The organism is Moraxella sp. 179-F 1C4 NHS, assembly GCF_045370505.1.
Lineage (GTDB): Bacteria > Pseudomonadota > Gammaproteobacteria > Pseudomonadales > Moraxellaceae > Faucicola > Faucicola tetraodonis.
The window spans coordinates 1-48046 of the sequence record NZ_JBIQEC010000019.1 but is presented as its reverse complement, the minus strand read 5'-3'; the positions used below and the strand labels follow the sequence as shown (position 1 = coordinate 48046).

Annotated in this window: 35 protein-coding genes and 2 riboswitches; of the genes, 21 read left to right on the top strand and 14 right to left on the bottom strand. The window is 43.6% G+C overall.

All coding sequences use genetic code 11. From position 1 onward, the window contains the following. Positions 1–289: 289 nt before the first annotated feature. On the top strand, positions 290–8380 hold the full coding sequence (locus ACH0AB_RS09220; protein WP_406877981.1) for a hypothetical protein: 8091 nt from the start codon (positions 290–292) through the stop codon (positions 8378–8380). A gap of 91 nt (positions 8381–8471) precedes the next feature. On the opposite strand, the gene ruvB is transcribed toward ACH0AB_RS09220, so the two are convergent. Together ruvB and ACH0AB_RS09210 are read right to left on the bottom strand one after the other, a co-directional pair. After that, complete coding sequence (ruvB, locus tag ACH0AB_RS09215) at positions 8472–9455, bottom strand: Holliday junction branch migration DNA helicase RuvB (protein ID WP_062331309.1); 984 nt, start codon at positions 9453–9455, stop codon at positions 8472–8474. Between the two features lie 94 nt (positions 9456–9549). Beyond that, a complete protein-coding gene (locus ACH0AB_RS09210) occupies positions 9550–10002 on the bottom strand; it encodes a hypothetical protein (RefSeq protein ID WP_282849823.1) in 453 nt (150 codons plus the stop codon). Positions 10003–10467: 465 nt separating this feature from the next. Beyond that, positions 10468–10584: riboswitch (glycine riboswitch) on the top strand. Between the two features lie 29 nt (positions 10585–10613). Then, positions 10614–10753: riboswitch (glycine riboswitch) on the top strand. A gap of 140 nt (positions 10754–10893) precedes the next feature. Between ACH0AB_RS09210 and gcvT the strand changes: the two genes are divergently transcribed. The 6 genes from gcvT (at position 10894) to ACH0AB_RS09180 (ending at position 18544) form a co-directional block, all read left to right on the top strand. Next, positions 10894–12027 (top strand): glycine cleavage system aminomethyltransferase GcvT, encoded by a 1134-nt coding sequence (gene gcvT / locus ACH0AB_RS09205; protein ID WP_406877980.1) that lies wholly within the window; start codon positions 10894–10896, stop codon positions 12025–12027. 114 nt (positions 12028–12141) lie between these two features. Further along, complete coding sequence (locus ACH0AB_RS09200) at positions 12142–12528, top strand: MliC family protein (protein WP_406877979.1); 387 nt, start codon at positions 12142–12144, stop codon at positions 12526–12528. Between the two features lie 230 nt (positions 12529–12758). After that, the gene (gene gcvH / locus ACH0AB_RS09195) at positions 12759–13139 is read left to right on the top strand and encodes a glycine cleavage system protein GcvH (RefSeq protein WP_007115930.1); all 381 of its coding nucleotides are present in this window, start codon (positions 12759–12761) and stop codon (positions 13137–13139) included. A gap of 134 nt (positions 13140–13273) precedes the next feature. Then, positions 13274–14008, top strand: coding sequence for a nitroreductase family protein (locus ACH0AB_RS09190; protein WP_007115929.1), 735 nt, complete (start codon positions 13274–13276; stop codon positions 14006–14008). Between the two features lie 92 nt (positions 14009–14100). Then, positions 14101–16983 (top strand): aminomethyl-transferring glycine dehydrogenase, encoded by a 2883-nt coding sequence (gene gcvP / locus ACH0AB_RS09185; RefSeq protein ID WP_406877978.1) that lies wholly within the window; start codon positions 14101–14103, stop codon positions 16981–16983. Between the two features lie 169 nt (positions 16984–17152). After that, positions 17153–18544 (top strand): GntP family permease, encoded by a 1392-nt coding sequence (locus ACH0AB_RS09180; protein WP_406877977.1) that lies wholly within the window; start codon positions 17153–17155, stop codon positions 18542–18544. Positions 18545–18620: 76 nt separating this feature from the next. Here ACH0AB_RS09180 and ACH0AB_RS09175 read toward each other — a convergent pair whose 3' ends face one another. The 3 genes from ACH0AB_RS09175 to ACH0AB_RS09165 form a co-directional block, all read right to left on the bottom strand. Continuing rightward, entirely contained in the window at positions 18621–19832 is a 1212-nt protein-coding gene (locus ACH0AB_RS09175; RefSeq protein WP_406877976.1) for a ribonuclease D, read from the bottom strand. Positions 19833–19914: 82 nt separating this feature from the next. Continuing rightward, positions 19915–20523, bottom strand: coding sequence for a recombination mediator RecR (gene recR / locus ACH0AB_RS09170; RefSeq protein ID WP_007115924.1), 609 nt, complete (start codon positions 20521–20523; stop codon positions 19915–19917). 167 nt (positions 20524–20690) lie between these two features. Further along, positions 20691–21020, bottom strand: a complete 330-nt coding sequence (locus ACH0AB_RS09165; protein ID WP_007115923.1) for a YbaB/EbfC family nucleoid-associated protein — start codon at positions 21018–21020, stop codon at positions 20691–20693. Between the two features lie 193 nt (positions 21021–21213). On the opposite strand from ACH0AB_RS09165, the gene ACH0AB_RS09160 reads away from it, so the two are divergent. After that, entirely contained in the window at positions 21214–21978 is a 765-nt protein-coding gene (locus ACH0AB_RS09160) for an NAD-dependent deacylase (RefSeq protein WP_406877975.1), read from the top strand. 99 nt (positions 21979–22077) lie between these two features. On the opposite strand, the gene ACH0AB_RS09155 is transcribed toward ACH0AB_RS09160, so the two are convergent. Then, positions 22078–23319: an O-succinylhomoserine sulfhydrylase gene (locus ACH0AB_RS09155; RefSeq protein ID WP_406877974.1), complete on the bottom strand. Its 1242-nt coding sequence runs from the start codon at positions 23317–23319 to the stop codon at positions 22078–22080. 91 nt (positions 23320–23410) lie between these two features. Between ACH0AB_RS09155 and ACH0AB_RS09150 the strand changes: the two genes are divergently transcribed. From ACH0AB_RS09150 to dusA, 3 genes are all read left to right on the top strand, one after another. Next, positions 23411–25162, top strand: coding sequence for a phospholipase D family protein (locus ACH0AB_RS09150; RefSeq protein WP_406877973.1), 1752 nt, complete (start codon positions 23411–23413; stop codon positions 25160–25162). A 299-nt stretch (positions 25163–25461) separates the two neighbouring features. Next, a complete protein-coding gene (locus ACH0AB_RS09145; RefSeq protein WP_060994348.1) occupies positions 25462–26784 on the top strand; it encodes an MFS transporter in 1323 nt (440 codons plus the stop codon). Positions 26785–26893: 109 nt separating this feature from the next. Next, entirely contained in the window at positions 26894–27862 is a 969-nt protein-coding gene (gene dusA / locus ACH0AB_RS09140; protein ID WP_406877983.1) for a tRNA dihydrouridine(20/20a) synthase DusA, read from the top strand. 17 nt (positions 27863–27879) lie between these two features. On the opposite strand, the gene ACH0AB_RS09135 is transcribed toward dusA, so the two are convergent. The 4 genes from ACH0AB_RS09135 to ACH0AB_RS09120 all read right to left on the bottom strand — a co-directional run bounded on the left by ACH0AB_RS09135 (position 27880) and on the right by ACH0AB_RS09120 (position 33617). Next, entirely contained in the window at positions 27880–28614 is a 735-nt protein-coding gene (locus ACH0AB_RS09135) for a CPBP family intramembrane glutamic endopeptidase (protein ID WP_406877972.1), read from the bottom strand. Positions 28615–28646: 32 nt separating this feature from the next. Next, complete coding sequence (locus ACH0AB_RS09130; RefSeq protein WP_406877982.1) at positions 28647–29471, bottom strand: alpha/beta fold hydrolase; 825 nt, start codon at positions 29469–29471, stop codon at positions 28647–28649. A 116-nt stretch (positions 29472–29587) separates the two neighbouring features. Further along, positions 29588–30670 (bottom strand): signal peptide peptidase SppA, encoded by a 1083-nt coding sequence (gene sppA / locus ACH0AB_RS09125; RefSeq protein ID WP_406877971.1) that lies wholly within the window; start codon positions 30668–30670, stop codon positions 29588–29590. A 91-nt stretch (positions 30671–30761) separates the two neighbouring features. After that, positions 30762–33617 carry a ComEC/Rec2 family competence protein gene (locus tag ACH0AB_RS09120; RefSeq protein WP_406877970.1) on the bottom strand — a complete coding sequence of 952 codons (2856 nt, stop codon included), beginning with the start codon at positions 33615–33617 and terminating at the stop codon, positions 30762–30764. Between the two features lie 185 nt (positions 33618–33802). Here ACH0AB_RS09120 and ACH0AB_RS09115 point away from each other — a divergent pair, with 185 nt between their 5' ends. Next, positions 33803–34543 (top strand): YdcF family protein, encoded by a 741-nt coding sequence (locus ACH0AB_RS09115; protein WP_406877969.1) that lies wholly within the window; start codon positions 33803–33805, stop codon positions 34541–34543. On the opposite strand, the gene lolD is transcribed toward ACH0AB_RS09115, so the two are convergent. Together lolD and ACH0AB_RS09105 are read right to left on the bottom strand one after the other, a co-directional pair. Beyond that, entirely contained in the window at positions 34540–35217 is a 678-nt protein-coding gene (gene lolD, locus ACH0AB_RS09110) for a lipoprotein-releasing ABC transporter ATP-binding protein LolD (RefSeq protein WP_007115912.1), read from the bottom strand. The two genes, ACH0AB_RS09115 and lolD, sit on opposite strands and share 4 nt — an antisense overlap. A 9-nt stretch (positions 35218–35226) precedes the next feature. Next, complete coding sequence (locus ACH0AB_RS09105; protein ID WP_406877968.1) at positions 35227–36462, bottom strand: lipoprotein-releasing ABC transporter permease subunit; 1236 nt, start codon at positions 36460–36462, stop codon at positions 35227–35229. Between the two features lie 479 nt (positions 36463–36941). Between ACH0AB_RS09105 and ACH0AB_RS09100 the strand changes: the two genes are divergently transcribed. After that, complete coding sequence (locus tag ACH0AB_RS09100; RefSeq protein ID WP_406877967.1) at positions 36942–37919, top strand: hypothetical protein; 978 nt, start codon at positions 36942–36944, stop codon at positions 37917–37919. Positions 37920–38214: 295 nt separating this feature from the next. Continuing rightward, positions 38215–38454: a hypothetical protein gene (locus tag ACH0AB_RS09095; RefSeq protein ID WP_144917895.1), complete on the top strand. Its 240-nt coding sequence runs from the start codon at positions 38215–38217 to the stop codon at positions 38452–38454. Positions 38455–38489: 35 nt separating this feature from the next. On the opposite strand, the gene ACH0AB_RS09090 is transcribed toward ACH0AB_RS09095, so the two are convergent. After that, a complete protein-coding gene (locus tag ACH0AB_RS09090; protein WP_159771189.1) occupies positions 38490–38879 on the bottom strand; it encodes an SCP2 sterol-binding domain-containing protein in 390 nt (129 codons plus the stop codon). Positions 38880–39401: 522 nt separating this feature from the next. Here ACH0AB_RS09090 and ccoN point away from each other — a divergent pair. The 4 genes from ccoN to ccoP are packed head-to-tail and all read left to right on the top strand — an operon-like array spanning position 39402 to position 42850. Next, on the top strand, positions 39402–40874 hold the full coding sequence (gene ccoN, locus ACH0AB_RS09085; RefSeq protein ID WP_406877966.1) for a cytochrome-c oxidase, cbb3-type subunit I: 1473 nt from the start codon (positions 39402–39404) through the stop codon (positions 40872–40874). A gap of 10 nt (positions 40875–40884) precedes the next feature. Next, on the top strand, positions 40885–41502 hold the full coding sequence (gene ccoO / locus ACH0AB_RS09080) for a cytochrome-c oxidase, cbb3-type subunit II (RefSeq protein ID WP_406877965.1): 618 nt from the start codon (positions 40885–40887) through the stop codon (positions 41500–41502). Further along, positions 41502–41675: a cbb3-type cytochrome oxidase subunit 3 gene (locus ACH0AB_RS09075; protein ID WP_050325699.1), complete on the top strand. Its 174-nt coding sequence runs from the start codon at positions 41502–41504 to the stop codon at positions 41673–41675. Before ccoO ends, ACH0AB_RS09075 begins: the two co-directional genes overlap by 1 nt. Then, entirely contained in the window at positions 41672–42850 is a 1179-nt protein-coding gene (gene ccoP / locus ACH0AB_RS09070; RefSeq protein WP_406877964.1) for a cytochrome-c oxidase, cbb3-type subunit III, read from the top strand. The genes ACH0AB_RS09075 and ccoP overlap by 4 nt, the downstream gene beginning before the upstream one ends. A 92-nt stretch (positions 42851–42942) precedes the next feature. On the opposite strand, the gene ACH0AB_RS09065 is transcribed toward ccoP, so the two are convergent. Then, entirely contained in the window at positions 42943–43296 is a 354-nt protein-coding gene (locus ACH0AB_RS09065; RefSeq protein WP_406877963.1) for a Spx/MgsR family RNA polymerase-binding regulatory protein, read from the bottom strand. A gap of 95 nt (positions 43297–43391) precedes the next feature. Here ACH0AB_RS09065 and leuS point away from each other — a divergent pair, with 95 nt between their 5' ends. The 3 genes from leuS to holA all read left to right on the top strand — a co-directional run bounded on the left by leuS (position 43392) and on the right by holA (position 47784). Next, positions 43392–46052 carry a leucine--tRNA ligase gene (leuS, locus tag ACH0AB_RS09060; protein ID WP_406877962.1) on the top strand — a complete coding sequence of 887 codons (2661 nt, stop codon included), beginning with the start codon at positions 43392–43394 and terminating at the stop codon, positions 46050–46052. Positions 46053–46168: 116 nt separating this feature from the next. Then, positions 46169–46735 (top strand): LPS-assembly lipoprotein LptE, encoded by a 567-nt coding sequence (locus ACH0AB_RS09055; protein ID WP_159676522.1) that lies wholly within the window; start codon positions 46169–46171, stop codon positions 46733–46735. A 29-nt stretch (positions 46736–46764) separates the two neighbouring features. Next, entirely contained in the window at positions 46765–47784 is a 1020-nt protein-coding gene (holA, locus tag ACH0AB_RS09050; RefSeq protein WP_406877961.1) for a DNA polymerase III subunit delta, read from the top strand. Positions 47785–48046 lie beyond the last annotated feature (262 nt).

Here is a 48046-nt window from a genome sequence, read left to right as displayed (position 1 = left end):
TTTTAAGGCTTTTGATTTACTGTTTCATTATGTCAATTATGGCTGGGTATAGTGAGCATACTTTTTAGACCACAGCCTATAATTTCAATTCGATTAAATTCATCAAATTATGATTAGAATTTGTTGTAACTTTTGTGCAAACTTAGTAAAGTACACAACATCAAAAATTATATTTTAGCATCAATTACGTAACATTTTCTGCTCATCGAAAAATTGGTAATTTTTTCTGATTCTATTTATCTCTCTCGATTTATTTAGCAGCCTTACTTACTTTCTCTAGGATAACTTTATGGCTATCTCTACCAACCTAATCAAATCCTTTCAACTCTCTGCATTAACGACCGCACTTGCCCTCGCTGGTTGTGGCGGTGGTGGCGGTAATGATACATTGCCGCCGCCTGTAAAAACAGGTACGGTCAGTGTGACTAACCCAAGCACCGGTACAGATTCGACCACTACGACCAATCTTGCCAGTGTGAAGAAAGTTCAATTAGTCAGTACCAGTTCTGATTTTTATATGAATGTTGGCGATAGTGTAGAGTTAACTGTGTACGCCTTAAACAGTAACAATATCGGTGTTGCTAGTGTACCGGTAAGCGTTCAAATTACAGACCCAAGCGTAACAGGCGTGTTTAGTGGAATTAGTCCAAATTTAATCACTGATGACACGGGTAAAGCGGTTATCAAACTTGATATTAAGTCTTTGAGCAATGATCAAAAAAACTATTTAAAACAAAATGGTTTGGTTGTGACTACCACAGTAGGTAAAGTTTCAACAAGTAAAACCCTCAAAGGCACCGATGTTAATATCACAACCCCTACCGTGACTGTCAGTAATTTATTATTAATTAGCGATAGCCAAAATATTGCGTTGGTAAAAGGTACGAAAATTAATGTTACGGCATTAGCAGTGGATAAAGACAATAATATCATTCCGAACACGACCATCGATTTTAATATTGGAAATTCAGTTCTTAGTGGTATTTTTGCTAATAGTAATTTAAGTGTGTTAACCAATGACAGAGGCGAAGCAAATTTAGAGTTAGAGCTCAAATCTTTGTCAAATGAACAAATAAGTTATTTGTTAAATACTGGATTAACTATCAACTCAACTGCGAGAACAGGTAGTGTTGCATCTAATACTATTAATTTAAAGGGAGTCGAGCAAGGTAATACGACGACTAAGCTAGATGTGCAAAAGGTCAATCTAACGACACCAAAGCCCAACTTTAATGTACAAGTTGGTGAAAAATTCACAGTTACTGCTTCAGTGTTAAATAGTCTAAACACTGGTCTAGGTGGTGTACCTGTCCAATTTAAACTTGATGACCCAAGTATGACAGGTGTTTATGCGGTCTCTGATACCTCTAATGTTGTAACAAATGCCAGTGGCGAGGCGACCATTGAACTGGAAGTAAAATCTGAAGCTGCTAAAGCCAAACTATTGTCACAGGGCATTAATATCACAGCCACTGCAAAAAATACGACCGGCACTAGCCCTGTTGATGTAACAAATAAATTAAATATCTTGGGTAAAGACCCCGCATTTAATGAAAATATTACTAAGGTTTCAAAAGTCGGTCTTTCTTCTAGTCTTACTAACAACGAGTTTGATTTAACAGTCGGTAATACCTTTACTGTGACTGCCAATGTGTTAGATGCATCTCAAGGTGCGTTAGCTAACGTACCAGTGACATTTACCTTACCTGGACTAGATCAAACGGGTATCGCTAATTTGTCGGGCTCAACAGTCACCACTGATGCCCAAGGCAAGGCCACTATTAATTTGTCCCTTACCTCTCTTAATGCAACTCAACGTAGTTACTTAATGAGTAATGGTTTAACTGTTAACGCATCAGTTGCTAATGGTACTAGTGTTGCACCTATAAAATTATCAGCGAAACAATCTTCCACCCTTCCTGTTACGGTTGAAAGTGTTTCAGTCGTAGCAGATAGCGATAATATTTTGATGACAGCGGGTAGCACTGTAAAAGTCACTGCCATCGCACTGGACAAAAATTTTGGTGGATTGGCGAATCAAACTTTAACGGTTAAAATTCCAGACCCATCAGCTACGGGCGTGTACAATATTACAGGCTCAACGATTACCACTGATTCAAAAGGCGAAGCGATTTTTAACCTGCAAATCAAATCTGCCTTAACTGCTGCACAAAAACAGGCACTGGCTAATGGTTTGGTAGTTGATATCACTGCCGCCAATGGCAAAACTAGTCAAATCAAATTATCGGCAAAAGCAGTCAATGATGTCGTAGTTTCAAATGTTAACTTAACTTCCAATGTCACCAATATTCCCCTATCTGTGGGTAGCCAGTTCACAGTTACTGCTAATGTGAGCGATGCACAAAACGGTACCATTGCCAACTCACCAGTAACTTTTAGCCTACCATCTTTAGCGGATTATGGTGTGACAAGTTTGTCGCCATCAACCATTATTACCGATGATAAGGGTCAGGCTATTATTACATTGCAAGTTCAGTCGCTGACTGATACCCAAAGAGCCAACTTATTAAAAGGCTTTACCATTAATGCCACTGCCAATGGTAAAGTGGCACCTGCGCTTACTTTAACAGGCATGGATACTATCAAGCGCTTTGATGTAAAAGCAGTCAATTTATCAAGCCCTATCAGTAAATTTAATATCAAAACAGGAGAGCGATTTACGGTTACTGCATCTGTATTAGGTGCTAACAATACAGGTATAGGTGGCGCTCCTGTTGAGTTTACTATTGACAATCCTAGTTTGACTGGTGTTTATGCTGTCTCTGATACGACCAATGTTATTACTAACGTAAATGGTGAAGCGACTATTGAGCTTGAAGTTAAGTCAGAAGCCGCTAAGCAATTACTGTTAACTGATGGCGTAACTATCACTGCGATTGCTAAAAACACGTTAAATAATCCACCTGCTGATATCAGCGGCAAGAAAACTATTCTTGGCACCGATCCAACGTTAAGTGCCAATATTGCTAAAGTCAGTAAAGCTTTATTGGTATCTAGCGTGAACCCATTTGATCTGACGGTAGGGAATAAGCTGTCAATCACAGCATCCATCGCAGATGCTAACAATGGCAAATTAGATGGTGTACCTGTTAGTTTTACCTTACCTGATTTAGATAAAACAGGTATCGCTAATCTGTCAGGTTCTACCATCGTCACGAATGCCAATGGTGAAGCAATCATTAATCTTGAAATTAAATCATTGTCTGCAGACCAACGTAACTATATACTTACCAATGGCTTGACAGTTAAAGCCGCAGTGCCTAATGGTACAGTAATTTCACCGCTACAGCTCTCTGCTAAAAACGTTATGACGCCTGATAATACAATTGATTCAATTTCAGTTACGGCTGATTCCAACAATATTATTATGGCGGCAGGTAGTCGTGTACGTGTCACCGCTGTTGCACTTGACAAGAATTTCGGTGGGATTAAAGGCCAAAACCTAACCGTCAATATTCCAAATCCAGCATTAACAGGTGTCTTTAATTTAAGCGGCTCTACCGTTACTACTGATGACAAAGGCGAAGCCATTATTGACCTTGAAGTTAAAACAACCTTGACTGATGCTCAGAAAGCGGCACTTTTAAATGGTTTAAATGTGACTGTAGCCGCACAAAATGGTCGACAAGGTGTTATTAATCTTGCTGCCAAAGCGGCCAATGAAGTATCGGTAAGCACAGTTAATCTAACAGGCTCAAATATTCCTTTAACCATTGGTAGCCAAGTTAAAGTGGTCGCTACTGTATTAGACGACCAAAAAGGTGTGGTTAAAAACACGCCTGTCACGTTTACTCTGCCAAGCTTTGCAGATACAGGTGTAGCCAGTTTATCCGCTTCTACGGTATTAACAGATGATAAGGGTGAAGCGGTTATTACTTTAGAGGTAAAATCGCTTACAGATGCGCAAAAACAAGCATTACTTAACGGTTTTACCATCAATGCCACATCTAACGGTAAAGCTGCACCTGCCTTAACATTAAAAGGCGTGGATACCAGTGTCAAACGCCTTGATGTCAAATCGGTCAAATTAACCTCACCCGTTAATCCATTTAATATCAAAATTGGCGAACGCTTCACTGTGACTGCGTCAGTACTCAATGGTAATAATACTGGTATTGGCGGGGCACCTGTTGAATTCAATCTGCTAACTAACCCATCCGTATCGGGTGTGTATGCAGTTTCTGATACATCAAATATCACCACTAATGCCAGTGGTGAAGCCACTATTGAGCTAGAAGTCAAATCGACAGCTGCCAAAGATTACCTGATTCAAAACGGTATCAGCATCCAAGCGCTATCTAAGAATACCATGAACACGACTCCAGCTGACGTTAAAGGTAATATCACCTTAAAAGGCATCGATCCTTCAGCAGTGCCAGTCGAAGCTAATATTGCGTTAGTCAAACAAGGTGCATTGAGTAGTAGTTTATCTAATAATATTTTCGATTTGACCGTGGGTACTACCTTTGATATTACTGCGTCGGTAGCAGATGCCAATCAGGGTCCATTGAGCAAAGTACCTGTCACTTTCTCATTGCCAGGGTTGGAATCAACGGGTATTGCTAATTTATCAGGGTCAACGGTTACTACCGATACGCAAGGCAAAGCCGTTATCAAGCTACGTATTGACTCTTTATCAAAAACCCAACGTAATTATCTACTTACCAATGGTTTAGTAGTCAACGCGACAGTACCAAATGGCACCAAAATTAATCCGATTAAACTCACTGCCAGAGATGCAGGGATTGATAGCGTCATTACCTCTATCGCTGTCACCGCTGATAGAGATGATATTTTGATGATGGCAGGCTCTAAAGTCCATGTGACTGCTTCTGCATTGAATGGTAACTTTGGCGGCGTCGCTGCAAGTGATTTGACATTTAGTATTCCAGATCCAGCGTTGACTAATGTCTTTAATATTACGGGTACAACCGTGAAAACGGACGAAAAAGGCGAAGCCAGTATCGATTTAGAAGTCAAAAACTTATTAACCGCTAGCCAAAAAGCCTATCTACAAAATGGTCTAAAAGTTAAAGTCACTGCCCCAAGTGGCGCTGTAGGTGAAATCACTCTAAAAGCCAAAGCCGTCAATGAAGTGAGCATTGATAAAGTGGTCTTAGAGAATTTCCCAAATACGCCAGTCGTATTGAGCCAAGGCAATGAGTTCATTGTGATGGCTCACACAGTCGATGCCCAAAACGGTGCTGTTACCAATGCGCCTGTTACATTCAACCTACCAGACCCAACAACCACTGGCATTGTGAGCTTATCGCCTTCGACGGTATTGACCAGTGAAGTCGCTGCACCTGTAGAGCCGATGATTGGCGAGCGAGCGGTAATTATCCCTAAGGGTACTGCTTATATCCGTTTACGTGTGATAGACCCAACCAAAGCGGAAAAATTGATTGCAAGTGGCTATATGGTAACAGCCGTATCTAACGGTAATGTAACACAAACACTCAATGTACCTCTTACCAAAACCGCCCCACAACCGACGGTGAATGACATTGCTGAAGTCAATTTGGTTACAGATGTTAATACGCTAACTACCAATAATGGTGATACAATCAACGTGACTGCCCAAGTGCGTGATGCCAAAAATTTCAGCCTAGCGAACATGCCAGTTAGCTTTACGCTATTGGATGCGGCAGCTGCAACGGGTATAACTAATACCACTCCACTTCAGGCAACCACCAATGCCAATGGTGAAGCGGTATTAACTTTAAAAGTCGGTGCGCTCACCCCAGACCAAAAATATTATCTACAAACCAGTGGTCTATCATTTAAGGCAACTGCCGGTGCTATCACTAGCTCAACGGTCACCTTAAGAACCCAAGAAGCGATCACGGCCAATAGCGTCAACTCATTGCTATTAACCAGTGATTCAGCAATTCAATTGGCTGTTGGCTCAAAAGTCAAAGTCACAGCACTTGCAATAGATAAAAACGGCGCCGTCGTGCCAAATGCGCAAGTCAGCTTCAAAGTTCCAACGGATTCTGGCCTGGTCAATAACACAGGTGCGGTTGTCAATACCAACGCCAATGGTGAAGCAACCATTGAAGTTGAAATCAAAGACCTTGCCAAGGCAACGACTGCCTTGCAAAACGGTGTAGTTATCTACGCCCAGTCTGGCACATCAGCAGCTACCACCACGTTACGCGGTGCGACGAGCAATGCCAATACTGAAGCCTACAAGCTATTTGTTAGCCCATCAAAAACAACGCTTAGAACAGCCACCGATACTACTACTTTAGGCATCAAAGTAACAGATACCAAAGGTGGTATTAAAGCGGGCATTCCTGTTCAAATACAAATTGCTGAAGGTCTTGATAAAGGGATTACTTTTGACAAATCATCTAATCTTGTCACAGATGCCAACGGTTATGTACAAGTTAATGTCATTCAAAGTGACATCGGTTTAATTTCAAAATTAGACCATACGGCTAAAATTAAAGTCATTGTTAATGATGGCGTTTATCAGCAAGCCGAGCAAACCATTGATTTCAGCGTTACAGGTACGACTATCAAAGATGGTTTCATCTCCAAGTCGGTGATTACTGATAGCCTGACTGATACTATCACTGTATCTGGTGTGGCTGTCGATGGTAATGGTCGCCCTATCGCCAATCAATCGATTCAGCTATTAAAAGACGGTGCGGCGTTGACTGTTCCGATGGTAAATACTGATTCCAATGGCAAATTTACTTTTACCTTAAACGGTTCACAACTGACAACTGCTACAACTAATTTCAATTTACAAGCTAGAATCATCGATGCTAATAATCCAAATCTTGTCTCTCAACCCTATAATTTAGGCTCATTAACAAAAGTGACAGCAAGTAATTTAAGCCTAATTGTTACACAAAATGGTATTGTAGGTAATGAAGTAAAAGTTGACACACCAGCTACCATCACCATTGACCTACCTGATACCGTGGCTAATGATACAATCATTTATTTAACTACCAATAAAGGTACACTTGGCTCAAATAATGAAAACCGTGTTTCAACAACTGCTCAAGGTGGTAAGGCAATATTTAACAACTTAAGCTCAATTTCTCCAGGCGTGGCTACACTAACTGTTGAGTATAATGGCACTAAACAACTGGAGAAAAATATCACCTTTATCACTGATAAGGTAGCTAAAGTATTAACTCAAGTTATCAATACCACTGTCAGTACCAATGGCGAAACCAAAATCATTGCCACAGTTCGAGATAACAAAGATGCGCCTGTCAAAAATGCCATCGTTGACTTTACACTACTTCAGGATGCTTCAAGTGGCAAGCTATCCACTGGCACAGCAGTTACAGATGAGGCAGGTAATGCAATCATAAGCTATTTTGCAGGTGCTACACCAACACCAGTAAATGGCGTAAAAGTACAGTCTCGCGTTCAGTACGTTAAGTTAAATAACCAACTTTTACCAATTTCTACAACACCAACTTACCAACCACAAGATGTCAGCTTTACCGTGCAAAACTTCTCTGCATGGATTGGCTTTGCCTTTGCCGATAAAGTAGCACCTACTGCAGATAATATCTATTATATCCGCGCGGGATCCATCTTTATTAATAATAGCATTGGGCAACCTGCAGTGAATCAAGAAGTATCCATCTCGATTGTGCCAAAAACGTATGGGGTAGGATTATGGAAATTTATCGCTAAAGTACCAGGTGTGGCTGCTATTCCTGAAGTTAAAGATCCAACGACAGGCGCCATTACCACAGTTGGTAAGGATGCTATTCCAGAACAACCTGCAAAATGGATAAGACAATCCTTTATGGGTGGTAGTACAATCAATGGATTTTTCAGCTGTCTTTCAGAAGACTTTAATGGTAATGCTACTTTAGATAGAAGTGAAGATTTAAATGGCAACGGCCAGCTCGATGCTGGAGAAGATTTAAATAACAATGGTAAGTTAGATTTCGTTTATAGTGAAGATTTAAATGGCAACGGTCAGCTCGATGCTGGAGAAGATTTAAATAACAATGGTAAGTTAGATTTTGCTATTTCTGAAGACTATAACGGTGATGGTATGCTCACACCATTAAATCCAATAACCGTGTTAGCACCGAACGGTACGCAAATTCTTAGCACCCAAACTGTCAAAACCGATGCCACGGGTAAGCTAGACTTTAGCATCCGCTATGGTAAAGAATATGCCGAGTGGATGACAGCGACGGTTCGAGTGACGACAAAAGTTGATGGTAGTGAGTTCTCTCAAGAACGTGATATTAACCTACCTGTGTTAGATGATGATGTGATTACCGAAGATAACAAAGGTATCAGACCGAATCTCCTCAGTCCATTTGGTACTTTGGTGAGTGCTACTATGTCACCTTACTGCTCATTCTAAGCTAGCAACTAATAATTGGTCTATTAATCTTTGAAAAACAAAAACCCCTTACACGATGTAAGGGGTTTTTTATTAGCAAAAATTCAAAAAACTAAGTCAACATCCGCCCCCGTGCGGTGCGTACGATATAGCCTTGCTGAATCAGATACGGCTCAATCACATCCTCAAGCGTGCCTCTATCTTCCGCCAAAGCCGCCGCAATCGACTCCACCCCCGCAGGACCGCCATTAAAACGCTCTTCTAACATTTCAAGATATCGTCTATCAAGATTATCAAGCCCGCGTTTATCAACTGCGAGCATATCGAGTGCGCTATGCGCAATTTCAGCGGTGACGGTGCCATCGCCTTTAACTTGGGCATAGTCACGTACGCGGCGTAGCAACCGATTGGCAATGCGCGGTGTACCGCGCGAACGTCTAGCGACTTCCACTGCCCCTTCTTTGGTCATAGGCACATTAAGCAATCCAGCCGATCTTGTGACAATGGTCGTTAAGTCCTCCACATTATAAAACTCCAATCGCTGTACAATGCCAAAACGGTCTCGCAGTGGCGAGGTCAATAATCCTGCGCGCGTGGTCGCAGCCACCAAAGTAAAAGGCGGTAAATCAAGCTTTATGGAGCGTGCAGCAGGTCCTTCGCCAATCATAATATCAAGCTGAAAATCTTCCATCGCAGGATACAAGATTTCTTCAATCATTGGGCTTAAACGGTGAATCTCATCAATAAACAGCACATCACCAGGCTCTAGATTGGTCAGCATCGCTGCCAAATCACCCGCGCGTTCAAGCACAGGACCAGACGTTGAGCGCAGATTACCGCCCATCTCACGGGCGATAATGTTGGCGAGTGTGGTTTTACCCAGTCCAGGCGGTCCAAATATCAAGGTATGGTCGAGCGCTTCTTTTCTCGATAATGCCGCGTTAATAAACACGCCCATTTGTTCTTTGACCACAGGCTGACCGATATATTCAGCGAGTAACGCTGGACGGATATTATTGTCATTCTGGTCTTCTGAGCGCCCCATCGGACTAATCAGACGTTGCTGCGAATTGGCACTTGAAAAAGGTGGAATCATAAGTATTTAACACTAGTTGCAAGTTTTAACAGGAATAATAGCACTGGCAAATCTTGCCAGTGCTATGGGATGTACAGAGAAAAAGCAGAAAAATTTAGGGTAACACACGGTACAATGTCATCGCACATTGGGTGCCTTGACTGTCCTTGCACCACTGCATCTGCTCGCCTTGCTGTTTCACATAAGCGACCAAAATATCGCCCGTCTGGTCAACGCGATTGCCAGAACAGTCTGTTGCATTGTTATCATATTGGGTTTGAATCGCTAGTGCGGGTAAGCCATGGCCTGTGTCGGCGTACAAGTATTTGCCGTACGTAAACTCTTGACCACTTGAACCGATAAATTGCTGATCGCGCCCAAAATTATACCGCTCTTGGCAATTTGGCTGCGCAGCGTCGGTTTTATCAAGACGTAGCTGCCACTGTCCTGCGATATTTGGCAAAATATGAGTCGACACTTGCGCCACTTGCTGTTGGGTTTTGCTATCATCAGGCAACGCGCCACCCATGGCCAAACTGGTTAAAATGCCTACCAACGAAATATTCATCAAGTCCATCGTTATTTTATTCCTGTTATCATGCCATCTTTATAAGGTAAAAAATAAGGTAAAACTCAGCTCATCTACCCATTGTTAATCAGCCAATGTAATTAGCTAATGAAATCAGCTAGGTTAGCGTCTATGTCCATGATGACTGTTAACAAATTTTGGTAGTTGGCATTAATATGCAAAGATATTCAAAATGTTAAAGGCTAAATTATTCTGCTTTTAATGGGGTCAGCGCGCAATATTTTAACCCAAAACCACAAAAATTATTTAAGCACCTTATTTAAACACTTTAACTTTATTTAACTGCTTAAAGTTTCATGTTCATCAGTCGCTTTAATCATACTTGCTTTTGGCTTTATTTGCTATAACACAATAATCCTCATAATGCAGTATTGCCAAAACATCAGGCGGTCATAAAATCTGTGCAAATTTGCTTGTCAAAAAGTTAAAAACCCAGCATAATAACCGAAGATTTCAGGAGAGAATGTTGTTTTGTTTTTCATCAAATTATGAAATACCAAAACCATCACCGAAGGCGCAAAGACCCTATAATCGCTCAGGTCAAAGGACTGGAATCGTAATTTTTGGCAGTGTTATGCACTGCATCAAAATATAACAAATCTGGAGAGTGTATTGCTTTGCAATACCACCGAAGGGGAAAAGATTGACTTGTCTGTGTGTAATATAAGCTATACTACAAGAAATTGATAAGTCGATTGAAAATCTCAGGTAACAGGACAGATAGGGCTGATAGCTACCGACATCAGGTTGGATTAGTTTTAGTGCTCTATTGATGTGCGATGTTTGGCTTTAGCGTTTTATCCCACGCTATTAAACCATCAAATAAAACATCAAACCGTTATTTGATTTTTACCCACTCAAGGATTTGCCATGTCAGCCACAGACAAGCCTTTAAACCGCACCCCTTTTTATCAATCCCATATCGATAGCAACGGCAAAATCGTTGACTTCTCTGGTTGGCAATTGCCTATCCATTATGGCTCACAGATTCAAGAACATGACGTTGTGCGTACGGATGCGGGCATGTTTGACGTGTCACATATGGTCGTGACTGACATCACCGGCAAAGACGCCAAAGCTTGGCTGCAAAAACTGCTCGCCAATGATGTCGCCAAACTCAAATTTGTCGGTAAAGCGCTTTACTCTGCCATGCTAAACGAAAACGGCGGCGTGATTGATGACTTAATCGTTTACCGCATGAACGATGCAGAGACCGAATATCGCATCGTCTCAAATGCTGCCACCCGTGATAAAGATTTGGCACAGTTTGACAAAATCGCCAAAGACTTTGCTGTCACCATTACCGAGCGCCCAGAACTTGCTATGCTGGCGGTACAAGGCCCCAATGCTCTGCAGAAACTGAGCCAAGCCAAACCAAATTGGGCAGATAGCCTAACTACCTTAAAACCCTTTGTGGGCAAAGACTTGACCGACATCGAAGGCGCAGATTGGTTTGTGGCGCGTACCGGTTACACGGGTGAAGACGGCGTTGAAGTCATTTTACCACAAGCCGAGGCCTCAGCATTTTTTACCTTACTTAAAGACCATGGCATCGCCCCAGCAGGCTTAGGTGCTCGTGATACATTACGTCTTGAAGCGGGTATGAATTTGTATGGCCATGAGATGGATGAAACCATCAATCCGTATGAATGCGGTATGGCATGGACGTTAGCGGTAAAAGATGATCGGAATTTCGTGGGTCGTGAGGCTATGCAAGCCAAACAAGACCAAGCGATTGCTGAGGGTAATGACGTCATGCAAGTAGGCTTAGTGCTAGAGTCACGTGGGGTACTGCGTGAAGGCATGACGGTCACGCTAGACAATGGCAAAACTGGAGTAATCACCAGCGGCACCTTTAGCCCAAGTCTAAAACAATCGATTGCCATTGCCCGTATTCCAAAGACGACGGATACAGCAGCTACCGTTGATTTGCGGGGCACACCGACGCCAGTACGTATCATTTCGTTACCGTTTGTTAGAAATGGCAACAAACAATTCAACTAAGATTTTATCATGTTATGATGGATTTAGCGCTTATTAATGAACAACATTCAAATAATTAGTCGGCGTAATTTGAAAAACCAATAATAAATTCATCCTACTTTAGAAGGTAAAATCATGAAAAAATTACTCTTTGTTGTACCGTTTTTGGCAAGTTTGGCGGCCTGTACTTCAACCCCAGTAGCACAGCCTAGTCCGTCTCAAGTGTTGGCAGTTCAAGCAAATTCACAAACCTTTAAATGTGACAACAACACTGAAGTCGTGGCGTTCTACGGTAAAGAAAACGGCAGCAATGTCGCTAATTTAAAAATCACCTCGCCCATGCTCAGTCTAAACCAAGCTGCGATGGTATTAAAACAAGATGTATCAGGCTCGGGTAACCGCTATACCTTGTCAAATGCGACCAAAACTACTATGTATGATTGGGGCGTTAAAGGTGCAGAAGGTGCGTTAACCGTAACCTCACAAGGTCGTGATTATAACTTTGTGTGTAATGCTATTTAATCTGATTCACTTGTTGAATGGGTTAAACCGCTCAATTGGTTTTTAAGTTTGGTCGATATACATTGTATCGACCAAATTTTTGTTACTCAGTTTGTTAAATTACTTAGGTTTTAAATACTAGGCTTTTAAAACTAGGCTTTTAAAAATGTTTAGTAAAAAGGCGCCAAGTGTGACTGCTTGGCTAACAGCCTTTTATTTTCACCCCTACTTTCGCTTTGAGGAAAATAGTTATGAGCAATATTCCAGCAGATTTAAAATATGTGGCTAGTCATGAATGGTTACGCCAAGAAGAAGACGGTACTATCACCGTTGGTATTACTCACCACGCCCAAGATTTGCTCGGTGACATCGTATATGTTGAATTGCCTGAAGTGGGTGAACACGTTGACGTGGATGCTGAAATTGCCGTGGTCGAATCTGTAAAAGCTGCCTCGGATGTTTACGCGCCCATCGCTGGTGAAATCCTAGCAGTCAATGAAGCATTGGTAGATGCGCCAGAAACCATTAATGAAGACCCTTATGGCGAAGGTTGGTTCTTTAAAATCAAACCAGACAATGCCGATGATTACCAAGGCTTGATGGACGCAGACGAGTACCAAGATAGTATTTAATTATCTTTATCTCATTGCTTTTATCTAATCGTCGTTATAGAGCCTAGCACTAAGGTAATCGCTTGATTACCTTAGTCTATTATCCTATCAATTAACTGTAATGCATCCTTTATTTTGTTAACTTGAGAGCTGCTATGTCAACACTTACCCCGCTTGCTGACCCAAAAAAAGCCAGTTTTTATGATGTGGTGAGCACTCGCCGTTCGGTACGACGCTTTACCAAAACGCCCATCAGTGATGAGGTGCTAAACGCCTGTCTCGATATGGCGATGTTAGCGCCTAGCTCAAGTAATTTACAGCCTTGGCAATTTTTTGTGATTGAATCTGAAGAAAAGCGCCAAAAAACTGTGACCTATTGTATGAGCCAAAATGCAGCAAAAACCGCCAATAAGCTGATTGTCGTGGTCGCTCGTACTGACACGTGGCGTCAACATGCCAAAGACAATATCAAGTATTTTCCCGTCAAACCCGTACCAAAACCTGTGCAAGATTATTATGGCAAGCTTATTCCGCTGACCATGACGCGCGGTGTGATGAATGTGTTCACTCCTGCCAAATGGGCGCTGACACAAGCCACGCGCAAAGTCAAAGGTGCGATGGTTGACCCCATCTATGATGCTGACGATCTCAAAAACTGGGCACTCATTAGCACCTCACTGGCTGCCGAGAATTTGATGCTCGCTTTGCGTGCGCACGGTTTTGATAGTTGCCCGATGGGGGGATTTGACGAGCCGCAACTCAAAAAATTGCTCGACCTCAATGAAGAGCAGCATATTTGTATGGTGATTGCTGCCGGTGAGCGCGACGAGCGTGGTATCTATAGTGAGCAATACCGCTTTGAGCGTGAGCGCTTTATCGTTAAGGTATAATTTTTATCCATTCAACCGATATTTGTCATGTTAGCCATGGCAAAACCTGCTATTTTTTTTCAATGTTTTATCAGACGCTAAAGGAAACTTGAATGAGTCAACCGTCTTTTCAATCATTTGCTGATTTATTCCAATCATCAGAATTTATTCATCGTCATGTTGGCATTAGCCAAGATGAAAAAGAAGCAATGCTACAAGCCGTCGGCGCTGACAGCATGGCAAGCTTTATTGAACAGACGGTGCCAGCTTCTGTACGTCTTAGCAAAGAGTTAGATTTGCCCCTCAGTATGACTGAGCATGATGCCTTGGCAAAGTTGCGTGGGTTGGCGGATAAAATCAAGGTCAATAAAAGCTATATTGGCTTAGGCTATTATCCGACTCGCTTACCTGCGGTGATTCAACGTAATGTGCTTGAAAACCCAGGCTGGTACACGGCTTATACCCCTTACCAAGCGGAGATTGCCCAAGGTCGCTTAGAGGCATTACTTAACTTCCAACAAGTTTGTATTGACTTATCAGGTCTTGAATTGGCGGGCGCAAGTTTGCTTGACGAAGCGACGGCGGCGGCTGAAGCGATGGCGATGGCAAAACGCGTGGGTAAAAGTAAATCTAACCAATTTTTTGTTGATAGCCGTATCTACCCTCAAACCTTAGATGTCATCAAAACCCGTGCCAAATATTTTGGTTGGGAGATAGTGGTCGGTGATTTTGACGTTGCCAAGAATGGCGATTTCTTTGGCGCAATTTTCCAGTACGTGGGTAGCGAAGGCGATGTGGTTGATTTAACTGATATCATCAGTGAAGTCAAAGCCAAAGGCACGCAAACAATCGTTGCCGCTGATGTGATGAGTCTGGTACTTCTTAAATCACCGGGTAGCATGGGTGCGGATGTGGCACTCGGCAACACCCAGCGTTTTGGTGTGCCGATGGGCTTTGGTGGTCCACACGCGGCTTATTTTGCGTTTAAAGACAGTGCCAAGCGCTCTGCCCCAGGTCGTATCATTGGCGTATCAGTGGATGCCCAAGGTAAACAAGCCTTGCGTATGGCACTACAAACCCGTGAACAACATATCCGCCGCGAAAAAGCCAACTCAAATATTTGTACATCGCAAGTGTTACTGGCCAATTTGGCTGGGATGTATGCGGTGTATCATGGTCCTGAAGGCGTCAAACGTATCGCCACCCGCATTCATGCGTTAGCAAGCGCTTTTGCCCAAGCCATCAAACAAGCTGGTATGTCGATTGTGCATGAGCAGTTTTTTGATACTGTGTTGGTCAATACCGAAGGTCAAACTGAGCAAATCTATCAAAATGCCCTTAATATCGGCTATAACCTGCGCAAAGTAGACGATAATCATATCGCCATTGCCTTTAATGAAACCAGTGACGTAGCGGATTTTGGTGTACTCACGCAGTTATTTACAGGCGTAGCCGCTCAATTATCTGATGATATCAGCTTGTCTTTGCCAGCGTCATTGCTACGTACCGATGCGATTTTAACTCATCCTGTCTTTAATCGTTATCACACCGAACATGAAATGCTGCGTTATTTGAAAAAGCTAGAAAACAAAGACTTGGCGATGAATCACAGTATGATTTCGCTGGGTAGTTGTACCATGAAACTTAACGCCACTAGCGAAATGCTACCGATTACTTGGAATGAATTTGCCAATGTGCACCCATTTGCGCCACGTGAACAAGTGGGCGGCTATATTGAAATGATTGAAGGCTTGCAAGAGCAACTCAAAGCCATCACAGGGTTTGATGCTATCTCTATGCAGCCAAACTCAGGCGCATCAGGCGAGTACGCAGGACTATTGGCGATTCGTCGTTATCATGAAAGCTTAGGTCAACCCAATCGTCATATCTGCCTGATTCCGCGCTCCGCACACGGCACCAATCCCGCCACAGCACAAATGATGGGGATGGAAGTCGTCGTGGTAGCCACCGATGAGCGTGGTAACGTTGATATTGCCGACTTGACTGAAAAAGCGGAAAAATACAGCGACAATTTGGGCGCCTTGATGATTACTTACCCTTCGACGCACGGTGTGTTTGAGGAAGGTATCCGTGATATCTGTGACTTGATTCATCAACACGGCGGTCAAGTGTATATGGATGGCGCTAACATGAACGCGCAGGTCAGTATGATGCAACCTGCGGATGTCGGTGCTGACGTCCTACACATGAATTTGCACAAAACTTTCTGTATTCCACACGGCGGTGGCGGTCCTGGCATGGGTCCTATCGGTATGAAATCACATTTGGCGCCTTTTATTGCCAACCACGTCGTATCTGCGGTACCCAATGCCCAAGATGGCATGAGTGCGGTATCGGCTGCCCCGTTTGGCTCTGCCAGCATCTTGCCTATTTCATGGATGTATATCACCATGATGGGTCGTGATGGCTTGGTGCAAGCGACAGAAGCTGCGTTATTAAATGCCAATTACACCGCCATGAAATTAAAAGACCATTACCCCGTGCTTTATAGTGGTGAAAATGGTCGCGTCGCCCATGAATGTATCATTGACATCCGCCCACTAAAAGCCGAAACAGGTATCACCGAAGTTGATATCGCCAAACGCTTAATGGACTACGGGTTTCATGCGCCTACCATGTCTTTCCCTGTGGCAGGTACTTTGATGATTGAGCCGACTGAGTCAGAAAGCAAAGAAGAGCTAGACCGCTTTATCTCAGCCTTAATTCAAATCAAAGCTGAGGCGATGAAAGTTAAAAACGGCGACTGGCCAGCAGATAACAACCCGCTGGTGAACGCACCACACACCGCACAAGTAGTGACCGGTGACTGGGATCGTCCATACAGCCGTGAAGAAGCCGCCTATCCACTCGCCTATGTACGTGACAATAAATTTTGGCCATCGGTGAGCCGTATCGATGATGTGTATGGCGACAAAAACTTAATCTGTTCTTGCCCCGATATCTCAAGCTATGAGAATGGTGAAATCGCAGAGTAAACCTCAATCAATACTTACCGTATTTATTACAAAAGCCATGCAAAAATGTGTGGCTTTTTGCTATAAAGCCAATTGCGAGTCAAAAGAATTCTGTTATGATGCAGGGGACTCAAAAAAATTGTAATCACTACGCGTGACTTTAAACCCATAATAAGTCAAGGATGACATTATGTTTAGTACCATTGCGATTATTATTTCGCTATTTCTATTAATGTATTTTGCCTATCGCGGCTATTCTGTATTAATTTTAGCGCCCTTGATGGCAACCCTAGCGGTGGCGCTATCAGGCGATATTCTAAGCTCACTACCTATCTATACCACCGTTTTTATGAAAGCGTTGAGTGGCTTTTTATTAAAGTTTTTTCCCATATTTTTGCTCGGGGCGGTGTTTGGTCAGCTCATGGCAGACTCTGGGGCTGCCACAGCGATTGCCAGAACGGTGGTTAGTAAATTAGGCGCGAATAAAGCCATACTGGCTGTGGTTTTGGTCTGTGCGATTTTAACCTATGGCGGTGTGTCGCTGTTTGTGGTGGCTTTTGCCATTTATCCGATTGCTAAAGATTTGTTCAAGGCAGCAGGGGTGCCAAAAAGGCTAATTCCAGGGGCGATTGCGTTAGGGTCATTTACCTTTACTATGACAGCGTTACCCGGGACACCGGCCATCCAAAACGCCATTCCCATTCCCTATTATGGTACCAATGCCTTTGCTGCACCCATACTGGGTATTATTGGTTCGCTTGTGATGTTTGGCTTGGGCATGCTGTGGCTGCAACGACGTGCCCATAGTGCCAAAACGGCTGGCGAGGGATATGGTATTCATGAAGATGATGAGCTGCACGCTGATAACCTAGACCCCCATCACACCTCTTTTATGGTGGCGATGATTCCTTTGGTATTGGTCATCGGCATAAATGCCTTGTTAACGTATGCGGTTTTTCCGAGTATGGATTTCTCTGCACTGCAAGCGCAGTTTAAAGACTTGGATATCAAGGGCGCTTTGGGACTTTGGTCAATCATTATCGCTTTAGTCACCGCGATTATTGCTTTGATTGTGCTGCGCTTGGGCAAATGGACGAACTTGCAACACAGTCTCAATAAAGGCACTTATAGCTCCATGTTGCCTATTTTTAATACAGGCTCAGAAGTCGGTTATGGTGCGGTAATTGCAACATTGGCGGGTTTTGCAATTTTACGTGATAGCGTGTTAAATCTATCGCCTAGCAATCCATTAATCTCAGAAGCCGTGGCTATGACCACCTTAGCGGGCATCACTGGTTCTTCTTCTGGCGGCTTGAGTATCGCGCTGCCCATTTTAGGCAAAGAATATTTGGCGCAGGCGGTGGCACATGGCATCGATCCTGAATTATTGCATCGGGTCGCGGTGATGGCAGCAGGTGGCTTAGACACGCTACCGCATAGTGGTGCGGTGATTACGTTATTTGCCATTTGCCATTTGACCCACAAGCAATCTTATAAAGATGTCGCCATAGTGACGATGGCAATTCCGCTGATTGCGGTGACGGTGGTGATTGCTTTGGGTACCATGCTAGGTTCTTTTTAAGCGTTTTATTTTTAATCGGTTTATTTTTAAGCCATTTAGTAGTAAAAAATCCCACTCAGCGGTGGGATTTTTTTATTTATTCAGCGGTTGTTTCATTCTCGCCAGATGGCGGGTTATTGGCAATCACCGTATCTAAAATGGGTAAAATCTCTGCCATAATCCACGCTTTGCGCCACCCACTCAGCCAAGGGCTTAATGCCGGTTTTTCTGCTGCGACAGCATAAGCATACAGCTCCGACAGCCATTTTTTTCGCATCAATACTGTCTCATCAATTGACAAGGTTTGCCCATGCTGCTTAATCGCCTTTTCCAGTTGTTTTTGCACATCGCTAGACAGACTGCGATACGGTAAAGGCAAAAGAGCTGGATAGGCTGCGTCATCTTCTTTTCGCACCTTATCAATTAGCGTCAAAATCTCTTGCCCATACATGCGAATCACATTGGGCTTGATACTGGTAAACCCTAACTGCTTCATACTAAAAGGCGGTTTTTCGATGATTTCACGGAGCGCCTGCGGGCGCAGGATAAAAGTGCGTGGTCGATTGATTGACTTGGCAAGTTGTTCGCGCCATTCGCACAGAGTTTGCAGCATTGCCAGTTGCTCGCGATTATCGCGGTAATCAGCGACACTCAAGTACAAGGCATTATCAGGCGTGCTAAAGTTAGCAAAAATTTCTTGCGTATAGCTTTGGCAGTCTTCAACCGCATATTGCCATAAACCTTGCTCGATCAACTGTGTTTTGATGGCAACAAACATCGGCAATAAATAACGCACATCGTCTACCGCATAGCTTTCTTGCTCAGGCGTTAATGGGCGCTGCAACCAATCTGATTGGCTTTCACCTTTATCTACATGCACAGCAATTGTTTCTTGCAGCGATTTTTGATAGCCAAGCGAGTTTTCACCGGTCAAAAAACCCAAACCAATTTGGGTATCAAACACATTACGCAGCGCAGGCAAGTTGGAGAGTAAATAATAAATTCCCAAATCCTCGCCACACGCATGTAACACCACGGTGGGTATATCCGCTAACACTTCCCAAAATTCTTCTAAATACAGCTTGGGCGCGTCAATCAAATAAATCGCTTTGCCTGTATTGATTTGAATCAGCGCAAGAATGGGAAAAAAAGTGTCGCGCTTGATAAACTCAGTGTCTAACGCAATGGTATCGACTTGCTCTAGGTCATCGAGCAGGGCAAAAAGCGCGTCTTGAGTTTTCACCCAATGGATTGGCAAGTCATGAAGTTGTTGTAATTGGGCTGGGCTTAAGGGGTTTTGGATGAGCATAACTTGGGTCTTGTGGACGGATAATTTAAGCGTATTTTATGATGAATCTAAGATTTTGTCTTGTCAAACTGATGAAAAGATTTTATAACCGTCCACGATTTTGCAGCGCTTGACCCAGTGTCATGCTATCTAAATACTCAAGCTCGCCGCCCATCGGAATCCCTTGGGCAATCCGGCTGATATGGGTAACGTAAGGCTTGACCGCTTCACTGATAAAATGCGCGGTGGTTTGCCCTTCTACCGTGGTACTGGTTGCCAAGATAATTTCTTCCACCGGGGTTTGCGCGGCTTGGTGTTGCTTTAACAGCCCAATCAGCTGATTAATGCCGAGCTGCTCCACGCCAATGCCATCAATGGGGGATAAATGCCCGCCAAGCACAAAGTATTTACCGTTAAACCCAGCGGTTTGCTCGATTGCCATCATGTCTGCTGCCGTCTCTACGATACAAAGCACGCGCTCATTGCGGCGCGGATCGCTACATATTGGGCAAATATCCTCATCTGACAAACCACGGCATACTTGGCATTGCTTGATATCATGCATCGCCACAATCAAGGCTTCGCCCAATGCTTGACCTTGCGGGCGTTTATAGCTGAGCAAATGCAATGCCATCCGCTGAGCAGATTTGGGTCCTACCCCGGGCAGTACTTTGAGTTGTTTTACAAGTTCATCAAATTTTGGCGTAAGCATAGGCGCATTCTTATAAAAATCATAAAAAATAAAAAAAGCTGGCTGGAAAATAAAAAAAGCTGACAATCAATTATCAGCTTTTTATGGGGGTTTGACTGCCTAATCGCAAGGCAATTTTCCACTATTTTATAGCGCTACTTTATAACCCTAGTATAGCCCTAGTGGGTTTAAAATAAACCATTCATGCCTGGTGGCAGCCCCATGCCGTTGGTGGCACTGGCCATTTCAGTCTCATGTAGTTCATCGGCCTGACGCACGGCATCATTGATAGCAGCCGCAATCAAATCTTCAATCATATCAGGGTCATCTTGCAGTAAGCTTGGATCGATTGATAAACGTTTGACCACATGGCGACCATTCATGGTGACTTTCACCAAGCCACTACCCGCTTCTGCATGCACTTCTTTTTCTGCCAGTTTTTTCTTGGCGTTTTCAACGTTTTTTTCGACTTGCTTTTGCATCATTTGCGCTTGTTGCATGAGAGCTTGTAAGTTCATAAGTTTTCCTGTTTGTTTCTAATGTTGGTGGTTCATTGTAGCGAATTTGACCGCAAACTGTCTATTGCTAATCGTTAGCCCAAATTTTTAACATACAACTGCTAATCTAAAACTGCTAACATAAAGTTTTTAACATAAAAATGCTAAGATAACCTCACTACCATAAACCCATTAACAGCAAAAAACTACGATTATGACAACAACTATACCCGCATCGCTAGAGGTCGCTCTCTATAAAGCCGCTAGTGTTATTAAATGTGCGCAAAATATTGCCATCCTGACGGGGGCAGGTGTCTCGGCTGAAAGTGGCATTTCGACTTTTCGGGATAAACTTACCGGACTGTGGCAACAATACCAAGCCGAATATCTGGTCAGCATTCAAGCGTTTGAAAAGGAGCCTGCCTTGGTGTGGCAATGGCACCAATGGTGGCGTGGACAAATCGCCGACAAACAGCCCAATCCTGCCCATTTTGCCTTAGGCGAATGGCAAGCATTGGCAAAGCAGCAAGGCAAAAGTTGGACGCTGTTTAGTCAAAATGTCGACAATCTGCATGAGCAAGGCGGTGCCACGGTGGCAAAACTGCACGGGGATTTGGCCAAAAATCGCTGCCATGATTGCGGCAAGCCGTATACCAAAGCGATTGCTATCACAGACACTGAGTTAAAGCATTGTGAATGCGGCGGTTTGATTCGCCCGGATATTGTGTGGTTTGGCGAGATGTTACCCCAGGACGCTTGGCAAACGGCAGAAACGGCAACGCTCAATTGTGATGTATTGGTGAGTATCGGCACATCAAGCGTGGTCTATCCTGCGGCGGGCTTGATTGATTTGGCAAAACAACAGGGCGCAACCGTCATCGAGATTAATCCCAATCCGACCCACACCACAGCGGTTGACATCGTGTTACCCGACAACGCAGGGAAAATATTGCCGATGTTGGTCAATGCGCTGAAATAAAAAAGCCAGATAAAAAAGCGCAATAAAACAGTGACATAAAAAAGCCAGTAAATTTTGCTACTGGCTTTTGGGTTCTGGCTAGTGGCTTTTGGCTTTCTGTTAGGCGAGTGTATCCAAACCGCGTTTTAAATCAGCGATAATATCATCGACATCTTCAAGCCCCACTGAGAAGCGAATTAAGCCTTCGCTCACGCCTGCCTCGATTCTTGCTTCAGGTGTCATGCGAAAATGGGTCGTCGTCGCAGGATGGGTAATAGTGCTTTTGGCATCGCCTAGGTTATTGGTGATCGAAATCATGTTAGTACTATCGATAACATGCCAGGCTGCCGCTTGGTCAGCCACCTCAAAGCCAATAATGGCGCCAAACGCACCGCCTTGTACATTTTTGAGTGAGGTGTGTTGGCGTTTAGCGATGTCATGGGATGGGTGATCGGGCAACCCTGAAAAATGCACTTTGCTGACTTTTGGGTGATTGTGTAAAAATTTAGCGATTTGATTGGCATTTTCGCAGTGGGCTTTCATACGCAGTGACAAGGTTTCTAGACCCTTTAGCAACACCCACGCATTAAATGGCGATAGACTAATCCCACCGGTACGCACTACCCCAAAGGCTTTTTCCATCAATTCATTGTTACCGACCAGTGCACCGCCTAGCACACGACCTTGACCGTCAATATATTTACTGGCGGAATGCAATACCACATCCGCACCCAACATTAAAGGTTTTTGAATAGCGGGGGTTGCAAAGCAGTTATCGACGATTAATAGCGCATCGTGGTCATGCGCGAGCCTTGATAAAAAGCTTAAATCGGCAATTTGCGCCAAAGGATTGGAAGGGCTTTCGCAGTACAGCACCTTGGTATTTGGTTGCATCGCGTTTTGCCAAGCGTCATTGTCAAAGCAGTCGACATAACTCACCTCAACGCCAAACGCTTTAAAGTAGGTATCAAACAGGGCGACGGATGAGCCAAATAATTGCTTGGCTGCTAGCAGATGATCACCGGCTTGCAAGTACGCCAAACACATGGTCAAAATCGCGCCCATGCCTGATGCGGTTGCAACGCAGCGCTCGCCTTCCTCTAAAGCTGCCAATCTACGCTCAAAAGCGCGCACGGTCGGATTGGTATGGCGCGAATAGACATTGCCTTTTTTATTGCCATTAAAATGGTCGGCGGCATCGGCGGCATTTTTGTATACGTAGGAGCTGGTGGTAAAAATCGCTTCGTTATGTTCGCCTTCGTCGGTACGGTGGTAACCGCCGCGCACGGCGATGGTTTGGTCGGCATAGTCTAGGCTTAAATCAAGTGCATCACTTTGCCAGTTGGGATCTAGTTGGGTCATAATGTTACATCTTTTGTGCATCAAATAAATTATGATAGCATAAGTTGGATTTGACGGTGGCTTTCAAGTCAGTATTTTATGCAAAAACGCCATGACAACCAACTTTTCTCAAGTGATTGACATTTTAATCAGTGATTTTTTTAAAAGGATTCAGGCTTTGGTAGCAGCATTTTATTCGGTATCTGTTGGCTTTGTCAGACTAGCATCGCAAAAACTCACCACCAAAATTGTGACGTTTTGCTTGCCATTGCTACTTACGCCACTTACCGCTTGCCAAATGCTGCCGAACAACCCCCATATCGCCGCTACGCCAACTGTATCAACGCGGTTGCCAAGTTCGCAAAATTTTTCCGAAAAATCGCGTATACAAGGTCATTATTTAATCAGCCGTATCAGTGCCAGCAAAAACCCCTCACCGAGCAAATTTTCCGGTTATTATCCGTTGATTGATAGCAGTGATGCGTTCGCCTCACGCAGTATTTTGACTGAAATGGCTCAGCAAACCATTGATATCCAATATTATATTTGGCACAACGATGCAGCAGGACAATTGATGCTTAAAGACTTGTACCAAGCTGCCAATCGGGGTGTCAAAATACGACTGTTACTCGATGATTTGAATACCAATCCTGAACTTGACCAACAGCTGCTTGCCTTTGCTGCACATCCTAATATCCAAGTGCGATTGATTAATCCCAAATTGGTGCGCAGCTTTACCCCCGCCAATTTTGTGGTAGCACTGCCCCGCTACCAACGCCGCATGCACAATAAAAGCATGACCTTTGACCGCCAGTTATCCATCATTGGTGGGCGCAATATTGGCGATGAATATCTGCGTAAAGATAGCATCGCTGAGTTTGCTGATTTGGATGTTTTGCTTGCCGGCAAAGTGGTCAACCAAATCAATGAGAGTTTTGAAGATTATTGGGATAGTCCTCTATCGTATGATATCGAGCGTTTGGTCAAACCCTCAAAAAACCCCGATCGTAATAAAAGCGATGAGCCATTTTTGGGGACTTTGACTGCGATTGCACCGATCAACAGCCAGTCCCATCTGCATAAAAGCTCGCAACTTTATCGGGTACAAAATGGCGCAATAGTCGATAAACAATTGTATAACAAAAAAATCCAATTTCGTTGGCAACCGATGGAATTTTTGGCAGATGATGTCAAAAAACTACTCAACCAAGATGATAAAGATAGCCGATTGGTATCACAGCTTCGAGCCCGTATTGGCACCCCAAAACAGCAATTGACCATTGTCTCATCGTATTTTGTACCCACTGACTTGGGCGTGCTGCAACTAAGCAAACTCATGGAAAACGGGGTAAAAATCAATATTTTCACCAACTCGTATGAATCAACCGATGTGCCTATCGTGCATTCAGGGTATAACGTGGCACGCGTGCCGATGCTCAAAGCAGGGATTGGACTGTATGAGCTAAAATCCTCTGCCGATGCAGACTTTCGCCGCAAAAAACGTAGCTTATATCGCAGTAAATACAGCACCAGTTTGCATACCAAAGCCTTTGCGGTGGATGACAAATACACTTTTATCGGTTCTTACAATGTGGATCCGCGCTCTGCCAACATCAATACTGAGCTTGGCGTGCTGATTGAAGATAAAGCGCTTGCCAAATCCTTCCATAATACGTTTGATAACTCTATGCTCAATGTCAGTTACCGCGTACATCTCACTGATGATGAACAACTAATGTGGCAAACCCATGATGATAAAACCAATAAAAAGCTTATCAGCTTGGATAAAGAGCCGCATATGACGTTTGTCAATGGACTTTGGCTAAAGATTTTTTCTGCGTTGCCATTTAAGCGCTTATTGTAAGCGGCTATATTACAAAAAACACACATTTTTGATAGTAAAACTAGTATCAAAATCACTATAGTATGCGGTTTCAAAAAGTAATATATCTCAACTGTTAAATCCTGACGTTTGCTTGTAATATTTATTTAAATAATTAAATTTATTACAGTTTTGATAAATTATTGTTCAATTTTTCAAGTGATTTAGTTTGTCAGGTGAATACTGACGAATTTAATTCTTTAGCGCGTTAAATAACCTATTTTTCCATTGATTATAAAGCGTGCAAACCTTTAGCCAGCTTCTAGGTAATATTGTCAACTATGCCATTTTTTCATGATGCCAACGAAGAAATTAGGGATTTAAATCGCTACGAAAAAAACGTGGTGTATTTAACGATTTTTGGGGCTTTTTTTGCTTCCTTTGATTTTACGATTTATTTTTATTTTAATGATAGTATCAATCAAGCTTTTTTCCCAGAAAATATACCTGAGTCATTAAAGTCGATTTGTTTTTTGCTGCTGATTTTAGCCGGTTATATGTCAAGACCGCTAGGCGGTTTAATATTGGGTGATATCGGCGATCGCTATGGCAGAAAACATGTGTTGCTGTATAGTTTGCTGTTGGTGGGTGCCTCTGGTTTAGTGATTGCCTGTTTGCCTAGCTATCATCATATAGGTGTGGCAGCGATTGTTCTCATGCTATTATTGCGTTTAATTCAAGGCTTTGGGTATGGGGCTGAGGTACCCGCTTCATGGGTATATATTGCTGAGCATATGCCCCGGCGTCAATTAGGGTCAGTGTGTGGCGGTCTTATTAGTGCACTGATTTTGTCGACTTTGATGGGGAATATTTTAAGCTCGACGTTATCAAATATGCTTACCCCTGCCCAGATGCAATCGTATGGCTGGCGTATTCCTTTTGCCCTCGCCAGTATCGGTACGCTATTTGCGGTGCTGTTACGAACCAAGCTTGAAGAAACCCCGCTTTGGCTGATGGCTAAGTCTAAAAATCGCTTGGTTAAACGTCTGCCGATACGCCGAGCTATTATCAAATACCGTTATGGTACGGTGATGACGCTGGGTTTGTCCTGGTTTACCGCCAGTGTTTATTTGACGATTTATTTGCTTTTGCCGATATTGGGTATCCAGTTTTTTGATGTCGATACCAGTTTGATGATGATATCCAATGGAGTGGGTATTATCTTTGGTGGATTGGGGGCGTTAACCTATGGTTATTTTGCCGATCGTTTTAATTCAGGTCGTGTATTTACTTTAGGCTGTATATTTTTAAGCATTGCCAGTGTTATTTTCTTTGTTTCACTAAAAAACAGTAGCGAATTACTACTGATTAACTATGCAATTTTAGGGTTTTTCTCTGGTGTGATTGGCTTAGTCCCAAGTATTTGTGTGCGTCTGTTTCCAGTGAGTGTACGCCTAAGTGGCATTAGCTTTGCCTATAACGTGGCGTATGCATTGGCAGGCGCATTATTGCCTGTGCTATTGGTTTATTTTTCACATAAATTAATGCTTTCAAGCGCCTTGTATCTGGTGTTTGTCTGTGTGATTGGCATTATCATGGGTATGTTGTTGACTAATTTGCATGGTTTGTATCGCATGGAAGATAAGCGGCTGATGAATTCCTAAGCTTTTTCATCCCTGATAGTTGTTTTACCATCGCTTTTTTTAGTGCTTTCTTTGACAGATTAGCTATAGATTAGCCACTTTTTTTGAATATTTGCCGATGACCCTGCCTATGACCTCAATGCAGCATAAACGATTGTCCACCGCACCGATGATTGATTGGAGTACACGCGATTATTGTTACTTTGCTCGATTATTCAATCCTTATACTTACCTTTATACTGAAATGATCAGTACCTCGGCGATATTGCAGGGAGATACAGACTATCAGCTGCGATTTTATCCCAATGAACATCCTTTGGTGCTTCAGCTTGGCGGCTCAAATCCTGACGAATTGGCGCGCTGTGCTAAAATCGGGCAAGACTACGGTTATGATGAAATTAACCTAAATGTCGGCTGCCCGTCCGATCGGGTACAACATTACAAAATCGGGGCTTGCTTGATGGCAGAGCCCAAATTGGTGGCAGATATTGTCTCTGCGATGCGTGATGCGGTGGACATTCCCGTCACTGTTAAGCATCGCATTGGCATTGATAACTTTGATAGTTATGAGTTTATGGCGGATTTTGTAGATCATGTGGTGAAAGCAGGTTGTCAGCATGTTATCGTCCATGCGCGCACCGCTTGGCTACAAGGCTTAAGCCCTAAACAAAATCGTGAAATTCCGCCCCTTCGCTATGAGGATGTGTACCGCTTAAAGCAGGATTTTCCCGATATATTTGTGGAAATCAATGGCGGTATCACCACTATTGATGAAATCAAAACCCATCTGACAAAAGTCGATGGTGTGATGATTGGGCGGGAAGCTTATCACAACCCTTATATTCTAGCTGAAGCCATGCAGCTGTGGGGCGAGCCAGTACCTAGCCGAGCGGATATTTTTTATCAGTTATTGGATTTTTTGGCAGCCAGTGACGCGCGTGGCACACCATTGACGGTCATTATGCGCCATTATTTGGGCTTGTTTCAAGGATTGACAGGCAGTCGTAAATGGCGTCAGGCGCTTAGCGGGCAAAAATCCCTCTCGGTCGCCCAAGTTCGTGAAGCGGGTGAAGCGGTATTGGCGTTGAATGAGGGTTAAAAGTTAGCTAAAAAAAACTAGCCGTATAAATACTGCGCCATCGCCAAGCCATTATTCATCATATGCAACACCACAGGCAATAACAGTGACCCTGACATAATACGCCCATAGCTAAATAACATCGCTAGACAAAAAATCCCCAGCAACTCGACCACACCGTATTGCATATGAATCACCGCAAATACAATACTGGTTAGCACACTGGCACCCCACATACCAAGCCTTGAGCTGGCAAGCCCTGTCCACATAAACCCGCGAAATATCACTTCTTCATAAATCGGCGCAAATACCACCATCGCCAGCACAAGCAGCCAGCGTGGATGTGCGGACTCGGCAAGATTGTCCATAAACATCATGGGCTCGCGACCCAGCCAGACGGTGACTAGATTGATGATAACGTTCAGCACAATCAGCAGTGCGCTACATTGTAACAACTGATACCAAGTAAAGGATTTAAGGGCAAGATAATCTTTGACACGGCTGTTTTTAAATCGGATAAACAAATAAACGCAGCCTATCACCATGGCTAAGGTAAAGCCTAACGATAGACTCATTAACGTGCCGTTTTCACTGCCCTGCAACACTTTTTCAGCGATATCCAAATCTGCTGCATCTTGTAGCACCCATGGTGCAAATAACACCACGCCCATCAATTGACTGGCAAAAAACACCGCCAATAACACCATAGATAGCACAATGGTCTTTGGCAAATCATAGATGGGGGTGCTAGGCTGTAACGATAAATTTTGCACATTAAACCCTTTAATGGCTATTTGTGTTGTTACTAGATATCATGATTGACTGAGTGAATAAGCGCTTTGATTCGTTCAACCGTACTGGCTGGGTATTCTAGCGGAAACATATGTCCGCCTTCATGCACTTCAAAATCAATGCCCATACGCTGTTTGACCAGCGCAGGAAACCCACGTTTGAAAAACAAGCTATCTTTACCAATTATTTGCTTGGCAGGGACAGCCGGCGGATGGTTAGGTTTTTGCCAGTATAGCGAGGGATTGGTGCGAAACACCGCCACTTCCACCGCTTTTGGAATGGTAAGCGTCACTTGCCCATCTGCCGTATCAGTCAAGCCATCACGAATAAAATCATTAAAACAGCGCTCATCAAAGTGTCGGTAGAATGCTTTATGTCGCAGATGCTCGTAGGCGACTTCACGGCTTGGCCATATATCACGGCGATGGCTTGATAGACCTGCAGGCGTAAGCCTATCTACCAACCGTGGGCTAAAGCGTTTTGCCCAATGCAGTGCCATCGAATAGTAGCCATGGATGAGCGGTGGGTCTAAGGCAATCACTTGGCTAAATAGCTCAGGCGCCTCATAGCTAGCTTGCAGCGTGCATAATGCGCCAAGCGAATGCCCTAGCCCGATGACCTTGGTTTGCCCGCGCGCGCTTAGGTGCGCTTGGATGCTATCAATCACTTGTTGGGTCAGTTTTTGCCAATGATTATCAACCGGATAACGCGGGTCAATGCCTAACGCTGGAATATAGACAATATCAAATTCATCACTCAGCAAATCAAACAGATATTGATAGCTACGTGATGGAATCCCATTGGCATGCGCAAAGTGTATCAGCGGTTTTTGCGCTATCGCTCCTGTCTGCCCTGCCTCTCCTATCTCTGTTACGCCCCCTGTCCCTGTTGCTAGCGTTGGTGCAGAAGGCAAACTATTGGCTAACGGATGCTGGCTCGTCTCAGATGACATGGTTATTGCATCCCTTTGTCATTTGCAGCCGCTTGAGTTAATTGGCTGGCAAAACCTTTGGAGACCGTTTCGCCAAACCCATAGCCGATTTGGCTAGCAAATTTACCGAACACTTTTTTCACCGGGTCTTCTGGGTTATATTCCACTACATTGTCTAGTTTTAGCTGAGACTCAAGGGTGCTAATGCCGCCTTTTTTATCCGCCAAACCGAGATTAATCGCTTGCTCACCACTCCAAAATAATCCGGAAAAAAGCTGATTGGCATCAGGATTTTTCAGGCGATTGCCACGACCTTGTTTGACAGCATTGATAAAATGGGCGTGGGTGTTATCAAGGACACCTTGTACATGCTGGCGCTCAAACTCGGAGAGCGGGCGGCTCATGCTTAAAATATCTTTGTGCGCACCGGCTGTCATGGTGCCATCTTTCACGCCAAATTTATCCATCAAACCTTGGACATTGTAGCTTGGCATAATCACGCCGATTGAGCCGACCAAGCTTGAGGGATTGACCCAAATTTCATCAGCTGCAGATGCGATATAATACGCACCTGAAGCACCCATATCTTCGATAACAGCATACAGTTTTTTGTTAGGATGGGCTTTTCTCAAGTCGGTCATGGTTTGCCAGATTTCATCGGATTGTACAGGCGAGCCACCCGGTGAGTTAATGCGTAATGCTACCGCTTGCGCTTGGTCGTTGTTAAACGCTTCCGTCAATGCCTCGCCCACCGCTTGACTATTGGCTTCATTGTCGCTGCTGATAACGCCTTTGACATCGACGACGGCTAAATGCGGTTTGCTCATATCGATATCACTCATGCCACTTTTGGCAGAGCCACTACAGCCTTTTGCTACCACCGCGCCAAACAGTAGCACATAGCCCAAGGTGATGAGCTTAAAGAAAATACCCCAGCGTCTTGCACGGCGCTGCTCCACAAGGCTTGCCATCAGGGTTTTTTCTAGCAATTGCCATTCTTTGCCTGCGTATGGCGCATTGGGTGGCAAGTTTTGTGCATGGTTTGGTTGAACAGGTGGCTTTGACTGTGAGGGTTGGTTGGGATCGGGTGGCCAATTATCTGACATAAAAGTTCCTTAGCAATAGGTAATTTACCGCCCATGATAGGGGGAAGCGGTCAAAATTACAATCACTCCCTTGTAGCCAAATCGTCAATCATCAGTCAGTATCATCTGGGGCGAGCGCGTACATTACCGCGCCCACTTGATCGGCATACAGGACTTCGAATGGGTGGTCTGCAGGCTTATCCACTGACCAACTAGCCAGCGATAATTGGCTATCTTCGCCCAGTTTTTGCGACTTATACGCGCCTGTCATTACATACAGTAAGGAAGGTTTAGTCAACGCTAGCCACGATGGTTTAATGGATAACGTATAGGGCTGAATCAGTAAATGCGCCGCCGACACCGTGCATAATTTTTCAGTCATTTGCATGGGGATATCGCTATTACCTGCCAATATCAGCACATCGTAGGGTTTGCTGGTTGGTGGCTTGAAACGAATGTGAATATAACAGGTTTGGGTCGCTAGCTTTTGCTCATCGGTTAAGGCTAAATCCAAGTGCCATCCCGACATCGCTGTGATTTCCAAGCCATCTTGTTGCCAACGTTGCGCGGTTTGGCAACTGCGAGGTGTAATCGCACGAAAACTTGCAGATACAGCCTTATCTGTCACATCAAGCCTGCTGTGTTCGACATCATACCCTGCCAGCCAATAGGCTTTAACAGGTACATGGGTGGCCAGTTGTTGCACCAGCTCATTGACGCGGACACTGGGCGTTTGACTAATCACCCCAGTTAATCGATGAACCTGCTGATTTGCTAACAGCGGATAAATATCACGGTTCAACAGCGAACTGATTTCTTTATCAGCCGAAACATTGCTGCTAGCTTGTTTGGTTTTCAAAAAATTGGGTTTATCCGTCTGCGCGGCTTTGACTTGGTTATCGGACAAAATCAGCCAGCTATCATCGCCTTTCTTTAATAAACTGATGACCAGTTTAGGGTTATCACCAACTGCTAGAGTCGGTTTGTTGTTACTTAAACTTCGCTGCTGTAGTGGCAATAATATCAACAGGATAGCCAGTGGCAACATCAGCATTCTAGGCAACAAGCCTTTTAACAACCCCAGTAACGCAATGAACAAACACAGGACAAGCTGGGTTTGTGACAAGGCGAAAAATGATTGTTTGGCAACACCCGTGTCGATAAGTTGCTTAAGTAAAAGATGAAATACATTGAGCAGGGTTGTTAGCATCGACCAAATGATTTGGCTTAGCCAATCCCCTACCACAGGTAGCCAACTAACGACGCCTGCCAACATATCTAAGGGTACAATCACTAAGCCTAAAAATGGTACGGCTAGCAAGTTTACCAAGATGCCGATGACCGATACTTTGCCAAAAAACCACACCACGATGGGTAGCATCCAAACAAATAGCCAAATTTGCAGTTTTAGTAACGCCTTGAATTGGTAGCTTATGATTTTAACAAAACCACTCAGCACATCGCTGCGTGCAGTAGGCGCTAGTAACTGACTAACATTGTTAATTTCAGCGGCGCTAACTGTCCCTATTGTCTCGCTAAATTTTAACAGTAAAACCACCGCCACAAAGGACAACCAAAACCCTGCTTGCCCGACTGCCGTCGGTTCTAGCCAAATCATGCCTAACGCAACCCAAGCCAACAGCCGATAAGCAGAAAAATTAACCAATAACTGTTTCGACAGCGTAAGCAGTAACAGCATCCAAAATGTCCGCTGGGCAGGTATTTCAAAACCCACCAGCAACGCATAAAACCCTGCCATCACCACACTCACCCAAAGCACCAACAAACTACTCGGTAATTTGACCAACAACTGCGGCGCAAGCCATTTAACAAGCCATACTACAAAAATGGATACGATAGCGGCGAGCATCAGCACATGCGGGCCTGAAATTGCTAATAAATGGCTAATCCCCGTGACTTGATAGCGATTCTTAACGTCGCTATCCATCAGGCTTTTATCACCCGTTAACAGTCCTAATAAGATTGCATGGCTTTGGATAGCGGCCTGAATAGCGCTTTGACCAGAACTTTGGCTAGAAGTTTCACCAGAACTTTTAAGCACGGGTTGGGCAATATCGTTTTTAGCATTGACTATAGATGTGGATTGTTTCAGCAGGGTTCTATGCAAATTAGCGAGGATTTTTTGGCGTAGTTGCCAGCGCAATTTTTCAATAGCAATAACCATACGGTCTTTCACATGGGATGGGTTAAATTCCCGTAGGCTCGTTTTTTCAATACCGATTATCACTCCCTTCGCTTGCACCTCACGCTGCCTTAACCATTGCGCTTCATCAAATCCTAGCATGAGCGGTTTGGTATTGCTGGGTAAACTTGTAGGCTTAGGCTGTGCAATGGGCTCAAGCTGTAATTTTACGTTAAGCTGCATGCCAGGTCTTAACTGCGACAAGGTCGCTTCCCAATCAGGGTTGTCTTTGATGTTAGCGCTAATCAGTGCCGTTAGCGGTGGTTGAGGGGTTGATGGTGATTCCTCAATATCATCATCTACTTTGACTTGTAGAATTTGTCTGATATAACCATTGCCAAGCATCGCTATATCATGTGATAGGTTAATTGATTGCGTCACGGTATCGCTGATTTGATGCGATTCAACGATGGCATCCACTGTGAGCGCTGAGGGCAATAACGCGTTTTGATACAGCTTATAATGATATAAACCATAACTGGCACTCAACATGAGCGTCAGCAAAAAGATAAAACTTGATAATAACGGTAAGGCAAAACGGTAGGCTAATGCAGGGTTTGGCGACGCTCGTTTTAGCTGTTTACGGTTGCATCCATGGTATAAACCTACATTGATTAGCAGCGCTATCAACAGTGCCACTGATAACATCTGCCAAATTTTCGCATCATAACTTGTCAGCGCATAACCTGTCATCAAGGGGTGATTTGCTAGTGTATTTACCACTAAAAACCCCAACAAACTGGCAACCGTGATGAGCCAAATCATGTTTCATCCTTGATAAAGATAGCGATAGCTCGCTACTTCCCTTACAATTATCGAATGAACGATATAGTAAAACAAATAGCAACTTTTGGAAATTATTAATCGATGTTGACTCAATTTAGTAGCGGCAATGACAATGCCTCAGGCGTTGGGAAAAAAGTATTCAAATCAGTCTAGGGATTGCAGGATTGATACTGGTTATTGACTGTGGGCTATTGCTGGCCAATCGTGTTTTTCATATTGGCACCCTAGTGCCATTGGGCATAGGGCTAATTTTTTTAGGCCATGCGATATATTGGGAACGTATCCAACTTTATTTGGCGTCACAGCCGTCATTAAAAAAACTATGGCAGCTGGTTTGGCTACTATTTTTTGTCTGGTTAATAAGTTTTTGTGTCTTTGTCAGCTATTTAAAACAGCACTTCAACACCGATAGCCATCCTAAAGCAGCGCAAGCGATTATTGTCTTAGGCGGCGGAACAAAAGATAATAAGCCGACCGATGCGGTAAAACTGCGTTTGGATAAAGCCTCTGAAGTCATCAAGCGTTTTGTAAACGCACTTGTGATAACCAGTGGTGGTTTTGACGCTGGGGAGGATGTCAGTGAAGCCAAAGCGATGGCGGACTATTTACATGACACCTATGGCATCAGCTTGGCGCATATTGCGCTTGAAGAACAAAGCACCAGTACCGAGCTTAACTTTGTCCATAGCAAAAAGATTTTAGCGCAGCAAGGGATTGCCTTAAACCAACCGATAATCGCAGTCACCAGTGATTTTCACACCTTGCGCGCAAGCCTTATTGGCAAACGACAAGGATATACCAATTTACAGGTGGTCGGGTCTGACACCCCTTGGTATATCCGCCCAAATGTGTGGTTCCGTGAATATTTTGCTTTTATCAGCGGTTGGCTACTCGATGAGTATTAAGCCACCCACGTGCCATTTTGTAAGGCTAATTGCTTATCCGCCAACTGTGCCAATTGCCGGTCATGGGTGACCATCAATAGCGCGGTATTAAAATCTTTTTGTAGCTCTGATAGGATTTCAAACACCGCCTGTGCATTGGCATAGTCTAAATTCCCTGTGGGCTCATCAGCCAGTATCAATGAAGGCTTTGTCACCAGCGCCCTAGCAATCGCCACACGTTGACGTTCACCGCCAGACAGCTCGCCTGGGCGATGGGTCAGCCGATGCCCCAACCCTACTTTTTCCAGTAATTCAATAGACTGTTGACGCGCCACTGCAATTGGCACTGCTTTTCGCATCAATAGCGGCATTGCCACATTTTCAATCGCAGTAAACTCCGCTAACAAATGGTGAAACTGATAAATAAAGCCCAAATGCTGGTTACGAAGCTCACCGCGCTGGGTTTCATTGAGATCATTGATGCGCTGCCCATGTAGCCAAACCTCCCCACTGGTCGGCACATCTAACCCACCCAAGATATGTAGCAAGGTACTTTTACCTGACCCGCTCGTGCCAACAATGGCGATGCGCTCGCCACTGTTAATACTGATATCCAAATGATTGAGCACATTCGTGGTGGTTTTACCATCTTGATAGGTCTTGGTGATATTGTTTCCTGTTAAAATCGCCGTCATGGCTCACTCCTATTCATAACGCAATGTTTGAGCCGGTTGAATGCTAGCTGCTCGGCGTGCTGGATAAATGGTTGCCACAAAACTTATTACCAGTGAGGCTGCCACGATGATGGATACGTCTTTCCATTCAAGTTGTGAAGGTAAATAGTTGACAAAATAGGCATCAAATAAATGTAACCCAAATAAATTATTGATACCGCCTACCACATCGCTCACGGTCAACGCTAAAATCACGCCCAGAATAGTTCCCGCGACGGTACCAATCACCCCGATAAACAATCCTTGCACCATAAACACTTGGGTGATGAGCTTAGGCGACGCACCAAAGGTTTTTAAAATCGCAATGTCCGCCTTTTTATCAGTCACCAGCATCACTAAGGATGAGACGATGTTAAATGCAGCAACCAAAATAATCAAAAACAGCAATAACCCCACCATGGCTTTTTCCATTTGAATCGCACCAAATAAATTCCCATGCGTCGATGTCCAGTCACTAGGCATGAGCATATTGGGTGCAAGGCTCGCGGCTTGCTGAGCCACTTGGGGTGCGGCAAACAAATCCTTTAGCTTCATGCGAATACCTTGCGCCCCCGCAGGCAGACGCAATAACGTAGCCGCATCATTCATCGGGATGAATGCCATAATATTGTTGACTTCAGGGCTAATGTCATACACCCCAGTGACGGTAAAACGCTTGAAGCGCGGAATCACGCCAGCAGGCGATGGCGAAGCTTCTGGCAACACCAAAGTGACCATATCGCCTTGTTTCACCCCCAGTGAATCCGCCATTTGCTTGCCAATCACAATGTCAAATTGACCTGCTTTTAGACTATCGACACTACCACTTTCCATATGCTGATGAATAATCGAGACTTTTTTCTCATAGCTTGGCTCAATACCTGTCACCATGATACCTGCGACTTGTCCATTCGCGGTGAGCATACCCTGTAATTGGATAAAAGGTGCGACGGCTTCAACTTTGGGGTTTTTTTGAATCGTTTGCGCCAGTGTCTGCCAGTCTGGGATAATTTCACTCGCAGTGACAGTGGCTTGCGGCACCATGCCCAAAATACGACTCTTGAGTTCGCGGTCAAAGCCATTCATCACCGATAACACGGTAATGAGCACGGCAACGCCAAGCGTCAAACCCACCATTGAAATCAAAGAAATAAAAGAAATAAATCGGTTACTTCGCTCAGCACGGGTATACCGTAATCCTAAAAACAAAGCCAACGGTCGAAACATAGCATTCCTAAAAATTATCACTATTTTGATGATACAAGCAGGCAATGAAATAGCTTATTTCAAAACCATTATTCAAGCCTGCTAAAAGCGTGTTAGTCTGACACATTTTTTTACCGTTTTGGCAAAAGTTTTTTTGCAATTTTGCTAAAAATTCGCAGAATCAAACATATCTGCGCAATAAATTGTGGATGTTTTAAGCAAAATAAGGTGAAAAAATTCTGCATGTCCCCATTAACATAGCAGAATTAAATTTCATCCCTGCTTAATCAAGGGTTAATCCATTATTAACAGATAGGTTAATAGGTGATACTCGTTGACTTAACCGAGATGATTTGAAGGCTGATATTAGCCTATTGATAGCTGATAATGTAATCATTAAAATTTTGATAAATATCGTGACAGCTGTTTAGTTTATTAAGTTTGTTTGCAACATAAGCCTGTTGTTACTGATAAACCTGTTGTTACTTAAAGGACGTCTTATGACCAATACTCACCAACCCCCTTCTTCAAATGCCCCCAATACGATTAGTCTAAACTGTGATCAAGTGGTTGGTCATGCAGATCACTGGTCATGTTTTACCAACAATATTCCCGATGACGTCCCAAATTGGTTGCAATCGCATATCGATACTGCCACCATGCCTACCCCACTAAAGACTACCAACGCCACGCCTTCGCATATTTTACTATCGGGTAATCAGCCAATTCATGTCAATCAAGTGATTGAAATTGATAGTAATCGCTCACCCAAACGTTTGATTAATGCGTTTCCTTGTGTCAATAGTCCTTATGGGCAATGGGTCACTATTGAAGGTGTCTATAAATGTGACAATCAGATAGAGGCGATTTTGCGCTTAAAAACTGATGACAATACCGTGCTGTATGTATTTGACCAGTATTATGCCATCAATGCGCACAACTATGAAAAAAATCACCGCTACTTAATCAATCTGAGTGCATTTGCTTACAACGTAAGCTTGAGTAACCGCTCAGAAACCATTGTGGTTGATGACCCTGAAGCGATTCGCTATCACCGCGCTTTTAATGATATTTTGACCAAAAATAATAACGTTGCGCCAAAAGACCTTGAAGCCCAAATCGCCGCTTGGCAACCTAGCGAAAACGACTTGCCGCTGGAGCCAATTGAAATCAACGTAGGACACATGTGTGCTTATTTATTTGGTGAAACCATCGGTCAACAAGATGAAGCTTGGTGCCAAGGTCAAATTATTGGCAAACAGACTGCCAGCTTTAATGGCGTTGAATTTGTATTGCTTGATGTGGTGATATTACGTGAAAGCCTTGATAATCCTGTTGTTATTCGTTTAGCGGTCAATGCCGATAACATCGATTCAACTATTCAAGTCAACGATTATATTCAAGCCAATATTTGGCTACAGGGGACTATTTTTATGGAAAACCAGAAAAAAGCAGCCACCAATTATAGAGCGTTTTAAGCTTTTCCCCACTAAAATTATTGATTAATTTTCTTGAAGCCACTGCCCACTATGACAGTGGCTTTGTTATTTTGTAAATAAATGTAAATTTAGCGCGTTATTTTATTTAATTCATTGAATTGACTACAATTTTATATTATCGTTATTTTAAATTTGATTTTAATCAATTTTTATCCATCAACGTCATAAATTCTATAGCGGCTCAGCCATAAATCCTATGGCGGCTCAATAGCCTAACCAATATTATCCGCTAACGATTATGAATGTTCTATCAGTTATTTTGGGAAGATGACCCATGCCAAATCAGTCGACTAAATCCGCAGTTTCTACTTCAGACGCTATCCAAGCCCAGACTGGATTGGTAAATCACAGCCCACTCCCACTATCTGCTCAAACTAGCTCAGTTAATGGTCTGATGGTTTATAGTTTGCTACTGTACCCCACCCAAGCACGCGATAAAAAAAATCACCGAATGTTATCGATGATTTTCTTTGTGCTCGGGGTGTTAGTGATATTTCGCTTAACACACGGATAATGCGCGCAATATCCAAAATTATTTAATCAGCCCATTTACACTTGTGTATTGGCTAAGATGTCTTTGAAAAGCTGTTTTTGCTCAGCGCTTGGGCTTGCGGTTTGGATAGACATTAATTGTCCCATATCGCCTTCGACGCGGATTTTGCCAGCCATGAAGGCTTCCATCGCACGGTTCATATCACGATCTAAAAAGATTGCTTTTAAGGTATCGGCATCAAGTTTTAAGGTGGTTAAAGCGCCATCTTTCAAACCTTGATGAATTGTCCCATCATAAAAAGCTGCATTGACTTCTTGATTGTCGCTATCCGTGACTTGTAAATTAATTGACATATTTTTAATCGCGGGTGGTAGATTTAAGTCACCTGCTTTGTTGGTTAATTCGTCAACTTTATCAAACCATTCTTGTGTTAAAATTTTAGCCATTTTAAATCCTCATTATCGTTAGTTGTATTAGAACTTGTGCATCTTACCGAGATTTTGTATGAATGACAATTCTCTAACGCATAATAAACCTATTTGTAGAGCAACGATAATGGCGCTCGGTTAGCGATTTTTAGCATTGTTACTAGATAGTGTATGGGATGTTAAAAAAATCCCCACAATTTACATGGTTTTTTTTATTTTTCATATTATAATAGTTGGTATGTAATTTTTTTTGCGCTATGAACGTTACATTAGATGATATTTAGCAAAGATTAAGTTACAATACTTGGTGAGAATCGTGAGTTTGAGCCTATTTTACTGCTTGTAAATTTACTGTTTTGCGTCAAGATTTAGCCGCTAATTTCTTTAAAATTCATCGTGAAACTAGCCACTAAACAGTTAGCCTATCTTATAAAAAAATAACTAGCGCCAACGTATCTGACCTGATAGTTTTATTGACAGGCACAAAGGAGATTTCTGCTTAAACTTGTTGATAATATAGGCTGTAAAGGAAATCATCGAATGAATTTACAAAACACAGCAATACCTATTACCGATGATTATGAAGTGGACATCATTAAGTTGTTCTCAATCATGGCGGTAGTATATGGTATTATCGGTATGGCAATTGGGGTGTTCATTGCATCACAATTGGCATGGCCTGCCCTCAATTTTGGTATCCCTTGGCTAACATTTAGCCATTTGCGTCCATTGCACACCAACGCGGTGATTTTTGCATTTGGTGGTTGTGCGTTATTCGCAACTTCATATTATATCGTTCAAAGAACGTGTAAAACGCGTTTATTCGCACCTTATCTAGCCTGGTTCACCTTTTGGGGATGGAATCTTGTTATTGTTGCCGCAATTATTACCCTACCTTTGGGTTTAACCTCAGCGAAAGAATATGCTGAGCTTGAATGGCCCATTGATATTTTAATTGCCGTGGTGTGGATATCTTATGCTATTGTGTTTTTTGGTACGTTATTGAAACGCAAAACCTCGCATATCTACGTTGCTAACTGGTTCTTTGCGGCATTTATTTTGACCATTGCGTTACTCCATATTGTCAATAGTATGGCAATCCCTGTGAGCTTCTGGAAGTCGTATTCGTTGTTTGGCGGTGCAACTGACGCTATGGTGCAATGGTGGTATGGTCACAACGCCGTAGGTTTTTACTTAACAGCCGCGTTTTTAGGTATGATGTATTATTTTGTGCCTGTACAGATCGGTCGTCCTATTTACTCCTATCGTTTATCTATCATCCACTTTTGGGCGTTAATCTCGTCTTATATGTGGGCGGGTGGTCACCATCTTCACTATTCAGCACTCCCTGACTGGGCACAGTCTTTAGGGATGGTATTCTCTATCATTTTATTTGCGCCTTCATGGGGCGGTATGATTAATGGTGTACTTACCTTATCTGGTAGCTGGGATAAACTTCGCACAGACCCTATTATTCGTTTCTTGATTGTTGCACTGTCATTCTATGCGATGTCAACGTTTGAAGGTCCGATGATGTCAATCAAAACCGTCAATGCGTTATCCCACAATACTGACTGGACCGTTGGTCACGTGCATTCTGGTGCGTTAGGCTGGGTTGGTATGATTACCGTTGGTTCATTATATGTATTGATTCCACGTCTTTGGAACAAACAAAAAATGTATTCAACTGACTTAATCACCGCGCATTTTTGGCTGGCTACCGCAGGTACTATTTTCTACATCGTATCGCTTTGGATTTCAGGTATTGGTCAAGGTATGATGTGGCGTGCTACAAATCCAGATGGAACGCTAGTGTATAGTTTCGTTGATACTGTCTTGTTCTCGCACTATCCTTACATTGGTCGTGCATTTGGTGGTTTCTTGTATGTCTCAGGTATGGTCGTCATGGCTTACAACGTCTACAAAACCATCACGATGCCAAGCACTAAAACTGTTGAAGTAGCGGATACCACTACACCTGTAGTAGAAACTGCTACCGCAAAACAGATTTAAGGAGAGACTCATGAAACTCAATCACGAAATTATTGAAAAAAACACGGGTCTTTTAGTTATCCTAATCGTTGTGTCTATCAGCTTTGCCACTTTGGTAGAAATCGTGCCATTGATTTATACCAAAGAGGTTAACCAACCTTTGCCCAATATGAAGCCATGGACCGCACTTGAATTAGAAGGTCGTGATATTTATATTCGTGAAGGCTGTCACGTCTGTCATACCCAAATGGTTCGTCCTCTTCGGGCTGAAGTAGAACGTTATGGACCTTATTCGCGCGCTGCTGAATCCGCTTGGGATCATCCCTTCTTATGGGGGTCCAAACGTACTGGACCTGATCTTGCGCGTGTCGGCGGACGCTATTCTGATGACTGGCAACGTGAACACTTGATTAACCCACAATCATTGGTACCTGAATCTGTAATGCCACCATTTGCTTGGTTAGCAAAAAATGACGTTAACCCTGAAGAAGTACAAGCAAAAATGCGTCTATTCCGCGACCATTTCGGTGTGCCTTATAGCGATGCTGATATTGCAGGTGCACCTGATGCGGTACAAGGTAAAACTGAGCTCGATGCTGTTGTTGCATATTTACAACAACTGGGCACTGCAATGAAAGGTCAACGTTAATGTTGGGCACATTACACAGTATCGCAACGGTCGCAGCGTTTATCGCTTTTATTGCGATTGTTTGGTGGGCTTACTCGCCAAAGAATCGCAAACGATTTGAAGAAGATGCAAAACTTGCGTTAGATGACGAAGACCTAACAGGTGCATCACAACGCAATAAGGATAAAAAATGAGTGGATTTTGGAGTTTTTGGATAACCCTATTTTCCATCGCTTGTTGGGCTTGGATTTTGTTCTGGTTAGTCGGTGTATTGGGTTATCGCCCAAACATGTCGGATGACGGTACTACAGGCCATGAATACGATGGTATCCAAGAGTTTGACCGTCCATTACCAAAATGGTGGTTAGCAATCTTTTGGGGTTCATTAGCTTGGGCACTACTATACATGCTATTGTTCCCATCAGTAATGCCAGGCTCATGGAAAGGTATCACTACGGTAAAAGTAGATGGTCAAGATGTTCCTTGGACCAGTGCTAATGAATTAGCATCCGATCTTGAGCGCAATAATGCTGTATTTACTGGCACGTTCAATGATAAAATCTTAAAAGACAAAGCAGTAACGGCGCAAATTGACAGCCTTGCTAAATTACAAGCGCAGCAAGCTAAAAATGCAGAGCCCAATGCTGAATTAAAATCGCAGATTGATAAAGGTATTGTAGGACTGGCGCCTGCCGTTCTAAAACTCTCTCAAGATCCGCAAGCGATTAAAATTGGTCAGCGTTTGTTCTTACAAAACTGTTCAGTGTGTCATGGCTCACAAGCGCATGGTGCACCCGGTTATCCAAACTTGACGGACAATGACTGGATTTATGGCGGTACACCCGATAAAATCTTGTTAACCCTTAATCATGGTCGCGTCGGTGGTATGCCAGCTTGGAAAGCGCAGATTGGTGAAGATGGTGTTCGCGCTGCAGCTGAATACGTACTATCACTATCACCCGGTCATGGTTCAAAAGAGAATGGTCAGTTGAACCAAACTTTGGTTAATCAAGGCAAGGGTATTTTTGATGCCAACTGTGCGGTATGTCATGGTAAAGATGGTAAAGGTAACCCTGATGTCGGTGCTGTTAACTTAACGGATGACACGTGGTTGTATGGTGGCGACCGGGAAACAGTTCGTACTACGATACGTAATGGTCGTGCCGGTGTGATGCCACATTGGGATACCAAACTGGGTAACGAGCGTATTATGTTATTGGCAGCGTATGTTTATTCATTAAGCGATCACAAACAAGACGCTTCTGTGATGACGCCACAAACTATCGTTAATAAAGAACGTGGTGCAGCCTCTACCCCAGTTGAAACTGCCAATGCGGTAAAATCTGCGGTTGCTAGTGCGGTAAAATAATTTTTACCCGCCACTTAAAAAAGCGAGTTTTAATCACTCGCTTTTTTATTGCGGATTGACTTTTCCTTGTCCCTCTTTACCTGCTTAGTTTTTCACTTGCCTAGTTTTTCAAAGGCAGTTTCATCAAAACCAATGATTAACTCATTGTCTGAGACGACAATCGGGCGCTTAATCATACTTGGCTTAGCTATCATCATATCTAACGCGGCATGCACATCTTGCTTTATTTGGGCTTTTTGCGCATCGCTAAGTTTACGGTAGGTTGTGCCTTTGGTGTTTAATACCTTATCTATACCTGCTCGCTTTACCCAATGGGCTAATGTCGTTTTGTCTATCGCCTGTTTTTTATAGTCAAAAAATTCATACTCCAAACCCAGTGCGGTTAATTTATCAAACGCCTTTTTCATGGTGCTACAATTTTTGATACCGTAGATGGTGATGCTCATATTGGCTCCTTTTTTTATCGCAATTTTTACGGTTTTAGGCTATGCTATGGGGCTTAAAATACTTTCCCATTCAAATACTGCAAATTCAGACCATTATGAGTAATTCAGCTTTAACCAGTCAATACCAACCTCAAGTTATCGAGCCCGCCCAACAACAAAAATGGGAACAGCAAAATCGTTATCAAGTAAACAACGCGGCATCAGATAAGCCGTCACGCTATTTGCTGTCTATGTTTCCCTACCCCAGTGGTAAACTGCACATGGGGCACGTGCGCAACTATACGATTAGTGATGTGTTGAGCCGTTACTATCGGTTAAAGGGTTATGAAGTATTGCAACCAATGGGCTGGGATGCGTTTGGTATGCCTGCAGAAAATGCAGCGATTGCCAACGCTGTTGCCCCTGCTGCGTGGACGTTTTCAAACATTGATAACATGCGCGCGCAGCTCAAATCATTAGGACTATCGATTGACTGGTCACGTGAATTTGCCACTTGTACGCCAGAGTATTACAAGTGGGAACAATGGCTATTTGTACAACTGTTCAAAAAAGGCTTGGTATATAAAAAACTCTCAACGGTGAATTGGGACCCTGTTGATAATACCGTCCTTGCCAATGAGCAAGTGGTGGATGGTCGCGGTTGGCGCTCAGGTGCGCTAATTGAAAAACGCGAAATCCCCATGTATTACTTTAATATCACCGCCTATGCAGACGAGCTGTTAAATGATTTGGATAGGCTAGAAGGTCATTGGCCACAGCAAGTGATTACCATGCAGCGCAACTGGATTGGTCGCTCTGAAGGCATGGAAATTCATTTTCCCTATACCTTAAATGGTGAACAAAAAACCCTAGATGTGTTCACTACCCGTCCTGATACCTTAATGGGTGTGACTTATGTATCGGTGGCAGCTGAGCATCCACTGGCAAAACACGCGGCCGCGACCAATCCTGCCTTACAAAGCTTTATTGAAGCCTGCAAAAAAGGCTCAGTTGCCGAAGCAGACTTAGCCAAAGCTGAAAAAATGGGTATGGATACGGGTCTGACTGTCACCCATCCGTTGACCGGTGAGCAAGTGCCTGTTTGGGTCGCGAACTACGTATTAATGAGCTACGGTTCTGGCGCTGTCATGGCAGTCCCTGCGCATGATGAACGCGACTTTGAATTTGCCAATAAATACCAGTTACCTATCAAACAAGTGATTGACCTAGACGAACAACATAAGCAAGGTCAACAGTTTGATGCGACGACTTGGCAAGACTGGTATGGCGATAAGCAAAATGGCGTGGCTATTAACTCGGGTGAGTTAGATGGTTTAAATTTTAAACAAGCCTTTGACAACATTTTAACCCAACTTGAGCCAAAAGGCTTGGGTAAAAAAACCATCAATTATCGGCTACGCGATTGGGGGGTATCTCGTCAGCGTTATTGGGGTTGCCCAATTCCGGTTATCAACTGTACAGACTGCGGTACAGTACCTGTCCCTGAAAGTCAGCTGCCTGTGGTATTACCTTTAGATGTGGTACCCGATGGACGTGGCAATCCCCTCAACAACCTTGCTTCATTTACCGATGTCAACTGCCCATGTTGCGGTAAGCCTGCCAAACGTGAAACCGATACCTTTGATACCTTTGTAGAATCAAGCTGGTATTACGCGCGTTTTGCCTCACCCAATTATACCGAGGGGATGATTAATAAAGTCGCGGCCGATAAATGGCTACCTGTGGATCAATATGTAGGTGGTGTTGAGCACGCCGTGTTACACTTACTATATGCGCGTTTTTTCCACAAACTCATGCGTGATGAAGGCTTGGTGCAGGGTGATGAACCTTTTGCTAATTTACTCACCCAAGGCATGGTCTTGGCGGGTACTTATCTTCGCGAAAATGCCGATGGTAGCAAATCCTATTACTTTCCAGAAGAAGTTGATATCCGCTACAACGACAAAGGTCAGCCCATCGAAGCGACCTTAAAAGCCGATGGTCAGCCTGTCAAAATTGGCAAAATCGAAAAAATGTCGAAGTCAAAAAACAATGGTGTCGACCCCCAAGCGACTATTGATCAATATGGCGCAGATACCGTTCGACTTTACACCATGTTTACCGCGCCTGTCGACCAGACGCTTGAATGGATTGACGATGGGCTAAAGGGTCCGTATAACTTTTTGAAAAAAGTCTGGCGTTATACCATCGAGCATGCCGAAACATTGGCACAACAATCTTTAACCGCAGCAACGCTATCGGTGAGTGACGCCCAGTCGCTTAGTAAAGCCGCTAAAAGTTTACGTCGTAAAACACATGATACTATCGGCAAATTAGATGACGCCTTTGGCAAAAATTTGGCGCTCAATACGCCTGTGTCATTTTTAATGGAATTGTCGAACGAACTCACTGCGTTTGACATTCGTTCAGACAGCGATTTGGCGGTAGCCAATGAAGCACTTATAACATTATTGACCTTGCTCACCATGTACGCGCCGCACATGGCAGAAGTCCTACTTGAGGAGTTAGGGATTGATGTGATGACACTAACCTATCCAACCGTTGATAGTTCAGCCTTGGTACAAGACACTATTACCATGGTGGTGCAAATCAACGGCAAAATCCGAGGTCAAATGGAGGTGGCGCCAAACAGTGACAGCGATTGGTTAAAAGCCGAAGCGAAACAACTCGACAGCGTCGCTAAATTTATCACCGGCGATATCGTCAAAGAAATCGTGGTGCCCAATAAACTGGTCAATATTGTGGTAAAAGCCTAATTGATTATAAGGGCTTATTAGCAACCTAAGCCCTTTTTGACCTTAAAGCTTTATCTTGCAGCTTTATAATAAAGCGTTATCACAAGAAATCCCGACAATCATAGACAGGTAACTATATGAATCAGCCATTTCTTCGTATCCTCCTAAGCAGTGTGTTACTGACGCAGCTACCTGCCTGTGGTTTTCATCTACGCGGGTATGATGCGCCCATGTCACAGAATATCCCGACCACTGAGCTGATTTTTCACAATAGCCCAGAAGACTATGCGGTCAAAAATTCGTTAAAAAAACAACTCCACCAGCTAAGCATCAATACCCAAGATAGGGTAATTGATAAAAATGCAACCACCCAATCAAATACTACCTTGCCTGCCAGTATTGAAGTCAAAAACATTCGCCTGCAAAACTACCAGCTACGCGGTATTTTGACCGAAATTCGCATGGTACTAAGCGCAGAGGTAAGCTATCGCGCCATTGAAAATGGTCAACCCCGCACGCTGACCAATACGATTCAAGTACAGCGCAGCTATCAGTATGACCAAGGCGTGGTAGCGACCGACAATCCCCAAGCCGAGCAAATTAAAGTATGGTTGTATGATAACCTGGCGCAGCGTATTGCTGACCAATATGTCGCACTGAGCCTTCCAAAAATCACCAAAGTGCCGACCGCAACTACCCCCTAACCCTACCTAACCTAATTGATAATACGCTGATGCAGTACAATTTTTTAAATGCCTTTCAACATCTCAAAAATAGGCAAGACCCAGCCACTGGCCTGTGGCTAATGCATGGCGATGAAGATTTGCTGTCACAGTGGCTGATAGAAAAAATGTCGCCCAATTGGCGGCAGCATAATATGGCAATTTCGCGCATGGATATTACCAGCGCCAAATCATGGCAAGCGGTTTTGGCAGAGCTGAACAGTCTGTCACTGTTTGACGACAACAAAGCCATTATCGTTCACGGTAATCATAAACCCGATAAAGAGGCGTTAGCAGAATTAGCGCAATTTGCGACGAGCAATCCAAGCAATTGCTTAGTCATTATCAGTGATAAATACGATAAGAAAAGCCAAAGCAGTGCGTTTTTTTCGCTTTGCGATAAATTTGGTCAGGTCATCGAATGTCATCTTTATCAAGAACAGCAACGCGAACAACTGCTACAGCAACACGCGCAAGACTTTGGGCTCGAACTCACCAAACCCGCTTGGCAAATGCTAATGGCACAAACTCAGCATAATTTGCTAGCGGCTTACCAAAGTCTGTGGCGACTCTCCTATCTCTATGCTACAACAGATGCGAATCCCCCTACCCATTTTGTGACCATCGATGAGCCTCAGCTGTTTGATGGGTTGGTGAGTCAATCTATGTTTACCACCTTTGATTTATCGGATGCCATGTTGGCAGGTGATACCGCGCAGGTTGCAAAAATCTTGCAGCAACTCAAAGCCAGTGAAGAACCAGAGAGTCTGGTGTTATGGATGATAGCCAAAGATATGCGCAATATTTTAAGCTTGCAATCAGGGGCAAGCTATCAAAGCCTCGGCATTTGGCAAAGCAAGCAACAGCTGTACAGTAAAGCCCTGCATCGTCATTCCCATGACGCTACCCGAAACTGGTCGGATGCACTGTACCAAGCCGACCAAGCCATCAAAGGTCTGGTGCAACAACCGGCTTGGGAGCTGCTCTACCAACTCGCTTTTCGTCTAGCGGGTCAACCATTATTTCACTAGTTGCTTTAAAAGTTACTTTAAAAGTTGCTTTTAAAAATGCTCCGCAACCTTTGCAATCTTTGCAACCCTTCAAACAACCCGCCCATCAAATTACAATACAATCCACCACCCCCCAAATTTTTAATGCGTTTTTGTTACTCATAACATTCATTTTATAATCCAGCAAGATTATGTGGTTATAATTAACCTGAATTCGACATAAGAAAGGATAAAAAAAAGAAGCCCAACATGCTAAAGTAAGTTCACCACAAACACCTTTAAC

Excerpts from the sequence above, each read along its gene's own strand:
- ACH0AB_RS09220 (WP_406877981.1), top strand. The coding sequence starts at position 290 with ATGGCTATCTCTACCAACCTAATCAAATCCTTTCAACTCTCTGCATTA.
- ruvB (WP_062331309.1), bottom strand. The coding sequence starts at position 9,455 with ATGATTCCACCTTTTTCAAGTGCCAATTCGCAGCAACGTCTGATTAGT.
- ACH0AB_RS09210 (WP_282849823.1), bottom strand. The coding sequence starts at position 10,002 with ATGAATATTTCGTTGGTAGGCATTTTAACCAGTTTGGCCATGGGTGGC.
- gcvT (WP_406877980.1), top strand. The coding sequence starts at position 10,894 with ATGTCAGCCACAGACAAGCCTTTAAACCGCACCCCTTTTTATCAATCC.
- ACH0AB_RS09200 (WP_406877979.1), top strand. The coding sequence starts at position 12,142 with ATGAAAAAATTACTCTTTGTTGTACCGTTTTTGGCAAGTTTGGCGGCC.
- gcvH (WP_007115930.1), top strand. The coding sequence starts at position 12,759 with ATGAGCAATATTCCAGCAGATTTAAAATATGTGGCTAGTCATGAATGG.
- ACH0AB_RS09190 (WP_007115929.1), top strand. The coding sequence starts at position 13,274 with ATGTCAACACTTACCCCGCTTGCTGACCCAAAAAAAGCCAGTTTTTAT.
- gcvP (WP_406877978.1), top strand. The coding sequence starts at position 14,101 with ATGAGTCAACCGTCTTTTCAATCATTTGCTGATTTATTCCAATCATCA.
- ACH0AB_RS09180 (WP_406877977.1), top strand. The coding sequence starts at position 17,153 with ATGTTTAGTACCATTGCGATTATTATTTCGCTATTTCTATTAATGTAT.
- ACH0AB_RS09175 (WP_406877976.1), bottom strand. The coding sequence starts at position 19,832 with ATGCTCATCCAAAACCCCTTAAGCCCAGCCCAATTACAACAACTTCAT.
- recR (WP_007115924.1), bottom strand. The coding sequence starts at position 20,523 with ATGCTTACGCCAAAATTTGATGAACTTGTAAAACAACTCAAAGTACTG.
- ACH0AB_RS09165 (WP_007115923.1), bottom strand. The coding sequence starts at position 21,020 with ATGAACTTACAAGCTCTCATGCAACAAGCGCAAATGATGCAAAAGCAA.
- ACH0AB_RS09160 (WP_406877975.1), top strand. The coding sequence starts at position 21,214 with ATGACAACAACTATACCCGCATCGCTAGAGGTCGCTCTCTATAAAGCC.
- ACH0AB_RS09155 (WP_406877974.1), bottom strand. The coding sequence starts at position 23,319 with ATGACCCAACTAGATCCCAACTGGCAAAGTGATGCACTTGATTTAAGC.
- ACH0AB_RS09150 (WP_406877973.1), top strand. The coding sequence starts at position 23,411 with ATGACAACCAACTTTTCTCAAGTGATTGACATTTTAATCAGTGATTTT.
- ACH0AB_RS09145 (WP_060994348.1), top strand. The coding sequence starts at position 25,462 with ATGCCATTTTTTCATGATGCCAACGAAGAAATTAGGGATTTAAATCGC.
- dusA (WP_406877983.1), top strand. The coding sequence starts at position 26,894 with ATGACCTCAATGCAGCATAAACGATTGTCCACCGCACCGATGATTGAT.
- sppA (WP_406877971.1), bottom strand. The coding sequence starts at position 30,670 with ATGTCAGATAATTGGCCACCCGATCCCAACCAACCCTCACAGTCAAAG.
- ACH0AB_RS09120 (WP_406877970.1), bottom strand. The coding sequence starts at position 33,617 with ATGATTTGGCTCATCACGGTTGCCAGTTTGTTGGGGTTTTTAGTGGTA.
- lolD (WP_007115912.1), bottom strand. The coding sequence starts at position 35,217 with ATGACGGCGATTTTAACAGGAAACAATATCACCAAGACCTATCAAGAT.
- ACH0AB_RS09105 (WP_406877968.1), bottom strand. The coding sequence starts at position 36,462 with ATGTTTCGACCGTTGGCTTTGTTTTTAGGATTACGGTATACCCGTGCT.
- ACH0AB_RS09100 (WP_406877967.1), top strand. The coding sequence starts at position 36,942 with ATGACCAATACTCACCAACCCCCTTCTTCAAATGCCCCCAATACGATT.
- ACH0AB_RS09095 (WP_144917895.1), top strand. The coding sequence starts at position 38,215 with ATGCCAAATCAGTCGACTAAATCCGCAGTTTCTACTTCAGACGCTATC.
- ACH0AB_RS09090 (WP_159771189.1), bottom strand. The coding sequence starts at position 38,879 with ATGGCTAAAATTTTAACACAAGAATGGTTTGATAAAGTTGACGAATTA.
- ccoN (WP_406877966.1), top strand. The coding sequence starts at position 39,402 with ATGAATTTACAAAACACAGCAATACCTATTACCGATGATTATGAAGTG.
- ccoO (WP_406877965.1), top strand. The coding sequence starts at position 40,885 with ATGAAACTCAATCACGAAATTATTGAAAAAAACACGGGTCTTTTAGTT.
- ACH0AB_RS09075 (WP_050325699.1), top strand. The coding sequence starts at position 41,502 with ATGTTGGGCACATTACACAGTATCGCAACGGTCGCAGCGTTTATCGCT.
- ccoP (WP_406877964.1), top strand. The coding sequence starts at position 41,672 with ATGAGTGGATTTTGGAGTTTTTGGATAACCCTATTTTCCATCGCTTGT.
- ACH0AB_RS09065 (WP_406877963.1), bottom strand. The coding sequence starts at position 43,296 with ATGAGCATCACCATCTACGGTATCAAAAATTGTAGCACCATGAAAAAG.
- leuS (WP_406877962.1), top strand. The coding sequence starts at position 43,392 with ATGAGTAATTCAGCTTTAACCAGTCAATACCAACCTCAAGTTATCGAG.
- ACH0AB_RS09055 (WP_159676522.1), top strand. The coding sequence starts at position 46,169 with ATGAATCAGCCATTTCTTCGTATCCTCCTAAGCAGTGTGTTACTGACG.
- holA (WP_406877961.1), top strand. The coding sequence starts at position 46,765 with ATGCAGTACAATTTTTTAAATGCCTTTCAACATCTCAAAAATAGGCAA.